Origin of the sequence: Streptomyces sparsogenes subsp. cuspidosporus, from assembly GCF_039532705.1 — a bacterium.
GTDB classification, from domain to species: domain Bacteria; phylum Actinomycetota; class Actinomycetes; order Streptomycetales; family Streptomycetaceae; genus Streptomyces; species Streptomyces sparsogenes.
In genome coordinates, this window is sequence record NZ_BAAASD010000035.1 from 1 (window position 1) to 55,919 (window position 55,919).

Below are 55,919 nucleotides of genomic sequence, written 5' to 3' on the forward strand. Positions count from 1 at the left end.
GTGCGCGCCCGCCCGGGGCCGCACCCGCACCCGCTCGGGGCCGCCCCCGCGCCCGCCGGGGCCGTGCCCGCACCCGCTCGGGGCCGCCCCCGCGCCCGCCGGGGCCGTGCCCGCACCCGCTCGGGGCCGTGTCGGGGGCGGTTGCCGCCGCGCCGGTGAAATATCGCTCCGGCGGTGTGAAGGGCGATTATCGGTAAGGAATGTGTGGACGTCCGAGAATTGATCAACACTGTTGATCCACTCTCGATCCACCCTTGATCCACTCTGGCGTGATCAATTCGGGAAACGTGATGCGATCAGTCGCTCCGAGCCCGAACGGAGTAGCGGAAGTCCTTCGACTGGACTCCGGCAAATCGGGACATAGGGTCACTCGTGAGGGGTCGTCGAAGGGTGTAACGTACGGGTTTCGCTGTGCCCGCGCAGCCGCTCCCACCTGCGAATACCCGCTTCCGCAGACCTCTCCCAGCACGTTCCGCCCGCTGTTGTCAAGCCCCGAGATATGCCCTGACCTGCGAAAACGCCATTCAGAACAAGGCGTTCCCGTGTTACCCTGGATAGCCACGGAAGGGGTACCTGTCACATGACGTTCAAGGTTGGCGACACCGTGGTCTATCCCCATCACGGGGCCGCGCTGATCGAGGCCATCGAAACTCGCCAGATCAAAGGCGTGGACAAGACCTACTTGGTGCTGAAGGTCGCTCAGGGTGACCTGACGGTTCGTGTGCCGGCGGACAATGCGGAGTTCGTCGGTGTGCGTGATGTGGTTGGCCAGGACGGGCTGGACCGGGTCTTCGAGGTGCTGCGGGCGCCGTACGCCGAAGAACCGACGAACTGGTCCCGTCGCTACAAGGCAAATCTCGAGAAGCTCGCCTCCGGCGACGTTATCAAGGTCGCCGAAGTGGTGCGCGACCTGTGGCGCCGAGAGCGGGAGCGCGGACTCTCCGCCGGTGAGAAGCGCATGCTTGCGAAGGCACGCCAGATCCTGGTGAGTGAGCTCGCTCTCGCGGAGAGCACCAACGAAGACAAGGCCGAGGCTCTGCTCGACGAGGTCCTCGCGTCCTGACCCATAGATGCCGCGGTGCCCGAGTGACTCAGATCCAGCATCTGTCGCCGGGCGCTGCGGCATGTGCGCATGCCGGTGTCGCCCTCAGGCCCACGCCGAACGCTGTCTGGAACGCCGTCCGGCCCGGTACATGGCGTGCCGGGCCCGGGCAGCTGGCTCGACCAGTCGTCACGGAAGGGGCTGGTCGGCGCATCGCGCCCGGCACGCTGTGGCCATACCCATCTCGGTCGAGGAAGCAAACCTGAACGCCAACTCAATGTCCGCATCAGGGCAGTCCGCGAGTCCCGGGGGCGCCGAGGGCCCCGTCCGCCCCGCCCGTACCGCCGCCGTCATCCCGGCGGCGGGCCGCGGGGTGCGCCTGGGGCCCGGCGCGCCGAAGGCGCTGCGTCCGCTGAGCGGCACGCCCATGCTGGTCCACGCCGTACGCGCCATGGCCAGATCCCGTTCGGTCGTGCTCGTCGTCGTGGTCGCCCCGCCGGACGGGGCCGACGAGGTCCGCCGGCTGCTCGACGCGTATCCGCTGACCGGCACCACCGAGGTCGTGGTGGTCCCCGGCGGCGAGACCCGCCAGGAGTCGGTCCGGCGCGGTCTGGCCGCCGTGCCCGAGGACATCACCACCGTCCTGGTCCACGACGCGGCGCGTCCGCTGGTCCCCGTCGACACCGTGGACGCGGTCGTCACCGCCGTACGGGAGGGGGCGCCCGCCGTCGTCCCGGCGCTGCCGCTCGCCGACACCGTCAAGCAGGTCGAGCCGCGCACCGGCGAGCGGGCCGGCGAGCCCGAACCGGTCGTCGGCACCCCGGAGCGCGCGCTGCTGCGCGCCGTCCAGACCCCGCAGGGCTTCGACCGGGCCACGCTGGTCGCCGCGCACGAGAAGATCGCCCTGGAGGGCGAGGGGGCGACGGACGACGCCGGGATGGTGGAGCGGCTCGGGGTCGAGGTCGTGGTCGTGCCCGGCCACGAGGAGGCGTTCAAGGTGACCCGGCCCCTCGACCTGGTGCTGGCCGAGGCCGTACTCGCCCGGAGGAGGGCCACCGATGGCTTCTGAGGTCCCCGACACGCCGGTTCCCGACACGCCGGTTCCCGACACGCCCGCTTCTGGGGCGCCGGTGGCCGAAACGTCCGTCGCCGACACGTCCGCCCCGGGGGCGCCGGTGGCCGGGATGCCCGCCCCGGGGGCGCCGGTGGCCGGGGTGCCCGCGGCCGCGATGCCGCTCGTGGGCATCGGCACCGATGTGCACGCCTTCGAGAAGGGCCGCGAGCTGTGGTGCGCGGGGCTGCTGTGGGAGGGCGCGGAGTACGGCCTGGCCGGGCACTCCGACGGCGACGTCGCCGCCCACGCCGCCTGTGACGCGCTGTTCTCCGCCGCCGGCCTCGGTGACCTGGGGGCCCACTTCGGCACCGACCGCCCCGAGTGGGCCGGGGCCTCGGGGGTCACGCTGCTGACCGAGGCCGCCCGGATCGTCCGGAGCGCGGGCTTCGAGATCGGGAATGTGGCGATCCAGGTGATCGGCGTACGCCCGAAGATCGGCAAGCGGCGGGACGAGGCGACGAAGGCGCTCTCGGCGGCGGTCGGGGCGCCCGTGGCGATCTCGGGCACCACGACCGACGGCCTGGGTCTCACCGGCCGGGCGGAGGGCCTCGCGGCGATCGCCACGGCCCTGGTGGTGCGGGTGCGCCAGGCGGCCTGACCAGGGCGACGGGCGGGCGGGGGAAGGCGCTGCGCCGAACGGCCCTGCTCGCGGAGGTTTGACGGTGTGTCGGGCGCTCACCGGGTACCCAACACACCGTACGTATCTCGCGAGGGAAGGAACCGCCGTGCCAGCCGCACTCTCCGACGAGCTCAAGCGCATCCTCGACACCCCGGTCTTCGTGACCGTCGGCACCATCCAGGCCGACGGCAGCCCGCAGCTGTCCCCGGTATGGGTGAAGCGCGACGGCGACGAGCTGCTGATCTCCACCACCATGGGGCGGCAGAAGCAGAAGAACCTCGACCGGGACCCGCGGGTGTCGGTCGTGGTGCAGCCCGCCGACGCCCCGTACACGTACGCGGAGATCCGCGGCACCGCGACCTACACCACCGAGGGCGCGAACGAACTGATCGACGAGCTGTCGCTCAAGTACACGGGCAAGAAGTACGCCGAGTTCAACCCGGCCTCGGCGGAGGACGCCCAGCGCATCGCCGTACGGATCACCCCGCGCAAGGTGGTCGGCAGGGTCTGAGCAGTGAGGGAACGGCGGTCGGGCCGGCGGTCGGAGCGGCGGTCGGGTCGTGGTCGGGCCGGCGGTCGGAGCGGCGGTCGGGTCGTGGTCGGGCCGGCGGTCGGAGCGGCGGTCGGGTCGTGGTCGGGCCGGCGGTCGGAGCGGCAGCCGGGCCACGGGCGGGTCAGCAGTCGGAGCGGCAGCCTGGCCGGCGGTCGGGCCGGCGGCCGCGGCGCCGGTCGGGGCACCGGTCGGGGCGTCCGAAGGGTCACGCTTCTGTGTCCCTGCGGCCATAAGGTCGCGGGGCACTACCGCCTTCCGTCTACCCTTGATGCGTGACTATTCGCCTGTACGACACCAGCGCCCGGCAGATCCGTGACTTCAACCCGCTCACGCCGGGCTGCGTCTCGATCTACCTGTGTGGCGCGACCGTGCAGGCCGCCCCGCACATCGGGCACATCAGGTCGGGGCTCAACTTCGACATCATGCGCCGCTGGTTCGCCTACCGCGGCTACGACGTGACGTTCGTCCGGAACGTCACCGACATCGACGACAAGATCATCGCCAAGTCGGCCGAGCAGAACCGCCCGTGGTGGGCGATCGGCTACGAGAACGAGCGCGCCTTCAACTCGGCGTACGACGTCCTCGGCTGCCTGCCCCCCACCTACGAGCCCCGGGCCACCGGCCATGTGCCGGAGATGATCGAGATGATGCGGGGCCTGATCGAGCGGGGCCACGCCTACGCCGCCGAGGGCAACGTCTACTTCGACGTGCGCTCGTACCCCGGCTATCTCCAGCTCTCCAACCAGGACCTGGACGGGCTGCGCCAGCCCTCCGGCGAGGGTGAGGGCGGCAAGCGCGACCCGCGCGACTTCGCCATGTGGAAGGCGGCCAAGCCCGGCGAGCCGAGCTGGGAGACGCCGTGGGGGCGCGGCCGGCCCGGCTGGCACCTGGAGTGCTCGGCGATGGCCCACAAGTACCTGGGCTCGGCCTTCGACATCCACGGCGGTGGCGTCGACCTGATCTTCCCGCACCACGAGAACGAGATCGCGCAGGCCAAGGCGTTCGGAGACGACTTCGCGACGTACTGGACGCACAACGCCTGGGTGACCATGAGCGGCGAGAAGATGAGCAAGTCGCTCGGCAATTCGGTGCTGGTCTCCGAGATGGTCAAGCACTGGCGCCCCATCGTGCTGCGCTACTACCTCGGCACCCCGCACTACCGCTCCATGATCGAGTACAGCGAGGAGTCGCTGCGCGAGGCCGAGTCCGCGTTCGCGCGTATCGAGGGCTTTGTGCAGCGGGTCACCGAGAAGGCGGGGAAGGTCGTCCCGCCCGCGCCCGAGGTGCCGCCCGCGTTCGCCGAGGCGATGGACGACGACTTCGGCGTCCCGCAGGCGCTCGCGGTCGTCCACACCACCGTCCGCCAGGGGAATTCCGCCCTGACCGCCGACGACAAGGAGTCGGCGGTCGCGCGGCTGGCCGAGGTGCGCGCCATGCTGGGCGTGCTGGGCCTCGACCCGCTCGACGAGCACTGGGCGGGCGGCCCGGACCGGGGCGAGGACCTGCACGGAGTGGTCGACTCGCTCGTACGGCTGGTCCTGGAGCAGCGGCAGGCCGCGCGGGCCCGCAAGGACTACGCGACGGCGGACGCGATCCGCGACCAGCTGCAGCAGTCGGGGCTGGTCATCGAGGACACCCCGAGCGGGCCGCGCTGGGAGCTCGGCTCGCGCTGACCCCGGTGGCCCCGGCGCCCATGCCCCGCGCGGGGCGCCGGGACCACCGCCACCGCGCAGACGACCCCGGGGCCCCGCCCCGGCCGACCCGAGGGGCCTCGCCCCGACCGACCCCCGGGGCCTCACCCCGGCCGACCCCCCCCGGGGCCTCGCCCCGACCGACACGCGGTGTGCCGCCCGGCGCACCCACCACGACATGACCCAAGCAGGCAGCCGCCGGACCAGGCCCGGCGGCGCAGCCGCGCGAAGCCGTGAGGCCCGCCAGGGCCGGGCGGCCGGCGGGCGGCCACGGACGAGAAACAGGTGAACCCCATGGCCGGCAACAGCCAGCGCAGGAACCGTCGCACCGCCAACAAGAAGGGCGCGACGGTCGGCAGCGGCGGCAAGCGGCGCCGGGCGCTGGAGGGCAAGGGTCCCACCCCGCCCGCCGAGATGCGCAAGGGCCACGTCAAGCAGCGCGTCGCCCAGGCGCGCGCCAAGCAGGCGGCCCGCCGCCCGGCCCCGCGCCGGGGTGGCGGCAAGGGCACGAACGAGCTGGTGGTGGGCCGTAACCCGGTCGTCGAGGCGCTGCGCGAGGGCGTCCCGGCCAGCATGCTCTACGTCCAGCAGTTCATCGACAGCGACGACCGGGTGCGCGAGGCGCTGAAGCTCGCGGCCGACCGCGGCGGCATCCACCTCATGGAGGCCCCGCGCCCGGAGCTGGACCGGATGACCAACGGCCTCAACCACCAGGGGCTGGTCCTCCAGGTGCCGCCGTACGAGTACGCGCACCCCGAGGACCTGGTCGCGGCGGCGGCCGACGCGGACGAGGACCCGCTGATCGTCGCGCTCGACGGGGTGACCGACCCGCGCAACCTGGGCGCGGTGGTGCGGTCGGTGTCGGCGTTCGGCGGCCATGGTGTGGTGGTGCCGGAGCGGCGCGCGGCCGGGATGACGGCGGGGGCGTGGAAGACCTCGGCGGGCACCGCGGCGCGTACGCCGGTGGCGCGGGCGACCAACCTCACGCGGGCGCTGGAGGCCTACAAGAAGGCGGGCCTGATGGTGGTCGGGCTGGCCGCCGACGGCGAGACCGAGGTGCAGGACGCCGAGGTGCTGCAGGGCCCCGTGGTGATCGTGGCCGGCAGTGAGGGCAAGGGGCTGTCCCGGCTGGTCGCCGAGACCTGCGATGTGCTGGTGCGCATCCCGATGCCGGGCGGCGCCGAGTCGCTCAACGCCGGTGTGGCGACGGGTGTCGTGCTGTACGAGGCGGTCCGGCACCGGCGCTGAGCTGATCATGGTTTGACGGGTCTCGGACACCCGGCAGGGGTCAAGGCAGTGTCCTAACCGCGCGTCACTCGGTTAGATGAGCGTGGAGACCAGAACACCCCGCACGCCCTTGGGGGGACGCGCACCGGGTTTTGACGACGAGCCACAGCTGGCCATGGTCAAGGTGCCGAGCGATCCGGCGCAGGTCATCGTCAATCCCGTGAGCTTCCGGGTGCAGCTCGCCGCCCCGGTGGTGAGCAGCGCGCTGGCGGGCACGACGCGGCTCGCCCGCGTCCCGGCCGCCGCCGCCCGGCGCCGCCCGCCCGTGGTGTGGAGCGGCCGCACCCGGCCCGGTGGCGACGCGGCGGCCACCCGGCTGCTGCAGGCCGTGCGGTACGCGGGGGTGGGGCTCGCGGACTCCGGCGCGCCCGGCACCGGAGACGGCACCGCCCGGCCCGGTGGCGACGACGCGGCGGCCACCCAGGTGCTGCCCCGGCTCAGGTTCGACGACGGCCCGCCCACGGTCGTCGGCCCGCGCCGCAGCCCCCACACCGAGTCCATGCCGCCGGCGGACGGGCCCGGCGGGCCGCGGCACGGGACGCCGCGGGAAGCCCGCGCCTCGCAGGGCCGGGCCTCCCAGGGCCGGGCGGCCGGGGGCAGGGCGGCCCGGGCCGCCGAGGTGCCGCGCCAGCGTCGCCACTCCGACTCCGTACGGCACGCCTACTACCCGGGCCGCCGGATGAACCTGGGCGTCGTCCTGCTCCCGCTGCGCGTCTTCCTCGGCCTCATCTCCGTCTACGCGGGCATGGGCAAGCTCTCCGACCCGGTCTACTTCGACGGCGGCGAGCGCGGCTCCATGGTCACCTGGCTGCGGTCGCTGCACCCCTGGCCCATCGCGGAGCCGCTGCGTGACCTGGCGCTCGGCCACCCCGTGGGCGCCGGCCTGACCGTCGCCTTCCTGCAGATCGTGGTCGGGGTGCTCACCGTGCTGGGGCTGTGGCAGCGCCTGGCGGCCTTCTTCGGCGCGTCGCTGTCGGCCGCGCTGATCCTGACCGTGAGCTGGCGGACCGTACCGGCGTACGACGCGCCGGACATCATCTACCTCGCCGCCTGGAGCCCCCTGATCATCGCGGGCGCCCCGGTCTACTCGACGGACGCCCGGCTCGCGGGCGAGGCGTGGCGGCGGCTCGGGCCCCGGGTGGGGCTGTGGGAACTGCGGCGGCGGGTGCTGCGCCGGGGCGGGCTCATGGCGCTGGTGGTGGCCGGGATGACGCTGCTGGTCGGCTCGATGCTCGGCGGCGCCGTACGGGCCTCCGAGACGGTGCGTTCCCCCGAGCCGAGCGACGTCCCGACGAACAACCTGCCCGGTTCTCCGCTGCCGCGGCGGGCCGACCAGAGCCCCACGGGCGCCACTCGCGGCCCGCTCGGCGCGGGCGGAGCCCCGTCCCCGCGCGCCCCGGCGGCCGGCTCGACCGCCCCGTCGGCGTCCTCCTCGGCCGGCTCGCCCAGTGCCTCGGCCACGACCGGCGGCACCGCCCGCCCCACCCGGCCGCAGAACGGCGCCCGGACCGCCCCCTTGCAGCCCCGGCGTCCCGCCGCCCCGGCGACCCCGGACGGGCAGTCGTCCGTGGGCGGCCGGGCCGGCCTCGGGACCGGCGCGGGCGAGTCCCTGCCCGAGTCCGTCGTGGGCAACGGCGGCACGTCCGGCGACGCCTACGGCTACAGCGAGAGCGCCCCCGAGGGCACCGGCGCCCTCGGGGGCCTCCTGGGCTGACGGCACCCGCCTGAACTGACGGCATCTGCCCGAACTGACGGCATCTGCCTGAACCGACGGCATCCGCCTGAACTGACGGCATCTGCCCGAACTGACGGCATCCGCCTGAACTTGACGGCATCCGCACCGGCCTGCGAACCCTCTGCGGTCTGCACACCCTCTGCGGCCTGCGAACCCTCTGCGGGCAGCAAACCCCTGCGGGCTGCGAACCCTCTGCGGCCTGCACACCTCCTGCCCGGGCGGCGATCCGGCGCCCGGGCGTCACCGCCTCTCCTGGCGGGTTGCTGCCGAGTCACCTGGGGAGACGAGTCCTGTCTCGTAGGCGAGGACGACGGCCTGGGCTCGGTCGCGCAGGGCGAGTTTGGCGAAGATCCGGGCCACGTGGGTCTTCACCGTCGCCTCACTGAGCGTCAGCGTCCGCGCCAGTTCGCTGTTGGACAACCCCCGGCCGACGAGCGTCAGCACCTCGCGCTCCCGCTGCGTCAGGGCGGCCAGGTCGCGGTGGACGGCCGGGGTCCCGGGTTGTCGTTCGGCCCCGGCACTGTTTCGATGTTCGCCTCCGGCACTGTTTTGACGTTCGCCTCCGGCACTGTTTCGATGTTCGCCTCCGGCAAAACGCTCCACCAGGCGGCGGGTGATCGAGGGGGCGAGCAGGGCGTCGCCGGTCCTGACCAGGCGTACGGCGGAGGCGAGGCGCTCCGGAGTGACGTCCTTGAGGAGGAAGCCGCTGGCGCCGGCGGCGAGGGCGGCGTAGACGTAGCGGTCGAGGTCGAAGGTGGTCAGCATGATCACCCGGCAGTCCGGGGCCTGCGCGAGCACGCGGCGGGCGGCCTCCAGGCCGTCCATGACGGGCATCCGGATGTCCATCAGCACCACGTCGGGCCGCAGCCCGCGCACCGCTGCCACCGCCTCCGCCCCGTCGGCGGCCTCGCCCACCACGTCGATGCCGCGGGCGGTCAGGATCAGCCGGAAGCCGGTGCGGACGAGTTCCTGGTCGTCGGCGACGACGCGGGGGGCGGAGGGTTCGGCGGGCGTCATGGCCGGTCCAGGGGGATCCGGGCGCGGACGCGGTAGCCGCCGCCGAGGCGGCGGCGGGCGTCCAGGTCACCGCCGTAGACGGCGACCCGCTCCCGCAGCCCGAGCAACCCGCGCCCGGCTCCGTCCGCCCGACCGGCGGCAGGGCGGACGGGAGGCGCGGAGCCGTCGGCGGCGGTACTAGCAGCGGTACCCGGAGATACGGCGCCGCCGACCGGGCTGCCCGGAGACGCGGCGCCGCCGGCCGCGCTGTTCGGAGCTACGGCGCCGCCGGCCGTCAGGACGCTCGGACCGCTGTTCAGCACCTCGACCCGCAGGTAGTGGTCCGCGTACCGCACTGTCACCTCGGCCTTCGCTGAGGTTCCGTGTTTGAGGGCATTGGTCAGCGCCTCCTGGATGATCCGGTAGGCGGTGACATCGATTCCGCCCGGCAGCGGGCGCGGTTCCCCGGAGATTCGTACGTCCACGGGCAGGCCGGCGAAGGCGAACCGGTCGATCAGCGGGCTGAGCCTGCTCAGGCTCGGCTGGGGGGACAGATCCGCACCCGACAGGCCCGTGCCCGACAGGCCCGTGCCCGACAGGCCCGTGCCCGACAGGCCCGTGCCCGACAGGCCCGTGCCCGACAGGCCCGTGCCCGACAGGCCCGTGCCCGACAGGCCTGCACCCGACAGGCCCGTGCCCGACAGATCCGCAACCGACAGGCCCGTGCCCGACAGGCCCGCACTCGACAGATCCGTACCCGACAGAACCGTCCCGTAGGGCTCGTCGTCGCCGTTCTGCGCGGGGGCGAGCAGGCCGAGCAGGTGTCGCAGTTCGGTCATCGCGTTCCGGCCGGCGCTCTCGACCGCGCTCATCGCGGCCGCGGCCTCGTCCGGCATGGTGGCCAGCACCTCGCGGGCGGCACCGGCCTGGACGACCATGAGGCTCACGTTGTGGCTGACGATGTCGTGGAGGTCCGCCGCGATCCGGGCCCGCTCGGCGTCGACCGCGGTCCGGGCCGCGCTCTCCCGTTCCCGCTCCAGCAGCCAGCCGCGCTCCCCGATGGTTGACCGGTGGCGCCGCCGCACCCGGATGAGGGCCGCGCCCAGCCAGCCGGCGGCGGTGCACGCCGCCACCAGCGCGATGACCAGCCACCCCACGCCCGAACTCCACACTCCGCCAGCCTCGCAGCCCGTCCCGTGATCCGCGTCATTCCCAGGGTCCAGCTCCGTACATCCCCGGGATGACGGCTCCGTACGGTTACATCCGGGGAGGGACGCCGCCCCGTCCCGCCGATCCTAGGTTCGTGCCATGACTCAAGATCCCGGCAGCTCGCAGCAGGTCGTCGTGCGGCTGGACGGCGTACACAAGGAATACGGCGACGCCAAGGCCCTGGACGGCATGTCCCTGGAGCTCCGCGCGGGGGACGCGGTCGCCGTGATGGGGCCCTCCGGCTGCGGCAAGTCCACCCTGCTCAACATGGTCGCGGGCCTGGACCGGCCGACATCCGGAGCCGTCGAGGTCCACGGCCAGGACCTCGGCAAGCTGAACGAGACCGGGCTGGCCCTGTTCCGGCGGCGGCACATCGGCATGATCTTCCAGTTCTTCAACCTCATCGACGACCTCCCGGCGCTGGACAACGTGGCGCTGGCCGCTCAGCTGACCGGGACCTCGGCCCGGCAGTCGCGCCGCCGTGCGCTGGAACTCCTCGACGAACTCGGCATCGCCGACCGCAAGGACACCTATCCGGCCGCGCTGAGCGGGGGGGAGCGCCAGCGGGTCGCCGTGGCCAGGGCGCTGATGAACCGTCCGGCCCTGCTGCTGGCCGACGAGCCGACCGGTGCCCTGGACAGCCGCTCGGGCGAGCAGGTGATGGACCTGCTGATTGACCTCAACCAGATCGGCCAGACCCTCTTGATCGTCACCCATGACCCGCATCTGGCCACCCGCTGCGCCAGCCGGCTGATCGAGGTGGCCGACGGCCGGGTGGCCCGCGAGAGCGCGCTGGAGCCGAGCGCATGAGCGCCGTCTGGTCGGCCTCGCGCGTGGCCGTGAGGCGCCGCAAGGTCCAGACGGCCGTCATAGGACTCGTGGTGCTGTGCTCGACCACGACCGTCCTGCTCGCGCTGGCGCTGATGAGCGCCGCCTCGGCGCCTTTCGAGCGGGCCTTCGCCCAGCAGCACGGCGCCCATGTGGTGGCCACCTTCGACCGGACCAAGGTCTCGGACAAGGAACTGGCGCGCACCGCCGGGCGGCCGGGTGTCCAGGCCGTCGCGGGGCCGTATCTCCAGGCCACCGTCGACATGCCCGCACAGTGGATGTGGGTCCCGTCCGGCCCCCTGACGGTGGTGGGCCGGTCCGATCCGGCGGGCAGCGTGGACCGCGTCCGGCTCCTGGAGGGCCGCTGGGCCACCAAGCCCGGGGAGGTCGTCGTCAACTGGCCCGTCCAAGGCTCCCCCGGCCTGGAGAAGCTGGGTACGAAGCTCAGGGCGCGCGGTGCCCCGGCACTCACCGTCGTCGGCTTCGCCACCAGCATGAGCAAGTCCGCCGGCGCCTGGGTCGTACCCGAACAGATGGCCGCGCTGCACCCGGCCTCGGTCCAGATGCTCTACCGCTTCACCAAATCCTCCACCGACGGGCAGATCCGCGACGGTCTGTCGGAGGCCACCGCGGGGCTGCCCAGGGGCTCGCTGACCACCACGCAGTCGTACCTCACGCTCAAGCGGGCCTTCTCCGCGGTGGCCGATTCCTATCTTCCCTTCATGACGGTCTTCGGCGTCCTCGGCCTGCTGGTCTCCGCCCTGATCGTCGGGAACGTGGTCAGCGGGGCGGTCGTCTCCGGGAACCGGCACATCGGGGTGCTCAAGGCGCTGGGCTTCACGCCGAACCAGGTGGTCGCGGTCTACCTCACGATGGTTTCCGTACCCGCGGTCGTCGGCTGTGTCGCCGGCACCCTGATCGGCGACGCGCTGTCGCATCCCATCCTGCGGGACGCCTTCAGCGGAATCGAGACCGGCAGTGCCTCCATCGGCGTCGGCCCCTGGGTGTACGCCGTCTGTCTGCTGGGCATGCCCGCCGTCGTCGTCCTCGCCGCGCTGGTCCCCGCGCTCCGCGCGCACCGGCTCCCCGCGGCCCGGGCGATCAGCGCGGGCAACGCGCCGCGGACCGGGCGCGGGCTGCGCGTCCAGCGGGGGCTCAGCGGCACCCGGCTGCCGCGCGCCGTGAGCCTGGGCCTGGGTCAGCCCTTCGCCCGCCCGGGCCGCACCCTCATGACGATGGCGGCCATCGTGCTCGGCGTCACGACCGTGACGCTGACGACCGGGCTCACCAACACCATGGTCGCGTTCGGGAAACACGGCCAGAACAACGGCGCCGCGTGGGTGAACGTGGAGGCGGGCAGGCCCGGGCTCGACCAGAAGGCGCCGAAACTGAGCGACCGCCAGATCGAGACACGGCTGCGGTCCATTCCCGGGGCGGACCTGGTGACCGCCCGCGCCCTCACCACCGTGCGCCTGGCCGGGTACACACAGACCGTCTTCGCGAACTTCTACCGCGGGGACACCCGGATGTACGACTCCGAGATCGTCAAGGGGCACTGGCCGCACGGACCGGGCGAGGCGGCGGCCGCGCCGGCCTTCCTGAACCAGCACGGGCTCGCGGTCGGCGACCGGATCACCCTGTATCTGAACGGCAGACAGGCACGCGTCACCGTCGTCGGTGAACTCATCGAGGGCAACCCCCACGCCATGGAATCCACCTGGCAGACCCTGGCCGAGCTCGACCCGGACCTGCGGGCCATCGAGTACACGGTCGAACTCGCCGACGGCGCCGACGCCGAGGCGTACGCCAAGGCGGTCAAGGCGTCCGACCCGGGGCTGTATCTGCTGCCCGGCAGTTCGACGAACACCACGGCCGCGACCGTCGTCAGCTTCTCGGCGGTGTTCACCGTGCTGCTGACCGTCGTCGCGGCTCTGGGCGTCTTCAACACGGTCCTGCTCAACACCCGGGAACGCCGCCGAGACCTGGGCATGCTCAAGTCGATCGGCATGACGCCACGCCAGGTCACGGTGATGACCGTGACGTCCGTGGCGGGGGTGGGCGCGGTCGGCGGGGTGCTGGGGATACCCCTCGGGATCGCCGCGCACCGGCTGCTCGTGGACCACGTGGGAGTGGTCGCGTTCCCGGAGTCCATGAAGGACGTCTGGCCCGCGCCGCAGCTGGCCGTACTGGCCCTGGCGGGGGTCGCGATCGCCGTCCTCGGCGCGCTGGTCCCGGCCCGCTCGGCGGCGCGGCTGACGATCGCCAAGGTGCTGCACAACGAGTAGGCCGGCGGTGCCTCCCCCGGCGCCGGGCCCGGGCCCTCGGGCCCCGGCCCCGGCGCGGGGGAGACGGCGGGCGCGCCCGGTGTTCGTTCGGACGCGCCGGTTCAGACGCGCCGGGCGGCCGGGGGTCCGTTCAGACGGGGTCCGTTCAGACGCGCTGGGCGGCGGGGGCGTGGCCCAGGGGGCCGGGCGGGGGCGGGCCGGCGGAGAGTTCTTTGGCCGCTTCGGTGAGGTCCTTGGCCGTGTCGATGGCGCGCCAGTACGCGCCGTGGGGGAGGGGGAACCCGGCCAGGCGGCGCTCGCGGGCCAGGCGGGGGAAGGTGGTGCGCTCGTGGTCGCCGCGGTCGGGGAGGAGCGCGGTGAAGTCGGCGGAGAAGACGTAGACGCCGGCGTTGATGAGGTAGGGCGACGGCGGGGCCTCGATGAAGTCGAGGACGTGGCCGAACTCGTCGGTCTCCACCGCGCCCCAGGGGATGCGCGGGCGGGCCAGGGCGAGGGTGGCGACCGCGTCCCGCTCGCGGTGGAAGTCGGCCATGTCGCGGAGCGAGAAGCGGGTCCAGATGTCGCCGTTGGTCGCGTACCAGGAGCGGTCGGGGTGGGGGAGCTGCGCGGCGGCGAACTTGAGGCCGCCGCCGCGGCCGAGCGGCTCCTTCTCGACGACCGTGGTCACCCGCAGCGGGAGGTCCGCCGACTCCAGCCAGTCCTGGAGCACCGCCGCGAGGTGCCCGCAGGAGACGACGGCGTCGGTGACGCCCTCGGCGGCCAGCCAGGCCAGCTGGTGGCCGATGATCGGGGTGCCGGTGCCGGGGATCTCGACCATGGGCTTGGGGCGGTCGTCGGTGTACGGGCGCAGCCGCGAACCCTGGCCTCCGGCCAGGACGACGGCTTGGGTGGGGCGGGCGGGCAGCGGGTGCCGTGCCGCGGTGCGGGCGTCATCTGTCATGGGCCGCACGATATGCGGTGCCGTGGTGGGGGGCGCGAGCCGCGGTCAGCTGCGGCCCTGGGACACGCCGGTCGCGAAGGAGGTGTCGCAGACCGGGCGGGAGTAGGCCTGGGCACGGTCCGCCCCGCCGTACTTGGCGACCGCGGCGCGGCCTAGCGCGCGGGCGATGGAGGCGCAGTGCCTGGCCAGCGAGGGCCGCTCGGAGGTGGCGACCTGGAGGTGGGTGAGGGCCACACCCGGGTCCTTCTCCTGGAGTTCGGCGAGCAGCCGGTCGCGCAGGGCCTCGTGCGGGGCGCGGTGGGCGGCGCGGGTGGAGGCCTTGTCGGAGGAGGCGGTGAGGATCTGGGACTCGGACGTCGGGGAGGCCCACGGGACGCGGGTGACGGCGAGTGTTCCGGAGAGGACGAGGACGACGGGGAGGACGAGGGCGAGAGTTCTGCCGATGCGGCGTGCTGCGGTGTTCAAGGGACGTTCCTCGCGGTTCGTGGCCGTGCTCGACGGTCGGTAGGGGACTGCGGTACGCGGTGATCGTAGCGAGGAGCGATGATTTGGCGACATTTAGTCACCGTTTCGGGGGATCCGGAGCCCGAGGGGGCGGGGTGTGCATTGACGAGTTGGGTGAAATGTCTGTTTTTTATAGGGAATTTGTCTGCCGGGGTATTTGTCGACAGGACAACAGGGTGCGGGGCGCCAGGGGGGCGACAGGCGGGGGGTGGGCAACAGACGGCGCCGCCCCTCCGTCGGTGACGGAGGGGCGGCGCCGTAGGGGCGTCTCGGTCAGTCGCTCAGGCGCTCGCCGGAGGACGTCGAGAAGACGTGGGTCTCGCCCGGGCGCGGGACGACGTGGAGCGTGGCGCCCTTCTCCGGGACGGAGCGGCTGTTGACGCGGACCACGAGGTCCTTCGTCTCGCCGCCGACCTCGACGGTGCCGTAGACGTAGCCGTCGGCGCCGGTCTCCTCGACGACGTTCACGGAGACGGCGAGGCCGGCCGGGGCGTCCTTGCTCGCCTTGGCCAGGGTCTTGGCGGCGGCGCCGCCCTCCTCGACGACGTCGAAGTGCTCGGGGCGGACGCCGACGGTGACCGTGCGGTCGCCCCTGTCCGCCGCCGCGCTGAGCGCCTCGCGGCTGACCGGGACGACGCTGTTGCCGAACTTCACGCCGCCGTCGGTGATCGGCACCTCGATCAGGTTCATCGCCGGGGAGCCGATGAAGCCCGCGACGAAGAGGTTGGCCGGCTTGTCGTACATGTTGCGCGGCGAGTCGACCTGCTGGAGCAGCCCGTCCTTGAGCACGGCCACCCGGTCGCCCATGGTCATGGCCTCGACCTGGTCGTGGGTGACGTACACGGTGGTGATGCCCAGCCGGCGCTGGAGGCTGGCGATCTGGGTGCGGGTCTGCACACGGAGCTTGGCGTCCAGGTTGGACAGCGGCTCGTCCATGAGGAAGACCTGCGGCTCACGCACGATCGCGCGGCCCATCGCGACACGCTGCCGCTGACCACCGGAGAGCGCCTTGGGCTTGCGGTCCAGGTACTCGGTGAGGTCCAGGATCTTGGCGGCCTCTTCGACCTTCTGCCGGATCTCGGTCTTGTTGACACCGGCGATCTTCAGGGCGAAGCCCATGTTCTGCGCCACGGTCATGTGCGGGTACAGCGCGTAGTTCTGGAACACCATCGCGATGTCCCGGTCCTTGGGCGGGAGGTGGGTGACATCGCGGTCGCCGATGCGGATCGCGCCGCCGTTGACGTCCTCGAGGCCGGCGAGCATCCGCAGGGAGGTGGACTTGCCGCAGCCGGAGGGGCCGACGAGGACGAGGAACTCGCCGTCCTCGATGGCGATGTCGAGCTGGTCGACGGCGGGCTTTTCGGTGCCCGGGTAGATCCGGGTCGCCTTGTCGTACGTGACCGTGGCCATGCTGATCTGGTCCCTTCACCGGCAGGAACGTGCCGGACGATCCGAGTAAAAGGCAGGGGTCTAGTCCACTCTCGCGGACTGGCCGCGAACTTACCTGGGGGTGGGGCTCCCTGTCTCTACCTGAGCGGACCAAACTTTGGGCGAGCGGAGAATTTCGAACGGATCACCCCCGCGGCGTGGGTACACTGCTGGGGACGCGCCGACTTAGCTCAGCTGGTAGAGCACCGCTCTTGTAAAGCGAAGGTCGTCGGTTCGAGCCCGACAGTCGGCTCCGCGGCGCAGCGGCCCTTCGTGGCGAATCACGGAGGGCCGTTCGTCTCGCTTCGTACACGCCCCCGTACGCCCGGTGCCCGCCGCGGCTGTCAACAAATTGCCAGCGCCGCCTCCGGGCGATTGCCCACCGTTGCCTTCCGGGTGCGCTGCGCGTTCGAACCGGGCTCGCCGGGGGTGAGTTTCCGGGTGGGTGTGCAGCTTGTTGACAATCCCGCGGGTGTCGCGTGGTGGCGTTAAGCAGAAGCGGCCCAAGAGGGGTCCATTTTGCTTGATCTTTACCAACTGTAGTGCGTTGACTGGCTTGCTGAGGGCGAACTAACCTCGCGCCGCAGGGGCTTGTACGGCCTTTCCGAGCACAATCCACCCACTGGACGAGGGCTTCTTGGTGTGCGGAAGAAGTGGCTACTCGCGCGTCAGGAAACCGGTGGGTAACGGTGCGCGGAAGTTCGTGGTGCCGAAGTTCGTGATTCTGATCGGCGACCGTTTCATTGCGGGTTCAATTACGGGCGGCCGCCGACCGTCATCGCGGCCGTTCTCGGGGACCTGGGACGGTCGGCAGCAACCGACGGGTATGCGACGACGGGTCGCGTGCCGCATGGGGGAGTCATGGCTGAACTGTCCAGTACGAAGGAAGAGCCGGCGCCCGTACTCGGCGTCCCGGCGCAGTGCCCGCCGATGGTGCTGGCCACCGACGGCCCCGCGGTCAGACAGGCCATCGGGCAGCTCCTGACGCGCGCCCGGCACAGCGTCAGTCTGATCGTGCCCGGCACCTTCGAGCGGGCCAAACCGATCCTGCCGCTGATGGGCCGGTTCACCGCCGTCGCGGGCACCGGGGTCACCGTGCGCGTGCTCTGCGCCCCGCAGGTCCTGGCCCCGCTCGGCATCCTCGCCGCCGCGCGGCGCGGCCCGCTGGGCTACGAGGTGCGGGTCGCGGACGTCGATCTGCAGGGGACCGTGATCGCCGACGGCAGGGCCGCCTTCGGCCGGTCGGGCGGCGAGCGGGGCGGCCGTTACGCGACCTTCAACACCGACCCGGCCTCCGTCCGCGCGCTGGACCTGATGTTCGCCGGGGCCTGGGGCAGCGCGATGCCCCTGGAGGAACACCAGCGCCTGGCCGAGCGGCTGCGCTCGGAGTCCGTACGGATGATCCTGGAGCGGCTGCGCGAGGGTCACACGGACGACGTGGCGGCGCGCCAGATCAGGGTCTCGCTGCGCACGTACCGCCGCCATGTCGCGGCGATCATGCGTGACGTCGGGGCCCACTCCCGCTTCCAGGCCGGGGTGCGCGCCGTCGAACTGGGGCTGTTGTCGGACGTCGACTGACGTGACCGGGCACGAGGAGGGCGACGCCGAAAACGAGCGGGCCGACCAGGCCATCGCCCGGGAACTCCTGGCGGTCCGCGCGCTCATAGAATCCACGGCTGTTTCCGCGGCAGCCGAATCGACGGCCGCGGAATCGACGGCAGCTGAATCGACGGCCGCCGAATCCAGAGCCGGTGATTCCGCCTCCGCCGAATCCGCCGCCGGCCAGGAGCCGGGGCGACCACTGGGGAACTCCTGGGTCGCGGCGGTCGAAACGGACGAGGAAGAAATTCGAACAGCGGCCGAAGAGCTGATCCGGGAGGCCGAGGAGAATGTCGACGTGGTGCTCGCGGCGGAGGCAGCGCACGTCGTCGCCCTGCATTCCGTACTGAGCGAATGGCTCCGTTCCGGGGGCGAGGACGTGAGAACGCGTGTCCTGTGCGCGCAGAACACACTCGACTGGAATTTCGTGCGGCGGCACGCCCGGGACGGACGGCCGCTGGAGGTCCGGGTCGCCCGGATTCCGCTTCTCGCCGCGTTCATCGTGGACGGGCGCGCCGCGCTGGTGTGCGCCGACTCCGCGGTCGGCCGGCGGGCCTCCGCCATCCGCGACCCGGGGGTCATCGAGACCTTGCAGACCCTCTTCGACGGCATCTGGCGCAACGCGGTGGTGGTGAACGAGCGGGTCGACTTCGGGGACCACGCCCGGATGGAGATGGTGCGGCCGATCCTGGAATGGCTCAGGCTGGGCGTCACCGACGAGGTCGCGGCACGCGAGCTGTCGGTCTCGGTGCGCACCTACCGCCGCTATGTCGCCGAGATCATGGCCCTGCTGGGCGCGAGCTCCCGGTTCCAGGCCGGGGTACGCGCCGCTGAGCTGGGGCTACTGCCGGTCACACCGCCGGGCGACGCCCCCCGGGACCCGCCGCGGGACACCCCGCGCCACCGGCGCTGAGCCGGCGGCGGGGCGGGGGGTGGCCGTGGCCGGTTGAGGTGCTGGCAGCTTCCTGTAGCCGCATTGCGGGTGCTCCGGGCCGACGACTAGACATGATGAACTGACCTGACAAAAGCCCGTGGTTGCGGACGGTCCTGGCACATAGGAGTGACCGGCCCGACAAGGAGGCACTCTTATGACCATCTCAACTGCCGAAAAGGTGCTGACGAGTTACCGGAAGGCGACTCGCCGGAATGCGGCCCCGGAAAGGGCCTCGCAAGACCGGACTCCTCAAGGCCAGTCTCCCCAAGGCCGGACCTCTCACGACCGGGCCCCTCAAGACCAGTCTCCCCAAGGCCGGACCCCTCACGACCGGACCCCTCAAGGCCAGTCTCCCCAAGGCCAGTCTCCCCAAGGCCGGACCCCTCACGACCGGACCCCTCGCGACCGGTCCTCGGAGGGCCGCTCTCACCAGGGCCCGTCTCCTGAAGGCCGGACCTCCCCTGAGACGTTGCTGAGCGGGGTCGGGGTGCTCGACAAGGCCTCGCTCCTGCTCGGCGTCCTGGAGGCGGGCCCGGCGTCCCTGGCCAGGCTGGTCTCCGCGACCGGGCTGAAGCGCCCCACCGTGCACCGGCTGGTGCTCGCCCTGGAGCGGCTGCGGCTGCTCGCCCGGGATGCGCAGGGCCGGTTCATCCTGGGGCCGAGGCTCGGTCTGATGGCCATCGAGGCCTGCCGGGACCACCTGGCGACGGCGGCGGAGCCCGTGCTGAGCGAGCTGCGCGACCTGACCGGCGCCAGCGCCCGGCTCTACCGGCGCCGCGGCTACATGCGCATCTGCGTCGCCGAGTCCGCGGTGGCCGGCAACCCGGTCGCGCAGGACCGGGTGCCGGTCGGCGCCGCCCTGCCGATGAACGCGGGCCCCGTCTCCCAGGTGCTGCTGGCCTGGGAGCGGCCCGAGGAACTGTACGAGGGGCTGCGCGGCGCCCAGTTCACCGCCGCCACCCTCTCCGGCGTACGGCGCCAGGGCTGGGCGCAGAGCATCGGCGGGCGGGAGCACGGGATAGCCGCCGTGGCGGCCCCGGTGCGCGGCCCCGGCGGCCGGGTGGTGGCCGCGCTGTCGATCTCCGGGCCCGTGGGGCGGATGTCCAGCACCCCGGGCCGGGTCTACGGCAGCGCGGTGATCGACGCGGCGGTCCGGCTCGGCAGCGGGTTCCAGCGCTGACCGGGCTGACCGGGCTGACCGGGCTGACGGGGCTGACGGGGCCGACAGGCTGAGAGGGCTGTGGGCGGGTCGCCGCGTGGCCGCGGGCGGGGGCGGCCCAGGTGGTGGCGCAGTGGGCGGCACGGGTGGCGGTCGGCTCAGAGCCGACGCGGGGCGGTGTGGCGGTGATGGGCTCGGGCTGTCGCGGGGCGGTGTGGCGGTGGTGGGCTCGGGCTGTCGCGGGGCGGTGTGGCGGTGGTGGGCTCGGGCTGTCGCGGGGCGGTGTGGCGGTGGTGGGCTCGGGCTGTCGCGGGGCGGCCGCCGCTGCGGGATGCTGTGGGCATGTCGACCCCAGCCGAGCAGCAGCTTGCCCCCATGACCCTTGAGGACTACGCCGACCGGATGTCCCGGGCGGCCCGTACCGCCGCCGACGCCGGGCTGGCCGGGCTCGTGGTCACCCCCGGCCCGGACCTGGTCCACCTGTGCGGGTACCGGCCCCCGGCGGTGACCGAGCGCCTCACCGCGCTCCTGCTCGTCCCCGGGCGGACGCCCCGGCTCCTGGTGCCGCTGCTGGAGCGGCCGGACGCGCTGGCCGCGACCGGCGCCGGGGCGATCGAGGTGACCGGCTGGACCGACGGCGGCGACCCGTACCGGACGGCGGCGGAGACGCTGCCGCCGCGCGGCCGCTACGGCGTCTCCGACGAGACGTGGGCCGTCCACCTGCTCGGCCTCCAGCGCGCCCTGCCCGAGACCTCCTACTCCGCGATCGGCGAGGCGCTGCCCATGCTGCGCGCGGTCAAGGACACCCACGAGCTGCAACGGCTCGCGTCGGCGGGGGCGGCCGCCGACGCCACGTACGAGGAGATCGTGCGGGTCCGCTTCGCCGGGCGGCGGGAGCGCGACATCGCCGCCGACCTGAGCGAGCTGCTGCTGCGGCACGGGCACAGTCAGGTCGACTTCACGGTCGTCGGGTCGGGCCCGAACGGGGCCAACCCGCACCACGAGGCCGGGGAGCGGGTGATCGAGGAGGGCGACATGGTGGTCCTCGACTTCGGCGGCCTCAAGGACGGCTACGGCTCCGACACCACCCGTACGGTGCACGTCGGCGAGCCCACGAAGGAGGAGCGCGAGGTCCACGCGATCGTGCGCGAGGCGCAGCAGGCGGCGTTCGAGGCGGTCCGGCCGGGGGTGGCCTGCCAGGAGATCGACCGGGTGGCGCGCCGGGTGATCATCGACGCGGGCTACGGCGAGTACTTCATCCACCGCACCGGCCACGGCATCGGGGTCACGACGCACGAGCCGCCCTATATGGCGGAGGGCGAGGAGCTGCCGCTGGTGCCGGGGATGTGCTTCTCGATCGAGCCGGGGATCTATCTGCCGGGGCGGTTCGGGGTGCGCATCGAGGACATCGTGACCTGCACGGAGACGGGCGGGCGGCGGCTGAACAACACGGCGCGGGAGCTGCGGGTGGTGGCCTGAGGAACCCCGGCCCAGGCACCGGCCCCGGCACCGGCCCCGGTCTCAGCCCCGAACCCCGGCCCCGGCCCCGGCCCGGGCTCCGGCTCCGGCCCCGGCCCCGGCTCCGGCCCAGGCCCCGGCCCAGGCCCAGGCACCGGCACCGGCCTCGGCCCCGGCACCGGCCCAGGCCCCGGCACCGGCACCGGCCCAGGCCCCGGCACCGGCACCGGCCCAGGCCCAGGCCCCGGCCCGGCCCTGCCCGGGCCGGCCCCGCTCTCCCCTCGTGGAGCGGGACCGGCCCGGTGGTGGTGGTTGGTTTGGGACTTTGGGGCTTTGGGGCCGTATGGGCGGTTACGGCACCAGGACGACCTTGCCCATGGTGGCGCGCGTCTCCAGGGCCCGGTGGGCGGCCGCCGCCTCGGACAGCGGGAAGCGGTGCACCGCCGGGACCAGGCGGCCGGCCGCGGCCTCGGCCATCGAGCGCTCCTCCAGGGTGCGGATCGGGTCCGGCCCGCCGGCCTTCTCCAGCATCACCGGGCCGAGCACGGACCGGGATGTGATGCCGCGCGCCGTCAGCTCCTCCTCGCTGAACTCCAGCGGGCCACCGCCGCCGGCCAGCAGCCCGCCCGAGGACCAGCCGTAGACCAGGTGGCGGCCGCCGGGACCGAGCAGGTCCACGCCGGCCCGGCCGGGCTCGCCGCCGACCCCGTCGAACAGCACGGTCGCGGCCCGGCCGCCGAGGGCGGCGCGGACCTGGTCCGGCCAGGCCGGGTCGGTGTAGTCGACGGCGACGTCGGCCCCGAGATCCCGCACCCGCGCCACCTTCGCGGAGCCGCCCGCGAGGCCCACGACCGTGGCGCCGGCGTGCTTCGCGTACTGCACGAGGAGCTGGCCGATCCCGCCCGCCGCCGAGGTGACGACCGCGATGTCGTCGGCGGTCAGATCGGCGAACTGCAGGATCCCCATCGTGGTCCGGCCGGTGCCGATCATGGCGACGGCCTGGGCCTCGTCGAGGTTCGCGGGCACCTCGTGCAGCTTTCCGGCGGCGACCACGGCCAGTTCGGCGTAGCCGCCGGGGACCATGCCCAGATGCGCGACGACGCGCTTGCCCAGCCAGGCCGGGTCGGTGCCCTCGCCGAGCGCGTCCACCGTGCCCGCGACCTCGCGGCCGGGGATGGTCGGCAGCTCGGGCGCGGCGTGGACGGCGGTGGTCTGTCCCTGGCGCAGCGCGGTGTCGAGGAGGTGGACACCGGCCGCGGCGACGGCGATCCGAACCTCCCCGGGACCGGGCAGCGGATCGTCGGTCTTCTCCAGGACCAGGTTCTCGGCAGGGCCGAAGGCGTGCAGGCGTACGGCGTACATGGGGCTCCCCGGGCTTGTCGTCACTGTCTCGTGCCGCCACCCTCCAACTTCAACTTAACTTCAAGTCAAGCGGCTTCAAGTCAAGCGGCTTCACGTCACGCGGCTTCACGTCACGCGGCTTCACGTCACGCGGCTTCACGTCACGCGGCTTCGAGCGGCGTGGAGCGGTGGCGGCGCCCGCCGAAGGCGAGCGTGGCGGCGGTGAGCGCGCTGTTGAACGACACCTCGCAGAGCACCCCCGGCGCGGCGACCTGGTCGCCCGCCAGGTACACCCCGTCGCCCCGGTCGATCGCCGGCCGGTCCCGCCAGGTGGTGCCGGGCGCGTCCACCGCCCCCGTACGCCCGGTCGCCAGGGCCTCCCGCCGGAAGACCATGCGCTCCCGCCAGCCGGGGAAGCCCAGGTCCAGCAGGTGTTCGGCGCGGGCGATGCCGTCGGCCCTGGTCTCGCCCGGGGCGATGGGCACCTGGCCCTGGATCAGCTGCTCGCCGGGCGGGGCCAGCGAGGGGTCCTGGGCGGTGAAGCGTTCGACCCAGCCGGGGGAGTCGAGGTCGGAGACGGCGAACGCGTCGCCGCGCCGGGTGCGTACGGCCAGGTCGAGCAGCACCGTACGGCCGCTCGGCCAGGTGAGCGAGGCGTCGCCGAGGAGCGCGCGGGCGGCGGACAGCTGGGTCGCGACGATCACCGGGCCCCGGTCCGTGGGCAGCGCGTCCAGGCGGGAGCCGGTCTCGATCCGTACGCCGAGCTTCCAGGCGTGGTCGGCCATCCGGCCGATGACCTCGCCCCAGCCGCCGCGCGCGTAGTGGGCCTCCGGCGGCACCTTGGCGGCGCGCCGGAGGCGCTCCTGCACGAAGGCGGCGGACAGCTGCCCGGGGGCGTGGTGGAAGGTGGCGACGCCGACGTAGTTCGCGGCCGCGCGGGCCCCGGCCGCGCCGACGACGCCCGTCGCCCAGGTGGTGAAGTCGGCGTCGACTGGCGCGCTTTTGGCCAGCAGCAGCCTGAGCATGGCGGCCGGCGGCACGCGCCGCAGCCGCCCGTCGCGGTGGAAGCGCAGCCGGGCGGCTTCCAGCAGCGGGAGATCGGCGAGCGGGCCGAGCAGCCCCCGCTGCTTCAGCCACCCCCAGTGCGGACCGCCCGCGTAGAGGGCGTGCGGACCCTCGTTGGTGCGGTACGGGGCGGGGGCGGTGCGGGCGCGGCCGCCGAGCGTGTGATGGGACTCGTGCAGGATCACCTCGGCCCCGGCCTCGGCGGCGGCGATGGCCGCCGTGAGGCCTGCCAGGCCGCCGCCGATGACGGTGATACGACGCATGGGCAGCACTCCTTGCCGTGCGGCGACCCGGGTCGGATCGCGTTTCACGAGTACGACGAGGCGGCGGGCCGGGGTGTGACATCGGGGCGTTGTCAGTGACGTGGTTCACGATGGGGGTGGGGAGACGGGGAAACGGACGGGGCAGTGGGCACGGCGAGTGGACGGAGCGGTGATGGCGGGGCGCGGCGGCAAGCGGACAGGGACGACGGGGGCGACGGGGGCAGCGGGCGTGGCGGGCGCGGTGCGGGCGGCGCGGCGGCCGGAGGTGTCGCTGCCCGAGCTGCGGCCTTACGGGGACGGGGAGCTTGAGCCGGAGGGGGACTACGACGGGCTGGAGTTCGCCGACGCGGACTTCGCCGGGCAGCGGGCGGACGGCGCCCGCTTCCTGGACTGCGGGTTCGACCGCTGCGGGTTCGACGAGGCCGGGCTGTCCCGGGCCAGGTTCCTCGACTGTGTGCTGGAGGGCGTGCGGGGCGTGGGCACCGACGTGTCCGAGGCGCGGCTGAGGGACGTGGAGCTGGTGGACGCCCGGCTGGGCGGGGTCCAGCTGCACGGGGCGGTGCTGGAGCGGGTGGTGGTGCGGGGCGGGAAGATCGACTATCTGAATCTGCGCACGGCCCGGCTCACGGACGTCGTGTTCGAGGGGTGCGTGCTCGTCGAGCCGGACTTCGGCGGGGCGGTCCTGGAGCGGGTGGAGTTCGTGGACTGCGCGCTGCGCGGGGTGGACTTCACCCGGGCGCGGATGACGGACGTGGATCTGCGGGCGGTCGCGGAGCTGGACATCGCCCGGGGCGTCGAGGACCTGTCGGGCGCGGTGATCAGCCCCCCGCAGCTCCTCGACCTGGCCCCGGCGCTCGCGGCCCGGCTGGGCATACGGGTGGCGGAGGCGCGCGGGTTTTAGGGCGGCCGGGGGCCGGACGGGTGCGGCTCGGCGGGGCGGGCTCGGCGGGGTGGGGGCTCGGCGGGATGTGGGCCAGGGGGGTGGGGGCTCGGCGGGGTGGGGGCCGGCGGGGCGGAACTCAGCGGGATGGGAGCCAGCGGGATGGGAGCCAGCGGGATGGAGGCCGGCGGGGCTGGGGTCAGACGCGGGGGTAGCGGGCCTGGACCTCCCACACCGCCGGGTTGTCGGCCAGCCCCTCGTGCATATCGGTGAGGTCGGCGATCAGGTCGTGCAGGAAGTCGCGGGCCTCCCGGCGCAGCGCGGCGTGGTTGAAGGTGAGCGGCGCCTCCTCGGCCGGCACCCAGTCGGCCGTGATGTCCACCCAGCCGAAGCGCCGCTCGAAGAGCATCCGGTCCGTCGACTCGGTGAAGTCCAGCTCGGCGTGGACGGGACGCGCGGAGCGGCTGCCGCGCGGGTCGCGGTCCAGCCGCTCCACGATGTCGCACAGCGCCCAGGCGAAGTCGAGCACCGGCACCCATCCCCAGGCTGTGGACAGCTCCCGGTCCGCTTCCGTGTCGGCGAGGTACACGTCGCCGCAGAACAGGTCGTGACGCAGGGCGCGCACGTCCGCGGTGCGGTAATCCGTCTGCGGGGGGTCGGGGAAGCGGCGGGAGAGGGAGTAGCCGAGGTCGATCACACGGTCGATGGTGTCACGCCCCCGGCCCCCGGGAGGCCCCGGCCCGGGGCCCCCGGGGCCGGGCGGGGCCCCGGCCGCGAGGGGCGCCCGGGTCGCACGGCGGGTGCCCAGGTCGCGGCGGCGCTGCCCCGCAGCGACGGGGTCTGCCGGGCCGCGGCAGGTGCCCGGGCGGCGCGGCGGGTGGCCCGCCCGTCGGCGGCGGGGTCAGCCGGTGGCGGGCCCCAGGTTGCGGCGGGGCTCAGCCGGCGGCGGGGTCAGCCGGTGGCGGGGCCCAGGTTGCGGCGGGGCTCAGCCGGCGGCGGGGTCAGCCGGTGGCGGGGCCCAGGTTGCGGCGGGGCTCAGCCGGCGGCGGGGTCAGCCGGTGGCGGGGCCCAGGTTGCGGCGGGGCCCAAGCGGTGGCAGGGCCCAGGTTGCGGCGGGGCCCAGGTTGCGGCGGGGCTCAGCCGGTGGCGGAGCTCAGGCGGTGGCGGGGCCCAGGTTGCGGCGGGACTCAGCCGGTGGCGGGGCCCAAGCGGTGGCGGGGCCCAGGCGGCTGCGGGGCTCAGCCGGTGGCGGGGCTCAGCCGGTGGCGGGCGCGGCGGCGGGGGTCAGTGGCCGCGGGCGATCCATTCCTCCAGGTGGGGGGCCTCGTCGCCGATGGTGGTGGGGTCGCCGTGGCCCGTGCGTACGACGGTCTCCGGCGGCAGCGACAGCAGCCGTTCCCGGATGGACTCGATGATCGTCGGGAAGGACGAGTACGACCGGCCGGTCGCCCCCGGACCGCCGTTGAAGAGCGTGTCCCCGGAGAAGACCGTGGTCAGCGCGGGCGCGTGCAAGCAGACCGCGCCCGGGGAGTGGCCGGGGGTGTGCAGCACCCGCAGCTCGGTGCCGGCGACGGTGAGGACGTCGCCGTCGGCCAGCGCCCCGTCCGGCTTCCGGTCCGGGTGGCGCATCCGCCACAGCACCTCGTCGTCCGGGTGCAGCAGGATCGGCGCGCCCGTGCGGTCGGCGAGGTCCGGTGCGGCGTCGATGTGGTCGTCGTGGCCGTGGGTGCACAGGATGCCGAGCAGCCGCCGGTCCCCGACCGCCCGGGCGATCGCGTCCGCGTCATGGGCGGCGTCGATGACGTACACCTCGCTGTCGTCCCCGATCAGCCAGACGTTGTTGTCCACCTCCCAGGTGCCGCCGTCCAGGGAGAAGGTGCCGGAGGTGACCAGCCGGTCGACGCGTACGGGCGGGGGAGTCATCACAGCGTCACCACCGAGCGCAGCACCTCGCCGCGGTGCATCTTCGCGAACGCCTCCTCGATGTCGTCGAGGCCGATCGTCTCGCTGACGAACGCGTGCAGGTCGAGCCGCCCCTGGAGATACAGGTCGATGAGCATCGGGAAGTCGCGGGAGGGCAGGCAGTCCCCGTACCAGGAGGACTTGAGCGCGCCGCCGCGCCCGAAGACGTCAAGCAGCGGCAGCTCCAGCTTCATCTCCGGGGTGGGCACGCCGACCAGCACCACGGTGCCGGCCAGGTCGCGGGCGTAGAAGGCCTGCCGGTAGGTCTCGGGCCTGCCGACCGCATCGATCACGACGTCCGCGCCGTGGCCCCCGGTCAGCTCCCGGACGGCCTCGACGACATCGGCCGACTTGCCGTTGACCGTGTGGGTGGCGCCCAGCGTGCGCGCCGTCTCCAGCTTGCGGTCGTCCAGGTCCACCGCGATGATCCGCGCGGCTCCGGCCAGCCGGGCCCCGGCGATCGCCGCGCCGCCGACGCCGCCGCAGCCGATGACGGCGACCGAGTCGCCGCGCCCCACCGCGCCGGTGTTGATCGCCGCGCCGAGGCCGGCCATCACGCCGCAGCCCAGCAGGCCCGCCGCCGCGGGGGACGCGGCCGGGTCCACCTTGGTGCACTGCCCGGCCGCGACCAGGGTCTTCTCGGCGAACGCGCCGATGCCCAGGGCCGGGGACAGCGGGGTGCCGTCGGTGAGTGTCATGGGCTGGGCGGCGTTGTGGGTGTTGAAGCAGTACCAGGGGCGGCCGCGGCGACAGGCCCGGCACTGGCCGCACACGGCACGCCAGTTGAGGATCACGAAGTCGCCCGGGGCCACCTCCGTGACGCCCTCCCCGACGGACTCCACGACGCCCGCCGCCTCATGTCCGAGCAGGAACGGGAACTCGTCGGTGATGCCGCCCTCCCGGTAGTGGAGATCGGTGTGGCACACCCCGCAGGCCTGTACTCGCACCACCGCCTCGCCGGGTCCGGGGTCCGGCACCACGATCGTCTCGATCCTGACCTGCTCGCCTTTGCCCGGGGCGATGACACCGCGTACGTGTTGAGTCATGGCAGCAGCGTAAGTGCTGATCAGGGGCGGGGACAGGAAACGGGCCGCACCGGGTTGCGGTGCGGCCCGTCGCCGTGCCTGCGCTTTTGGCGCGCTTGCTTCCGCTCGCTCGCGCTTACTCGGTCACTTCACGTTGATCGCGGTCCAGGCGGCCGCGACGGCCTTGTACTCGGTGCTGTTCGCCCCGTACAGGTCGGTCGCCGCGTTGAGCGTGGCGGTGCGGGCCTGCGCGTACTTGGAGGTGGAGGTCAGGTACGTGGTCAGCGCCTTGTACCAGATCTTGATGGCCTTGTCCCGGCCGATGCCGGTGACCGTGGAGCCGTCGTACGTCGGGCTGTTGTAGCTCACGCCGTTGATGGTCTTCGCGCCGCTGCCCTCGGACAGCAGGTAGAAGAAGTGGTTGGCGGGCCCGGAGGAGTAGTGGACGTCGATGCTGCCGAGCGTCGAGGACCAGTAGTCCCGGGACGCCCCGTCCTTGCTGGGCTTGTCCTGGTAGCGCAGCGGGGTGCCGTCGCCGTTGATGTTGATCTTCTCGCCGATGAGGTAGTCACCGACGTCGGCGGAGTTGGCGGCGTAGAACTCCACGGCGGAGGCGAAGATGTCGGAGGTGGCCTCGTTGAGGCCGCCGGACTCGCCGCTGTAGTTGAGCTTGGCGGTGGCCGCGGTCAGACCGTGGCTCATCTCGTGGCCGGCCACGTCCACCGCGGTGAGCGGGTTGGCGTTGCCGGAGCCGTCGCCGTACGTCATGCAGAAGCAGGAGTCCTGCCAGAACGCGTTGACGTAGTTGTTGCCGTAGTGGACCCGGGAGTACGAGCCGACACCGTCGTTCCTGATGCCGTTACGACCCAGCACGTTCTTGTAGAAGTCCCAGGTCAGTGCGGCGCCGTAGTGGGCGTCGACGCCGGCGGTCTGGCGGCCGCCGCCCCACACGTCGTCGGCGTCGGTGAACAGGGTGCCGGTGCCCGAGCTGCCCTGGTTCAGGTCGTAGGTCTTGTGGTTGCCCCGCGTGCCGTCGGTGAGGCTGTAGGTGCTGCCGCTCTTGGTGGTGCCGAGGGTGACCGTGCCGCTGTACTTGCTGGTGCCGGTGCCGGTCTCGACGGCTTCCTCGGTGAAGAGCTTCTTGCCGGTGGCGGCGTCGGTGATGATGTGCAGCTCGCTCGGGGTGCCGTCCTTCTGCACGCCGGTGACCACGGTCTCCCAGGCCAGGACCGGCTTCCCGGAGGCCGCCCAGATGACCTTGCGCGGCGACTTGCCGGCCTTGTCCTCGGTGGTGGCCGCCTTGAGGGCGGCCGTCCTGGCGTCGGCGGAGGACACGTCGGCGGACGTGGTCGGCACGGATATCCGGGCCGAGGTCGCCTTGGTCACGCTGCGCGCGCCGTTCGCCTTCTCGTGGACGATCAGGTCGCCGCCGAGGACGGGCAGCCCGGCGTAGGTGCGCTCGTAGCGGGTGTGGACGGAGCCGTCCGCGTCCTTGATGACGTCCCGTACGATCAGCTTCTCCTGGGCCCCGAGCCCGAGGTGCTCGGCCTGGGCGGCGGCCTCGGACTGCGCGGCCTTGATCGCGGACGCGCGCTCGCCGGCGCTGAGCGGCAGCGCCGTCGCGCCGGCCTCACGGCCGCGCTCGGCCTGGGCGCTGGCCGGGCCGGACTGTACGCCGATGACGACCATCGCGGCGGAGGCGACGAGGGCCGCGGTGCGGATGGTCTTCTTGCGGGTGGCGGAAGCGATGGATCTCACTCGGTCTCCTTGCCTTGGGGCCGCTGGGTCGCGGCCCTGTGTAGGGGGTGCGGGCAGCCATGGGTGGGCCGCCCGGTGGTGCGAGGAGTGGTGCGAGAGTGGCGCCGTGCTTCGTTGGTGCGTGCTTCGGTGCTCGTGCTCCGGTGGTGCGTGCTCCGGTGCTCATGCTCCGGTGGTGCGTGCTCCGGTGCTCATGCTCCGGTGGTGCGTGCTCCGGTGGTGCGACACCTGGCGTGCGGCTACCCGACAGCTACCTGACGTGTATCTGACACGCACTGGTGACCGAGCAGAGATTGTCATCGAACGATCGGTCGGGACAGGCCTGAAACAAGAATTTGACTTTGCGTTATCTCTTCAGGCGGGGATCCGGTCAGATTTTCGCCACTCAGCCGCGCCCGGAAGATGACGGATTTTCGGCCTTTGCGGGGTCGCCCTCCGCCGCCGTACCGAGCCCGTCCTGGCTCGCCGCCCAGCTCGAAAGCACCGCCAGCTTCTCCGCGGCCGCCGTCCCGAGCGCGGCCGTGTAGGCGACCAAGAGCTGGTCGGGCGCGCCGGGCAGCGCGAGGGTCTCGTATCCCAGCTCCAGGTCGCCCACGACCGGGTGGCGCATGCGCTTGACCCCGTGTGTCTTCTCCTTCACCGGGTGGTCGGCCCAGAGCCGGCGGAATGTCTCGTTCTTCATCGCCAGCTCGCCGATCAACGACGCCATCAGAGGGTCGTCCGGGTGCCGGCCCGCGTCCAGCCGCAGATAGGCCACGGTCTCCGCGGCCACGGCGGGCCAGTCGGTGTAGAACTCCCGGGCCGCGGGGTCGAGGAAGGTGTGCCGGGCGGCGTTGCGCTCGCCCTCGGGCATCGCGGAGAAGCCCGACACCGCGTCCGCGAGGGCGTTCCACGCCAGGACGTCCATGCGCCGCCCGAGGACGAACGCGGGTGTGCCGGTCATGGTCTCCATCAGCGTGCGCACCCCGGCACGGACCGTCCGCCCGGTGCCCTCGCGCGCCCCCGCCCCGCGGCCCCGGCCCCGGTCCCGCTTCGGCCGGACCAGGTCCCTGAGGTGGGCCGCCTCCGTATCGGTCAGCCGCAGCACCCGAGCGACCGCGTCGAGCACCGCGTCGGACACGTTCGTCCCGCGCCCCTGCTCCAGCCGTACGTAGTAGTCCACGCTCACCCCGGCCAGCTGGGCCACCTCCTCCCGGCGCAGCCCCGGCACCCGGCGGCGCCCATGGGAGACCAGGCCCACCTGCTCGGGGCGTATGCGGGCGCGCCGTGAGCGCAGGAAGTCACCGAGGGCGTCGTCGTTCATGCCCCGAGGGTAGGGGAGCCGGCCGCCGCCAACCTGGTACTGGCAGACCCAGGAAAAGCGCCACCCTGGATACGGCGGCGCGGCGGCCGCAGCCTTGAGGACGTGACGGGGGGCTCCCGCACTACACACCGAGTCACCCCCACACGAGCCACCCCCCGCACCGGACGCACCACCCCGGACGCACCGCACCGGACGCACCACACCGGACGCACCACCCCGGACGCACCGCACCGGGCGCACCGCACCGGACGCACCACCCCGGGCGCACCACACGACCTCAGGAGCACACGAGATGAACCAGACCGACTTCGCCGGGCGCACCGCCGTCATCACCGGGGCCGCGAGCGGCATGGGCGCCGCGACCGCCCGCCTGCTCGCCGCGCGGGGCGCCCGGGTGGCGCTGTGGGCGCGCCGCGCCGACCGGCTGGAGGAGCTGGCCGGGAAGATCGCCGCCGAGGGCGGACAGGCCCTCGCGGTCCCGGTCGACGTGACCGACGAGGCCGCGGTCGCCGCCGGCGCCGCCCGGGTTCGCGACGCCTTCGGCCCGGTGGACCTGGTGGTCAACGCCGCCGGGGTGATGCTGCCGAACCCGGTCGAGGCGGGCCGGACCGACGAGTGGACCCGCATGGTCGACACCAACCTCACCGGAGCCCTGCGCGTCGTGGGCGCCTTCACCCCGGACCTCCTCGCCGCGGCGGCGGACGGGCGCCGCGCCGACCTCGTCAACATCTCCTCCATCGGCGCGCACCTGACGTTCCCCAACTACGCGGTGTACTCGGCGACGAAGGCGGCGCTCACCCATCTGTCGGCGTCCCTGCGCGCCGAACTCGGCCCGCGGGACGTGCGCGTCACCAACCTCGAACCCGGCCTGACCGAGAGCGAGCTGGCCGGGCACGTCGACAACGCGGAGGCGACCAGCCAGCTGGACGGCATGTTCGCCGCGCTCGGGGGGCTCTCCTCCGAGGACATCGCCGACCTGATCGCGTACATCACCAGCCGCCCCGCGCAGGTGAACCTGCGCCAGGTGGTCGTCCTCCCCACGCGCCAGGCGTGACCCGGCGGCGGACTCGAAGCCGACGCGCTGCTGGTTCATCCTCGACGAGGCGGTGCTGCGGCGCCGGGTCGGCGGGCCAGGAGTGATGCGCGATCAGATGGCGGCGCTGATCGAGCGCGCGGCCCAGCCGAACATCACCGTTCAGATCCTGCCCTTTGCGGCGGGCGAGCACCCGGACCTGGGTGGTTCATTGACTCTCTTCACGCTGCCCGACCAACCGCTGGTCGCTTATCTGGAGGGCAGTCGCTTCGGGTCGGTTGTCGAGGACAGGGAGGAGGTGATGAGGCGTCGTGAGTCCTACGATCTGTTCAGGGCGATGGCTCTCTCGCCTCGTGACTCCGAAGCGATGGTCCGAGCGGCAATGGAGGACTGGAAAGCAGGTCGACCACCCCGGACCTGACTACCACTGTCTGGCGCAAGAGCAGCTACTCGAACGCCGACCAGGGGACGTGCGTCGAGGTGGCCGACGGCCACCCCGGCATAGTGCCCATACGCGACTCCAAGCGCCCCCACGGCCCCGCCCTGGTCTTCCCCGCCCCCGCGTGGTCCGCCTTCGTGGCGGAGGTCAAGGGCGACGGCTTTCGTACGGGCTGACGCGGCGAGGGCCGCCCCGTGAGAACGGGGCGGCCCTCGGCGTCTTGCGTGCTACGTGCGTCAGACGTTGACGCCGAAGTCCCGGGCGATGCCCGTCAGGCCCGAGGCGTAGCCCTGGCCGACGGCGCGGAACTTCCACTCCGCGCCGTGGCGGTACAGCTCGCCGAAGACCATGGCGGTCTCGGTGGCCGCGTCCTCGCTCAGGTCGTAGCGGGCGATCTCGGCGCCGCCGGCCTGGTTGATGATGCGGATGAACGCGTTGCGCACCTGGCCGAAGTTCTGGCTGCGCGACTCGGCGTCGTAGATGGAGACCGGGAAGACGATCTTCTCGATGTCGGCGGGCAGGGCCGCCAGGTTGACGTTGATCTGCTCGTCGTCGCCCTCGCCCTGGCCGGTGAGGTTGTCGCCGGTGTGGACGATGGACTGGTCCGGGGTGGACTTGTTGTTGAAGAAGACGAAGTGCTGGTCCGAGTAGACCTTGCCGCTCGAGTTCACGGCGATGGCGCTCGCGTCCAGGTCGAAGTCGGTGCCGGTGGTGGTGCGGACGTCCCAGCCGAGGCCGACCGTGACGGCGGTCAGGCCCGGTGCCTCCTTGGTGAGCGAGACGTTGCCGCCCTTGGACAGGCTTACAGCCATGGGGGTCCCTTTCGTGGTCGAGTCCTCGGGGCTTCGTACTCCGGACGAAGCTACCGTCACCCTCCCTAACGCCATCAGCCGCCCACCGGTTCCAGGTCTCTTTACCTTCTTTGCCAAGCATCGGCGCCGAGCGGTTCGCCCTCGCCCCGGGCGCAAAAGCAGATGACGGAGTTCCGGCGGCGCGGGAACATGGGGGGTATGTCCGGGCCCTATGTCATCCGTGGCTCGGTCTCCCTGCCGGAGGCCGAGCTGATGTGGCGTTTCTCGCGGTCGTCCGGGCCGGGCGGGCAGCATGTCAACACCAGCGACAGCCAGGTCGAGTTGCGCTTCGACCTCGCCGCGACCGAGGCGCTTCCGCCGGTGTGGAAGCAGCGGGCGCTGGAGCGGCTGGCGGGGCGGCTCGTCGGCGGGGTGGTGACCGTACGGGCGTCGGAGCACCGCTCGCAGTGGCGGAACCGCGAGACGGCGGCGGTCCGGCTCGCGTCGCTGCTGGCCGAGGCGACCGCGCCTCCGCCCAAGCCGCGCCGTCCGACCCGTATTCCGCGCGGCATCAACGAGCGGCGGCTGCGGGAGAAGAAGCAGCGCGGCGAGACGAAGCGGGGGCGGTCCGGGCGCGACTGGGGTTAGCGGTCGTCGGCGCGGCGTTTGCGGTGAGTATGGGACAGCGACACGCCGACGTCATGGCGTGTCGCTGTCCCATATTCACCGCAAAGTCAGCGGGTGTGCCCCTGAGGCCCGGCGAGCGGTTCCTTAGGGGGATCGTGAGGGGGGCCCTCGGGTGATCACTGATGGCCGGGCACCGGGGACGCGACAGGGTGGCTCACAGTCCACCCTCCAGCTGTCCGGTCCACCTGTGGGGCCGTCATTCCCGGGAGGCGCTTGATGCGTCGTCGTCCCTCCGTCTTCAGCCGTTCGGCCGTGATCGGCGTGGCCCTGGCCGCGGTCACGGCGGGTATGGTCCTGCCCGTTTCGGCGGCCGCCGCGGCTTCTCCGCGGGCCTCGCGGGCCGCTGTCGCCGCCCGGCTCGCCCCGTTCGATCCCGCCCCGATGCGGGAGCTGCTGGCCGGCCTGCCCGACCCGGTGGTGTCCGGCGCGCTCGTCGAGGTGAGGCACGGCGGCTCCGGGCGGCCGTGGACCGGCTACGCGGGAGAGGTGCCGCGTGGTGCCCACTTCCGGATCGGCAGTGTCACCAAGGCCTTCACCAGCACGGTGGTGCTCCAGCTGGTCGCCGAGCGCCGGATCGCCCTCGACGCGCCCGTCCGGCGGTATCTGCCCGAGCTGATACCGGCCGCGTACGAAGAGGTCACCGTGCGACAGCTGATGGACCACACCAGCGGCCTGCCCGCCCCCGCGGGCATACCGGGGCCGGCTGACGGGCCCGGCTGGTGGCTGAAGCGCCTCTCGCCGGAGCAGGTGGTCCGCGCGGCCTTCGCGAAGGCCGGGGACGACTGGACGGCGCCGCGGCCCGGCGCCGTCCAGCAGTACAACGGCGTCAACACCTTTGTCGTGGGCCTGCTGGTGGAGAAGGTGACCGGGCACACCTTCACGGAGGAGCTCGACCGACGCCTCATCCGGCCCCTCGGGCTGCGGGACACCAGCCTTCCCACCGCCTCGGACACCACCATCGCCGCACCTCACGCCCGGCCGAGCCTCGGCGGGGACGAGGTGACCGAGCAGTCCCCATGGGCCTGGGCCGAAGGCGGAATGATCTCCACCGCCGCGGATCTGGACAGGTTTCTGACCGCCCTCTTCCGCGGCAGGCTGCTGCCCCCGGCCGAGCAGCGGCTGGTGTTCACCGTCCCCGACGCGTCCAACGGACCGGACAACAAGAACTGCGTCAACGGGACCGCCTGCTACAGCATCGGCGGGCTGATGCGGGTCACGCTCGACAACGGGGTGACCGTATGGGGCAAGACCGGGTCGCAGCCCGGCTGGACGACGGGCATGTTCGCCACCCGCGATCTGAAGCGCCGCGCCGTGTACTCGCTCAACCCCACGGGGACCGCCTCGGAACGCCCGTACGTCATGGCCGTTCTCAAGGCCGCCTTCGCGGACGGGAGCGCCGCCTGAGGTCCGGGCGGGAGCCCGACGGGCCGGCGGGAGCCTGACGGGCCGGGCGGGAGTCTGGCGGTCCCCACGTGAGTGCCTGACGGGCCGGGCGGGAGCCCGACGGGCCGGGCGGGGGTCTCTGGCGTTGCGGCCGGCGGCTACGGGAGGACCGAGCGGACCGCGTCCGGGGTGCGGCCCACGACCGCCGTGCCGTCGTCCGCCGTAATGATGGGCCGCTGGATCAGGATCGGGTGCGCGGCGAGCGCCTCGATCCACCGGGCGCGGGCCGACTCCTCGCGCGGCCAGTCCGCCAGGCCCAGGTCGGCCGCGGCGGACTCCCCGGTGCGGGTGATGTCCCAGGGCTCCAGGCCGAGGCGGTCCAGCACCTCCTCGATCTCCTGGGCGGTCGGCGGGGTGTCCAGGTAGCGGCGGACCGTGTACTGGGCGCCCTCGGCGTCCAGGAGGGTGAGCGCGGAGCGGCACTTGGAGCAGGCGGGGTTGATCCAGATTTCCATGGTGATTCGGGTCTCTCGGGTCTCTCGGTTCGCCGGGGGACGGACTGCGGAAGGGCGCGGGGGTGGTCGCGCGCAGGACGTTACCCCAGGGTGTGGTAGCGGCCCCGGAAGTACATCAGCGGGCCGCCGTCCGCGCTGGGGGTGCCCGCCCTGAGGACCCGGCCTACCACGAGGGTGTGGTCACCCGCCGTCACCCGCTGTTCGGTGCGGCACTCCACGATGGCCAGCGCCCCGCCGACGAGGGGCGCGCCCGTGGCCTCGCCGCGGGTGTAGGGGATGTCCTCGAACAGCAGCCGGTCGCTGATGCGCCCCTTCATGGCGAAGCGCCCCGCTATGTGGCGCTGGCTCTCCGACAGGACCGACACCGCCCAGAGCGGCTGTCGGGCCAGGAGGTCGTCCATCCGCGAGCCGTTGCGAACGCTCACCATGACGAGCGGCGGGTCGAGTGACACCGACATGAACGCCGTGGCCGTCATGCCGACGTCCTCACCGCGCGCCCCCTCCTCGGGGTCGTGGGCGGTCACCAGCACCACGCCCGCCGACAGGCGGGACAAGGCGGCGCGGAACTCGTCCTCACTCACCCCACCAGCATGGGGGATGGCGGGCTGCGCGGTGGTGGAAGGCGATGAGTGAGGCACGTACTGAACGCTAACCCGGACCCCCAGGGGCCCGCATCGGGCCCCGGGACCAGGACGGACCTAGGTCCCGGGCCGTAGCCGGCGTACGCCCGGGGCGGCAGGGGTGGCCTTCGGATGGATGGTCGAACACTGTCCGCCGATTTGCATTCACAAAATCAAGGAGCGCTCCCATGTTTGTCTCCAAGGCTTGAACACTGTCTGTGAAGTGAGTCACAGCAGGCAGTAATTGTTGACCCTGTGTACCGAGTGGGCAGCTCGCTGTGATTCAGTGGCCGTGGCAATCGGACGACAAGAAGCCAGGAGTTGCTGTCGAGGTCTCGGGGGAGTAGCGAGCGATGGAGACCGAGTCGGAGCCCTACATCCGCCTTGCGACCCTGCGGCTGTTGCACGAGGTGGTCGCCGATCTGAACACCGCCCGCAGCCTCGCCGACACCGTGCAGACCGTCGCCGACGGGGTGATCGCCGGGCTGGGCTACGAGCTGTCGGCCGTCAACCTGGTCCGCCCGGACGGCGACCTGATCGTCGCGGCCGTCGGCGGCAGCGCCGGGGCCGAGGCCCTGATGGCCGGGCGGGTCGGCTCCCGCGCCTCGTGGGAGCGCCGGCTGTCCATGGGCGACCGCTGGGGCGATCTGCGCTTCATCCCGTACACCGAGGGCTGGGTGCTCGACGAGGACGACGTCCCGGAGTGGCACACCCCCGGGCCCGCGCCCCGCTTCCCCGACGAGTGGCACCCCATGGACCGCCTGCTCGCCCCGATGTACACGGCGGGCGGCGCGGGCGGGGAGCTGATCGGCGTCATATCCGTCGACCGGCCGCGCAACGGGCGCCGCCCCGGGGCGTGGGGGCGCGAGGCGCTCCAGATGTACGCCTTCCACGCCGCCACCGCGATCGGCAACGCCCGGCTGCGCGCCAACATGCAGCGCGCGCTGCTGCGCCTGGAGCGCGAGCAGCAGGCCCTGCGCGCCAGCGAGGAGAGCTTCCGGCAGGCCTTCGAGTACGCGCCGAGCGGCATGGCCATCGCCGAGATGGGCGGCGACCATCACGGCCGGCTGCTGCGCGCCAACGACGCGCTGTGCCGGCTGCTGGGCCGCACCGCCTCCGCCCTGCGCCGCTGCTCCTTCTCCGACCTCGTCCACCCCAAGGACATGGGCACCCTGATGCGCACCTCCGCCGAGGGCGGCCGCGCCGAGCTGCGGCTGGAACGCCGGGACGGCAGCTATGTGTGGGTGAGCCTGCGCAACTCCGTGGTCGCCGACGCGGCCGACGGCCCGCGCTTCCAGCTCACCCACGTCGAGGACATCGAGGAGCGCAAGCGCCACGAGCTGCAGCTCGCCCACCGCGCCAGCCACGACTCGCTGACCGGCCTGCCCAACAGCGCCGAGCTGCGCGCCCGCCTCGGCAGCAGGCTGTGCGCCCACCCGCCGCGACCGGGGGAGTCCGGGGCCGGTGACGCCGAGGCGGGAGGTCTGTCGCGCGGCTACGACGCGTTCGACGGGCCGGGTGCGGCGGGGGTGTTCGACGGGCCGGGCGGGGCGGGGGTGTTCGACCGGCCGGGTGCGGCGGGGGTGTTCGAGCGGCCAGGCGGGTCAGGGGTGTTCGATGGGCCGGGCGGGTCGGGCGGGCCGGGGGTGTTCGATGGGCCGGGCGGGTCGGGCGGGCCGGGGGTGTTCGACGGGCCGGGCGGGTCGGCCGTCGGCGGCATCCCGTACGAGCCCCATGTGCACGCCATCGCGCCACGGGAGGACGACGACGTCGACGACGGCCACAAGGGGCTGGCCGTCCTCTTCTGCGACCTGGACGGCTTCAAGTCGATCAACGACCGGTTCGGCCACCACGCGGGCGACGCCGTCCTCATCGAGGTCGCCCGCCGGCTGGCCGGCGGGGTGCGGGAGGGTGACACCGTGGCCCGCCTCGGCGGGGACGAGTTCGTGGTCCTCGCGGACGGTCTCGGCCGGGCCGACGCCCAGGACCTGGCCGTCCGGCTGCGCAACGCGATCATCCCGCCGATCCGGGTCGACGGCCGGGCCGTCCGGGTCGGGGCCAGTTTCGGCATCGGCTGGGCCAGTTGCGGGATGACGGCCGAGGAAGTGCTGCACTCGGCCGACCAGCGGATGTACGTCGAGAAGCGGTCCCGCGCGAAGGAGCGCCGCCGCGCCGGATGAGTGCGGTCGACCCGGCCCGCCCCCGTCGCGGTAGGCTGCCCCGATGCGGCATCGCCGCCGACAGTGAATCGATCATGAATATTGGCCATCCGGACAGTGCATGCCCTGTTGCGGCCTCCCCGGCCCTGATATGAGCTGTCGTGGCGCGTAAGTACCTGAGCGCCGTTGGCCATATGTACAGGGGAGTGACGAGAGGGATGACGGCCGGCAACAACGGCTCGGACACGCCGGAGAACGACGACCCGTTCGCCTATCTGTACCGCTCGGAGGGCGGACAGGGCGGCCAGTCGGGCCAGTCGGGCTCCGCCCCCCGGACCGGCGGCTACGGCTACCCGGGCCCGCACCAGCCAGGGGTTCCCCGCACCTCGTACAACCACGTCCGCGCGGTCGGCGAGCGTACCTACGGGCAGCAGAACCAGCAGTACCAGCAGGGTCAGCAGCAGTACCAGCAGGGTCAGCAGATCCCGAATCAGCCGGCGTACGGCGGCCAGGGGCAGCAGAACCCCCACTACGCCGCCCCCGAGACCCTCCCCGGCGGCGCCCCGCGCCGGGCCGCGCCCTCGCGCGGCACGGGCGGCCGCGGCCCCAACAGCAAGGGGCTGCTCATCGGCGCGCTCGCCGTCGTCGCCGTGGTCGTGGTCGGCATCGGCGTGGCGATGATCACCAACAACGACGACGACAAGAAGGACGACAAGGCCCAGCCGACGGCCTCGTCCACCGCCGCCGCGAGCGTCGAGCCCAGCAAGACCCCCGAGCCGTCCAAGAAGCCCACCCCGCTGCCCACCGAGGACGCGTCGGGCATGCGCCTGGAGGGCGGCGCGACCCCCGCGTCGGACATCCCCGGCGCCAAGGCCGAGGGCGGTAAGTACGTCGCGGGCCTCAACGCCCCCGGCGCCTCCGCGACCTGGAGCGTGGACGTCGACAAGGGCGGCTCGTACAAGCTGTACGTGCAGTACGGCGTGCCCGGCGAGGACCAGGGCCTCTCCCTCAACGTGAACGGCAAGCCGGCCAACGAGCCGCTGCGCATGAAGAACTACGCGAACGCGAAGAAGGGCGACTGGGAGCACGGCTGGACGTACACCTGGACCCTCGTCAACCTCAACCCGGGCACCAACACGGTCAAGGTGTCCTGCGAGGCGGGCAACAAGTGTGACGTCAACCTCGACCAGATGTGGCTCAAGAACGGCTGACTGAGCGGCAGGGCGGGCTGAGGCAGGGCTGTCAGGGCTGTTGAGGGCGGGGCGGCCTCAGGCCGCCGGGTCCTCGGTGATCTCGATCCGCCCCCGCAGCTCGTCATACGTGCCGCGGTCGAACTCGCCCGCCACCGGCGCCCGTACGGCCGCCGCCGACAGCGCCACCGCGCGCGCCAGCCGGTCCGGCCACGGAACCCCCTCCACCAGCCCGGACAGCAGCCCGGCCACCGCGGCGTCCCCCGCCCCTGTCGGATTGCCCGCCAGGCGGCGCGGCGGGGCGGCCCGCCAGGTGCCCTCGGCGGTGACCGCGAGCATGCCCTCCGCGCCGAGCGAGGCGGCGACCGCCCGCGCCCCGCGCCGCCTGGCGTCCCGCGCGGCGCGCAGCGGCTCGGTGGAGCCGGTCAGCCCGGCCAGCTCGTCGGCGTTCGGCTTGACGATGTCGGGGCGGGCGGCGATGCCGCGGCGCAGCGGTTCGCCGCTGGTGTCCAGCAGCGTGGGCACGCCCGCCGCGTGCGCCTCCCGGATGAGCTGCGCGTACGTCCCCACGGGCACGCCGGGCGGCAGGCTGCCGCACAGCGCGACCGCCGACGCCTCGCGCAGCAGCTCGGCGTAGGCGCCCAGGAAGGCGGACCACTCGGGTGTGGTGACGAGCGGGCCGGGCTCGTTGAGCTGGGTGGTGTCGCCGGAGGTGGAGTCGACGACGCCGACGGTGCGCCGCGTGGCCCCGGCGATCGGCACCAGGGCGTCCGTCACCCCGCCGCCGAGCTCGGCGAGCCGCTCCCGCAGGACCGCCCCGGTCACGCCGCCGGCGAAGCCGGTGACGACCGTGGGGTGGCCGAGGGCGGCCAGCACCCGGGCGACGTTCAGGCCCTTGCCGCCGGGCCGTTCGGTGACCTCGGTGACGCGGTGGGAGGTGTGGGCGCGCAGGCGCGGCACCTGATAGGTGATGTCCAGAGCGGTGTTGAGCGTGACCGTCAGGATCACCCCGGCGTCCCCTTCTTTCCGTCCCCAGGCCCCAGCAACCCAGCCCCCAGCAACCCAGCCCCCAGCAACCCAGGCCTCAACAACCCAGGCCCAGTACCCGGGACGAGTCCTGCGTGTGTCCTGCGTGTGCACGGCTGTGAAGGATCATGCCAAAACGGCGGCGGCGGGCCCAGTCCCCCACCGAGGCCGGCCCGCCGCAGCGCGGTGTCGAATCAGCCCACTTCGGGATCGATCACCCAGGCGCCCCGGCGCATCACGCCCACCACGCCGAAGTCCTCCCCGAGCACGACGAGGTCGGCGTCCTTGCCCGCCTCCAGCGAGCCCACCCGGTCGTCCAGGCCGAGAACCCTCGCGGGGGTGGCGGACAGCGCCCGTACGGCCTCGGGGACGCTCAGTCCGTCCACGGTCACGGCCCGGGCGAAGGCGCGGTCGAGGGTCAGCGTGGAGCCTGCGATCGAACCGGCCGTCGGGCCGGTGCTGATCCGCGCGACCCCGTCGGTGACCTCGACCTCCATCGGGCCCAGCGGGTAGGTGCCGTCGCTCATGCCGGCCGCGCCCATCGCGTCCGTGATGAAGGCGACCCGGTCGGCGCCCGCGCGGCGGAAGGCCAGCCCCAGCGCGGCGGGGTGCAGATGCGTGCCGTCGTTGATCAGTTCAATGGTGACCCGCTCGTCCTCCAGCAGGGCGGCGACCGGCCCCGGCTCGCGGTGCAGCAGCGGCGGCATCGCGTTGAACAGGTGAGTCGCCACGGTCGCGCCCGCCTCCACGGCCTCCAGCGCGGCCTCGTACGCGGCGTCGGTGTGGCCGACCGCCGCGATGACGCCGCTGTCGGCGAGCAGCCGTACGGAGTCCAGGCCGCCCGGCAGTTCGGGCGCCAGCGTCAGCATCTTCGCGGCGCCGCGCGCGGCGTCGATGAGCTTGCGCACGTCCGCGGGGTCCGGGTGGCGCAGCAGCGACGGCTGGTGGGCGCCGCAGCGGTGGGGGGAGATGAAGGGGCCTTCGAAGTGGACACCGGCCAGCTCGCCCTGCTCGACCAGCTCGGCGAGGGCGGCGGCCTGCCGCGCGAGGTTGTCGAGGTCGCCGGTGACGGTGGAGGCGAGCATGGTGGTGGTGCCGTGGCGGAGGTGCGTACGGACCACGGTGAGGGCTTCCTCGTGGGTGCCGGCGGAGAAGGAGGCGCCGCCACCGCCGTGGACGTGCATGTCGACGAAGCCGGGGACGATCCAGTGGCCGGTCAGGTCGAGCACGGTGGCGCGGCCGGCCGCGCTGCCGTCTGCCGATGTGCCGCCGTCTGCCGCCGCGCCGCCGTTCGCCGATGTGCCCCCCGCCGACGTGCCGCCCGCCGATCTGCCGCCGTCTGCCGCGCCCCGCGTCGCCGCGCCGCCCTCTGCCGCCGCGCCGCCCTCTGCCGATGGCGCGCCGTTCGTCCCCGCCCCGCCGTTTGCCCCCGCCGCGCCGCCGACCGCCTCGACGATGTGCCGTCCCTCGACGGTCACCCGCCCGTTCTCGACCACGCCGGTCGGCAGCACCACCCGGGCGCCCGTGAGAACCGTTCGAGCCGCTGGAGCCGCAGGACCCGTTCGAGTCGTTCGTCCGACCATCAGGCGCTTACCTCCGTGGAGAGAAGATCCCAGGCGAGCAGGCCCGCGCCCAGGCATCCGGCGGTGTCCCCGAGGGCCGCCGGGACGATAGAGGGCAGTCGCTGGAACGTGATCCGCTCCTGGACCGCCGTGCGCAGCGGCGTGAACAGCGTCTCGCCGGCCTCCGCCAGCCCGCCGCCGATGATCATGACCCCGGGGTCCAGCAGGGTGAGCCCGGTGACCAGGCCGTCGGCGAGGGCGCTCACGGCCTCCTGCCAGACCGCCGCGGCCCGCGGGTCCCCGGACTCGACGGCCTTGGCGCAGTCAGCGGCGTCCGCCTCGGGGTTGCCGCCGGCCAGGGCCCAGGCGCGGCCCACCGCGGAGGCGGAGGCGACGGTCTCCAGACAGCCGTACTGGCCGCATCCGCACGCCGGGCCGCCCGGCCGTACGACGATATGGCCGATCTCGCCGGAGGAGCCGTGGGCCCCGGGGTCGACCCGGCCGTCGATGCCGATGGCCCCCGCGATGCCGGTGCCCAATGACACGAACAGAAAGCGCCGCGCCCCCTCGCCCGCTCCTATCCGGCCCTCGGCCAGCCCGCCCATGCGTACGTCATGGGCCAGCGCGACCGGTGTCCCGGCGAGCCGTTCGGCGAGCAGGGCGCGCAGCGGCACATCGCGCCAGCCGAGGTTGGCGGCGAAGACGGCGATGCCGCGCTCCTCGTCGAGGACGCCGGGCACGCCGACCCCGGCCGCGGCGGCCGGCTGTCCGTAGCGCTGTTCGCCGATGGCGCGCAGTTCGGCGGCGAAGTCGAGGATCGTGGCGACAACGGCCTCCGGCCCGCGCTCCCGGCCCGTGGGCCGTCTCTCCTCATGGAGGAGTGCGCCGTCCGCCCCCACGAGGGCGGCCTTCATGCCGGTGCCGCCCACATCGAGGGCGATGACGTGTTTCACGCGACCAGTCTGGCGCGATCCACCGCGAGAGGTCTAGTCCACTCGCCGTTCGGGCGGTGGACTACGCTCCGGGTGTCCGCGAAAAGGTGAAAGTCGATACCGAAGCGATATCCGTATGGTGTAGACCCTGTGGAGGTATCCGGGGCAGACTCGCTCGACCTCCCGCGGACGGGCCAGGAGGTCGAGTCAAGCCACGAGGGTGGGGAAGTGCAGTGCAGCGTCGGCGGTTCTTGGGTCTGACGGCGGCGGGCGCCGCGACGGCGGCGATATCCCCCGCGCTGACGGCATGCGGAAGCGAAGGCCCGGGCTCCGGGGACGTCACGTTGAAGGTGGTGGCGGCCGACTACGGCGACAGCTCCGCCAACAGCTCCCAGAAGTACTGGGACAGGCTGGCCCGGGCGTTCGAGGCCAAGCACGAGAACATCAAGGTCGATGTCGCGGTCCTGAGCTGGACCGAGATCGACAAGAAGCTCGCCGACATGGTCAAGCGGGGCCAGGCCCCGGACATCGCGCAGATCGGCGCGTACGCCGACTACGCCGCCGCGGGCAAGCTCTACCGCGCCGACCAGATGCTCTCCATCCCCATCCAGGCCGGATTCATCGACTCCATCGCCGGCGCGGGCGAGGTCAGCCGGGTGCAGTACGGGCTGCCCTTCGTCTCCAGCGCCCGGCTGTTCTTCTACAACAAGAAGCTCTTCGACGAGGCCGGCGTCCTCTCCGTCCCGGAGACCTGGGCCGAGCTGAAAGACGCCGCGGTCAAGCTCAAGGCGATCGGCGTGAAGATCCCCTACGGGCTGCCGCTGGGCCCCGAGGAGTCCCAGGGCGAGACCCTGATGTGGCTGCTCGGTGGCGGTGGCGGTTACACCGACAGCAACGGCAGCTACACCATCGACTCCACGCAGAACATCCAGACCATGGAGTGGCTGCGCGACGAACTCGTCGGCGAGGGCCTCACCGGCCCCGACGCCCCCGCCCGCACCAACCGCCAGGACATCTTCGACGCCTTCACGCGCGGCGAGGTCGGCATGCTCAACGGCCACCCCACCCTGATGCAGCAGGCGGACGGCCACGGCATCGAGTACGGCACCGCGCCGCTGCCCGGGCGCCACGGGAAGTCCAAGGCCACCATGGGCGTCGCCGACTGGGTCATGGCCTTCAAGCAGAACGGCAACCGCCGGCAGGCCGGGCTCTTCCTGGACTTCCTCTACGAGGAGCAGAACGTCCTCGACTTCGCCACCCAGTACGACCTGCTGCCGGTGACCACCAAGGCCTCCAGGACGATGCGCGGGGACCGCAAGTACAAGCGGCTGTGGAAGTTCCTCGACGAGTTGGGGACCGCCGAGTTCTACCCGGTGGACAAGACGTCCTGGGCGACGGTCCAGTCCAGCCTGAAGAAGAAGATCGGCTCGGTCGTCACCAAGGGCGGCGACCCCGCGGGCGTGCTCAGCGAGGTCCAGCGCCAGGCCGACGCGATGGAGACCGCGGCGGGTTAGTGGTGTCCGGCGAGCGGGGCGAGCGCGACGAGCGCGCGGACGAGAGGGGCGGCGCACCCAGCGGCGGGGCCGGGGAGCCCGCCGGGGGCGGCCTGTCCGAGCGGGACCGGGACGTGCTCGCCGTGGAGCGGCGCGGCTGGCCGGGGCCCGGCGCGAAGGAGCGCGCGATAAGGGAGCGGCTCGGCATCTCGCCGACCCGCTACTACCAGCTCCTGAACGCCCTCCTGGACGATCCCCGGGCCCTGGCCCACGACCCTGTGACCGTCAACCGCCTCCGCCGCCTGCGCGAAGCACGCCGCGGACGCCGCTGACGCGGGCGCCGTGGCGCCACGAAGGCGGACGCGGGCGCCGTGGCGCCACGAAGGCGGACGCGGGCGCCGCTGAGGCGGGAGCCGTAGCGCCGCGGACGCCGACGCTGCTGACGCGGCCGCCGTGGGGCTGCTGAGGCGGGAGCCGTACAGCCACGAAGGCGAACGCCGACGCTGCTGACGCGGGAGCCGTAGCGCCGCCGCCAACGCGGCCGCCGTGGCGCCGCGACGGTGCCCGTTGCCCGCGGTTCACCCCACGGCGATAGGGTCGGCCGCATGGGCAGCCACCCTCTTCCCGTACCCACGACAGCAGCCGGCCGTGAGGGCCTGGCGGCGATCCTCCAGCGGCCCGGGGAGGCCGTCTTCGCCTTCGACTTCGACGGGACCCTGGCCGACATCGTCCCCGACCCCGACCAGGCGCGCGCCCACCCCGGGGCCGTGCCCGCGCTTTCCCGCCTCGCCCCACGGCTGTGCTCCGTCGCGGTGATCACCGGCCGGCCGGCCGCCCTCGCCGTGGAGTACGGCGGCTTCGCCGAGGCGGCGGGCCTCGACCGCCTCCTGGTCCTCGGCCACTACGGCGCGGAGCGCTGGGACGCCGCCGACGGCGAGGTCGCCACCCCGCCCCCGCACCCGGGCGTCGCGGCGGTCCGGGCCGAACTGCCGGACGTGCTCGCGGCGGTCGGCGACGTGCAGGGCGCCACCGTGGAGGAGAAGGGGCGCGCCGTCGCCGTCCACACCCGCCGCGCCGCCGACCCGCAGGGCGCCTTCGAGGCGCTGAGCGGGCCGCTTCGCCTCCTCGCCGAGCGGCACGGGCTGATCGTCGAGCCCGGCCGCCTCGTGCTCGAGCTGCGGCCGCCGGGCATGGACAAGGGCGTCGCGCTCACCGACTACGTCCGGCGGACCGGGGCCGGAGCGGTGCTGTACGCGGGCGACGACCTGGGGGATCTGGCCGCGTTCGGCGCGGTGGAGCAGCTCAGGTCGCGGGGCGTGCCCGGGGTCCTGGTGTGCAGCGGCAGCAGCGAGGTCACCGAACTGGCCGAACGAGCCGACCTGGTGGTCGCTGGCCCCACGGGCGTGGTCGACCTCCTGACCGCCTTGGCCGAGGCCCTCAAGGACTGACGGCGGGCCCGTCGGCCCCCATGCGAGGCCGTTTTGCCCCGACCCCGCGGGCGACGCGCCGGGCGGGAGCTGGGCGCGGCCCCGCCGGGGCGGAGCGCGGCCTCATCTACGCCGGGCGGAGTCGGACGTGGGCCCTGCCCATGCGGGGTGCTGCCCCGCCCATGCCGGGCGTGGGCCCTGCCCATGCCGGGCGCGGCGCGTCCGACCCGTGCCCGGGGGCCACGTCGTCGTCAGTTCGCGCAGCTGCGCCAGGAACCATTGCGCGGGCGGCAGCGCGGTCGCGGTAGTCCGTGTGCGTGGGGAGCCGGGCCGGGCCCGGCGCGCCGCCTGCGGGGCCGGGCCAACACGCACCCGCCCCGGGCGGGGGCGGGCGCCCCGCGCCCGGGGGGCTACGTCGCCGTCGTCAGTTCGCGCAGCTGCGCGAGGAACCACTGCGCGGGCGGCAGCGCGGTCGCGGCGGCCGCGAGGCGTTTGGTGCGCTCGGCCCGTTCGCCGTCGGGCATGGAGAGGGCCTCGTGGAGGGCCCGGGCCGTCGCTTCGATGTCGTACGGGTTGACCACGAGCGCGTCGGCGCCCAGTTCCGCGTACGCGCCCGCTTCGCGGGAGAGCACCAGCGCGCAGCCGCGCTCGGAGACCACCGGGACCTCCTTGGCGACGAGGTTCATGCCGTCCCGGATGGGGTTGACGAGGGCCACGTCGGCGAGGCGGTAGGCCGCGAGCGACCGGGCGAAGTCGTCTTTGACGTGGAGGGCGACCGGCTGCCAGCCGTCCGTGCCGTACTCGGCGTTGATCTCGCCGGCGACCCGCCGCACCTGCTCCGTGTAGTCGCGGTAGACGGCCAGGTCCTGGCGGGAGGGGTAGGCGAAGGCGACGTGGACCACGCGCTCGCGCCACTCGGGGTGGGTTTCCAGGAGCCGTCGGTAGGCCAGCAGCCCGCGGACGATGTTCTTGGAGAGCTCGGTGCGGTCCACCCGGACGATGGACTTGCGGCCGGGGCCGATCTGCGCGCGCAGGGCGGTGAGCCGCTCGTCGACGTCCGCCGCGCGCGACCGCTGCCGCAGGAAGTCCGCGTCCGCGCCGAGGCCGTGGACGCCCAGCCGGGTCTCGCGCCCTTCGAAGCGCACGGACAGCCGGGCGCCGTCCCGCACCACCTCCGCGCCGAGCACGGCCGCGGCGCAGTCGGCGAAGGCGAGGGCCCAGCGCTCGGTGAGGAACGCGGCGCGGTCGCCGCCCAGGATGCCGCGCAGCACGCTCGCCGCCACGTCGTCCGGCAGCAGCCGGTAGTAGTCCGGCGGCGCCCAGGGGGTGTGGGAGAAGTGGCCGATCCGCAGGTCGGGGCGGCGCTCGCGGAGCATGGCGGGCACCAGCGCCAGGTGGTAGTCCTGGACCAGCACGGCGGCGCCCTCGGCGGCCTCCTGCGCGAGCGCGTCGGCGAAGGCCGCGTTGTACGCCTGGTAGGCGCCCCACTGGTCGCGGAACTCCGCGCCGAACGCCGGCTCCAGCGGGGTCTGGTAGAGCAGGTGGTGGACGAACCACAGCACCGAGTTCGCGATGCCGTTGTACGCGGCGTCGAAGACCTCGGGCGCGATGTCGAGCATCCGCACCCGCTGCCCGCCGGTGTCCCCGGGGTCCAGGTGCCCGGGCCCGGCCCGCCGGGCGGCCTCGCGGTCGCCGTCGCCCAGCGCCGCGCAGACCCATACCGCGTCGGTGTCCGGGCCTATGGCGCTGAGGCCGGAGACCAGCCCGCCGCCGCCGCGCTTGGCGTCGAGCGAACCGCCCTCCCGCAGGGTGTACGAGACCGGGCCGCGGTTGGACGCGACGAGGACCTGTGCACTGTGCTCGGAGGCCATGTCGCGAGCCTAGCCACCCGGCGCCGTGCGCAAACGTGCGTGCGGTTTCTTGCCCCCGTCGGCGGTCGGCCGACGGGCCGGGTGGGAGAGGGGCAGGGGGCCGCGCGCCCCGGCAGCAGGCGGTCGGCGCGCCACGTAGTAGGCGACAGGGCCGGGCGCGCCAGGCCTCAGGTGACGGGGCCCGCGCGCGTCAGGCCGCTCGTCGCTCCACGTACTCCGGGATCTCGATCATCGGCGGCCGCTCCTCCGTGTCCACCGCGCTCGTCCGGGCCACGAAACCGCTCTCCCCCCGGTCGAACTGGGTCAGCCGCGGCCGCACCAGGTGGCCGCGGGCCAGCCGCAGCTGGGCCGTACGGTAGATCGTGGCCGCCATGCGGCCGAGCGCCTGCGCGTCCTGGTGCCGGTGCTTGCGCACGCCGATGTCGACCTGGGCGAGCGCGTCGAGCCCGACCGTGTGCAGCGAGTCGATGAGCAGGGCGAGCTCCACCCCGTACCCGACCGGGAAGGGCAGCCGCTCCAGCAGGGAGCGGCGCGCCGCGTACTCGCCGCCGAGCGGCTGTACGAATCCGGCCAGCTGGGGCCAGTGCAGATTGAGCAGCGGCCGGGCGACGAGTTCGGTCACCCGGCCGCCCTGGGCCGCGGCCGCGCCGTGGGCGAGCGGGTCCTGTCCGCCGCCGAGCGGCCGGTCGTACATGCCCTTGACGAGGTGCACGTCCGACTCGGTCAGCAGCGGGCCGACGATCCCGGAGACGAAGCGCGCGTCGAACTCCCGCAGGTCGGCGTCGATGAAGCAGATGATGTCCCCGCTGGTGGCCAGGAGCGAGCGCCACAGCACCTCGCCCTTCCCCGGCAGCGCCGGCAGCTCGGGCAGCAGCGAGTCGCGGTGGACGACCCGCGCGCCGGCGGCCGCGGCGACCTCGGCGGTGTGGTCCGTGGATCCGGAGTCCAGCACCACCAGCTCGTCGACCAGGGGCGCGGCCTCGCTCATCAGTTCGCGGCGGATGGTGGCGGCGATCTCGCCGACGGTCGCCTCCTCGTCGAGGGCGGGCAGGACGACGCTCACGGTCCTGCCCGTGGCGCGCTTCGCGGCCAGCAGGAGGTCGAGCGGACGGTCGTCGGCCGACCAGGACCGCTCCTTCAGCCAGCGCTCCACCTCTTCCAGCACGTCCATGCCTCCCTGTTGTGCTCCTGCTGTGCCCGCGAGCACGGCGGACTGTGATCCATCTCGCGCTTCGGACGACTATCTCAACCATCCACGCCTTCGGTTACAGTCTTGAACAACGCACGTGACCGCCATATGTCGGGGGTCGAGTGCGACAAACGCGCCGGGCCAGGTCCGGCGCCATACCGCTCATCCAGAGGGGCAGAGGGAACGGCCCGTTGAAGCCCCGGCAACCCTCCAGCCGGTCCTGATTCTCATCGAAGCGGGGCCCCGGCTAGGGAAGGTGCCAATTCCGGCTCGCGACGAGATGCGTCGCGAGGAAGATGAGGAGAAAGGGCCTCGCCATCCATGGCTGTGCAAGCTGTCGAAAGCTCAACCACTTCTTCCGGTCCCGCCGACTCCGCCGCTGCCGCCGGATCCTCCGTCTCGCTGGGCCCCGCCGTCGCGCTGTCCTGTCGTGAGTGCGGGGAACGCTTCCCCCTCGGTCCCATTTTCGCCTGCGCGGAGTGTTTCGGACCGCTCGAAGTCGCGTATGACCTGCCGACCGGCGACCCGGAGGGGCTGCGCCGGCGGATCGAGGCCGGCCCGAACAACATCTGGCGCTACGCCCCGCTGCTGCCCGTCCCGGCGGACGTGGCCGACAAGCCCAATCTGAACCCCGGCTTCACCAAGCTGGTCAAGGCCGACAACCTCGCCCGAGAGCTGGGCGTGACCGGCGAGCTGCACATCAAGGACGACTCCGGGAACCCGACGCACTCCTTCAAGGACCGCGTCGTCGCCCAGGCCGTCGAGGCCGCCCGCGCCTTCGGCTTCACCACCCTCTCCTGCTCCTCCACCGGCAATCTCGCGGGCGCGGTCGGCGCCGCGGCCGCCCGCGCCGGGCTGCGCTCGTGCACCTTCATCCCGCACGACCTGGAGCAGGGCAAGGTCGTCATGGCCGCGGTCTACGGCGGCGACCTGGTCGCCATCGAGGGCACGTACGACGACGTCAACCGCTTCTGCAGCGAGCTGATCGGCGACCCGGCGGGCGAGGGCTGGGGCTTCGTCAACGTCAACCTGCGCCCGTACTACGCGGAGGGGTCCAAGACCCTCGCGTACGAGATCTGCGAACAGCTCGGCTGGCGGCTGCCGGACCAGCTCGTCATCCCGATCGCGTCCGGCTCGCAGCTCACGAAGATCGACAAGGGGCTGAAGGAGCTCATCGAGCTGGGCCTGGTCGAGGACAAGCCGTACAAGATCTTCGGTGCCCAGGCCGAGGGCTGCTCCCCGGTCTCCACCGCCTTCAAGGCCGGCCACGACGTGGTGCGCCCGCAGAAGCCGAACACCATCGCCAAGTCGCTGGCCATCGGCAACCCGGCGGACGGGCCGTATGTGCTGGACATCGCGCGCCGCACGGGCGGAGCGGTGGAGGACGTGAACGACGAGCAGGTCGTCGACGCGATCAAGCTGCTGGCCCGTACGGAGGGGATCTTCGCGGAGACCGCGGGCGGGGTGACCCTGGGCGTGACGAGGAAGCTGCTCGAGAACGGGGTGCTGGACCCCACCCTCACCACCGTCGTGCTCAACACGGGCGACGGCCTCAAGACGCTCGACGCGGTCGCCCCGACGAGCGGGCCCACGGCGGTGATCCGACCCAGCCTCGACGCGTTCCGCGACGCCGGTCTGGCTTGATTTCGTCCCTCGCTTCCCGCCGCACTTCCCACGAGAAGGTGAAACCCTCATGAGCGTCAATGTCCGGATCCCGACCATCCTCCGCACCTACACCGGCGGTCAGGCGGAGGTCAGCGCCGAGGGGGCGACCCTCGCCGAGGTCCTCTCCGACCTGGACCGCAACCACCAGGGCATCGCGGCCCGGGTGCTGGACGACACCGGCAAGCTGCGCCGCTTCGTGAACGTCTACGTCAACGACGATGACGTGCGCTTCGCCGACGGCCTGGAGACCGCGACGCCGGACGGCGCCGGGATCTCGATCATCCCGGCGGTCGCGGGCGGCTGCTGATCCGGTCGTACGCCGCGTCCCACCCGGGAACCCCACCCCCGGCATAAACGGAATCGCCTCGTCCTGATAGAAACGGACGAGGCGATTCCGCGTGTTGAATCGCGATACAGTTGAAGCGATCCCCATCTGCTTCGGTCGGCTTCGGCGCCGACCGCATATGAGAACTCGTCAACTTGTGCGCTGAGTGCGCGTACGAATTGTCGGGTTGATCCCCTATGTCCGGCCCGGGTTGCCCCGAATTCACGGGAATTCGCCACTTATTACCGATCGACCCTCGCCAGAATTCTCGTCCGATTGACCTGTTGCAGAGGGCAGTGGGACAGATACATTCAGCGGCGGTCGACGCGTTCCGGCGCACACCCCCCTCGACTCGGGGGGTGAGGTCTGACCCGGGTCCGCGGAGTGCGGTCCTGCGCAAGGGCCAGCAATAGGGGAGTTAGGAATGGCTCAGGGCACCGTCAAGTGGTTCAACGCGGAGAAGGGGTACGGCTTCATCGCGGTCGACGGTGGTGCGGACGTGTTCGTCCACTACAGCGCGATCCAGATGGACGGGTACCGCACCCTCGAGGAAGGCCAGCGGGTCGAGTTCGAGATCTCGCAGGGCCAGAAGGGGCCGCAGGCGGACATGGTCCGCGTGGCTGTTGGCTGAAGCGCCGACGCGAGGCAGCTGACTGGACCGTTCAAAGGGCCCGTACCCTCCCGGGGGCACGGGCCCTTTGGCATGCGTCCGGATGATCACTTGAGGTCACCTTGCCCCAACCTGTCACCCACCCCCACGCTTGCACTCTCGGGGGTCGAGTGCTAATCATTGGCGTTAGCACTCTGAGAGTGAGAGTGACAGAAGGATCGGGTCGGTGAGGTCCGTCGGGCCGTGCGGGGCAAGGAACCGCGGGGCAGGCAGACCGTCCGTCGCGGGCGCCAGGCGCGGTCCGGAGCAATCCACCCCGTCTTGGGAGGACCACTTCACATGGCCAAGATCATCGCGTTCGACGAGGAGGCGCGGCGCGGCCTCGAGCGCGGGATGAACCAGCTCGCCGACGCCGTCAAGGTCACCCTCGGCCCCAAGGGTCGCAACGTCGTCCTCGAGAAGAAGTGGGGCGCCCCCACGATCACCAACGATGGTGTGTCCATCGCCAAGGAGATCGAGCTCGAGGACGCGTACGAGAAGATCGGCGCCGAGCTGGTCAAGGAGGTCGCGAAGAAGACGGACGACGTCGCCGGTGACGGCACGACGACCGCGACCGTCCTCGCCCAGGCGCTGGTCCGCGAGGGCCTGCGCAACGTCGCCGCCGGCGCCAACCCGATGGCCCTGAAGCGCGGCATCGAGAAGGCCGTCGAGGCCGTCTCCGCCCAGCTGCTCGAGCAGGCCAAGGACGTGGAGACCAAGGAGCAGATCGCCTCCACCGCCTCCATCTCCGCCGCCGACACCCAGATCGGCGAGCTCATCGCCGAGGCGATGGACAAGGTCGGCAAGGAAGGTGTCATCACCGTCGAGGAGTCGCAGACCTTCGGGCTCGAGCTCGAGCTCACCGAGGGCATGCGCTTCGACAAGGGCTACATCTCCCCGTACTTCGCCACCGACATGGAGCGTATGGAGGCGTCGCTCGACGACCCGTACATCCTGATCGTCAACTCGAAGATCAGCAGCGTGAAGGACCTCCTGCCGCTGCTGGAGAAGGTCATGCAGTCGGGCAAGCCGCTGCTGATCATCGCCGAGGACATCGAGGGCGAGGCCCTGGCGACCCTGGTCGTCAACAAGATCCGCGGCACCTTCAAGTCCGTCGCCGTCAAGGCCCCGGGCTTCGGTGACCGCCGCAAGGCCATGCTCGGCGACATCGCCATCCTCACCGGTGGCACCGTCATCTCCGAGGAGGTCGGCCTCAAGCTGGAGAACGCCGGCATCGACCTGCTCGGCCGCGCCCGCAAGGTCACCGTCACCAAGGACGAGACCACCATCGTGGACGGCGCCGGCGACACCGACCAGGTGCAGGGCCGCGTCAACCAGATCCGCGCCGAGATCGAGTCCTCGGACTCGGACTACGACCGCGAGAAGCTCCAGGAGCGCCTGGCCAAGCTGGCCGGCGGCGTGGCCGTCATCAAGGCCGGTGCCGCCACCGAGGTCGAGCTGAAGGAGCGCAAGCACCGCATCGAGGACGCGGTGCGCAACGCCAAGGCCGCCGTGGAGGAGGGCATCGTCGCCGGTGGTGGCGTGGCCCTGCTGCAGACCGTCTCGGTCTTCGAGAAGCTGGAGCTGGACGGCGACGAGGCCACCGGCGCCCAGGCCGTGCGCCTGGCGCTCGAGGCCCCGCTGAAGCAGATCGCGGTCAACGCCGGCCTCGAGGGCGGCGTCGTGGTGGAGAAGGTGCGCAACCTGACCCCGGGCCACGGCCTGAACGCCGCGACCGGCGAGTACGTCGACCTGATCGCCGAGGGCATCATCGACCCGGCCAAGGTCACGCGCTCCGCGCTGCAGAACGCCGCGTCGATCGCCGCGCTGTTCCTGACCACCGAGGCCGTCATCGCCGACAAGCCGGAGAAGGCCGCCGCGGCGGGCGCTCCGGGCGGCATGCCGGGCGGTGACATGGACTTCTGATCGACTGCTCGAGTCGATCGGCTGTTCCGCCCGATACATCGGGTACGTCGGGGCGGCACCCTCTCCCAGGGTGCCGCCCCGACGGCGTTTCAGCGCCCGATGGGCTACCCCTGCGCGGCCTCCAGGGCGGCCCGCAGATGGCCGTCCGACTCGCTCAGCAGCCGGGCTGCGGTGGCGGCGTCCACCTGGCCGAGGATGGCCAGGATGGCGTGCTTCGCCTCGCCGTCGCTGGCCGCCAGCGCGGCCTCGATCTGCGGGTCGGGGGCGCCGGTGGCCAGGGAGACGATGCGGCGCGAGCGGGCGCGCAGCTTCTCGTTCGAGGCGCGCACGTCGACCATCAGATTCCCGTAGGTCTTGCCCAGCTTGATCATGGTGATGGTCGAGATCATGTTGAGCACGAGCTTCTGGGCCGTGCCCGCCTTGAGCCGGGTGGAGCCGGTGAGCAGCTCGGGCCCGACCACCACCTCGATTCCGTGCTCGGCGGCCGCCGCGAGCGCGGAGCCCGCGTTGCAGGACAGCCCGACGGTGAGCGCGCCGAGTCGGCGGGCGTGCTCGACGGCGCCGACCGCGTACGGGGTGCGGCCGGAGGCGGAGATGCCGACGACGGAGTCGTCCGGGCCGACGCCGAGCGCGTCGAGGTCGGCGGCGGCCAGTTCCTTGCTGTCCTCGGCGCCCTCGGCGGAGGTCACCATGGCGGCGGGCCCGCCCGCGATCAGGCCGACGACCTGGCCGGGGGCGGTGTTGAAGGTGGGCGGGCACTCGCTGGCGTCGAGCACACCGAGCCGCCCGGCGGTGCCCGCGCCCGCGTAGACGAGCCGGCCGCCGCGGGCCATGCGCTCGGCGATGCCGTCGATCGCGGCGGCGATCCGGGGGAGCTGGGTGGCGACGGCCGCGGGCACGGCCGCGTCCTCGCCGTTCATGACGCGGGCGATCTCGAGGGTCGCCAGCCGGTCGATCTCGGCGAGCTCGGGGCGGAACGCCTCGGTGGTGAGCGTGTCCAGCTGGGCGCGCAGCTGTTCCTGGTCAGCGGCGGAAGTCATGGCGAAGCGGCTCTTTCCGGTACGGGGTTCAACGGGGGTGTGTCCCGACTCGGTCGGCGCTCGGTCAGCGGGGTCCGGGCCGGGGGTCATGCCGGTGGGCGAGAGCTTCGTACGAGGCGGCCAGCGCGGGCGCCGCCGCCTCGTACGTACGCTGCGCCACACCTATGAAGAGGCAATCCACGACGAGAAGTTGACTCGTGCGGCTGGACATCGCCGCCGGGCGCAGCTCGCTCTCCCGGGCGGTGGAGGTGGTGAGCACCAGATCCGCGTACTGCGCGACCTCGCCGTCGGGGCGGCCGGTGATCGCGACGGTGGTGGCGCCGTGTTCGAAGGCCACGCGCAAGGGCTCGATGACGTCGGTGGTGCGGCCCGAGTGGGTGATCGCGAGGGCGACGTCCCCGGAGTGCAGCTGCACGGCGTTGGTGACGGCGAGGTGCGGATCGGCGTGCGCGTGGGCTATCAGCCCGATACGCAGCAGCTTCTGGACCAGGTCCTGGCCGACCAGGCTGGAGGCGCCGACGCCGTAGACGTCGATCCGGCGGGCGGCGGCGAGCGCGGCGACGGCGGCTTCGAGCTGGGCGGTGTCCAACCCGGCGGCGGTGTCGGCCAGGCACTGCTGCTCTTCCTGGGCGAGCTTGGTGACGACGTCGGCGATGGGGTCGTCGACCGCGATGTCGGCGGTGACCGCCGGGGCGCGGCCGGCCGCCTGCTGGGCGGCGAGCGCGGCGAGCGCGAGGCGCAGATCGCGGTAGCCGGGGTAGCCGAGCAGCCGAGAGGTGCGGACCACGGTGGCCTCGCTGGTGCCGGTGCGCTCGGCGAGCCCGGTGACGGTGAGCGCGGCACAGCCGGCCGGATCCCCCGCCACGGCCTCGGCGACGCGCTGCATGGAGCGGGTCATCGAGGGCGCGAGGGTACGGACCTTGGCCGCGAGGGCGGCGGGGGCGGGCGGAGTGGCTTCGGGCGTATTGAAAGTTTCCTTCAGCTTGCTACTCACTACTGAAAGGTATTTTCGGCGCCAG

50 protein-coding genes, 1 tRNA gene and 1 riboswitch are annotated in these 55,919 nt (G+C 72.9%); of the genes, 29 read left to right on the plus strand and 22 right to left on the minus strand.

Annotated features, from left to right (window positions below):
* Positions 1 to 580: 580 nt before the first annotated feature.
* The 7 genes from ABFY07_RS30985 (at position 581) to ABFY07_RS31015 (ending at position 8,020) form a co-directional block, all read left to right on the plus strand.
* A complete protein-coding gene (locus tag ABFY07_RS30985) occupies positions 581 to 1,063 on the plus strand; it encodes a CarD family transcriptional regulator (RefSeq protein WP_009716930.1) in 483 nt (160 codons plus the stop codon).
* A gap of 256 nt (positions 1,064 to 1,319) precedes the next feature.
* On the plus strand, positions 1,320 to 2,111 hold the full coding sequence (gene ispD / locus ABFY07_RS30990) for a 2-C-methyl-D-erythritol 4-phosphate cytidylyltransferase (RefSeq protein WP_065961088.1): 792 nt from the start codon (positions 1,320 to 1,322) through the stop codon (positions 2,109 to 2,111).
* Between the two features lie 115 nt (positions 2,112 to 2,226).
* Complete coding sequence (gene ispF / locus ABFY07_RS30995; protein ID WP_346177738.1) at positions 2,227 to 2,754, plus strand: 2-C-methyl-D-erythritol 2,4-cyclodiphosphate synthase; 528 nt, start codon at positions 2,227 to 2,229, stop codon at positions 2,752 to 2,754.
* A 127-nt stretch (positions 2,755 to 2,881) separates the two neighbouring features.
* Positions 2,882 to 3,286, plus strand: coding sequence for a PPOX class F420-dependent oxidoreductase (locus ABFY07_RS31000; protein ID WP_346177672.1), 405 nt, complete (start codon positions 2,882 to 2,884; stop codon positions 3,284 to 3,286).
* A gap of 314 nt (positions 3,287 to 3,600) precedes the next feature.
* A complete protein-coding gene (cysS, locus tag ABFY07_RS31005) occupies positions 3,601 to 5,001 on the plus strand; it encodes a cysteine--tRNA ligase (protein ID WP_346177673.1) in 1,401 nt (466 codons plus the stop codon).
* A 312-nt stretch (positions 5,002 to 5,313) separates the two neighbouring features.
* Positions 5,314 to 6,267, plus strand: coding sequence for a 23S rRNA (guanosine(2251)-2'-O)-methyltransferase RlmB (rlmB, locus tag ABFY07_RS31010; protein ID WP_346177674.1), 954 nt, complete (start codon positions 5,314 to 5,316; stop codon positions 6,265 to 6,267).
* A gap of 76 nt (positions 6,268 to 6,343) precedes the next feature.
* Positions 6,344 to 8,020: a DoxX family protein gene (locus ABFY07_RS31015; protein WP_346177675.1), complete on the plus strand. Its 1,677-nt coding sequence runs from the start codon at positions 6,344 to 6,346 to the stop codon at positions 8,018 to 8,020.
* Between the two features lie 261 nt (positions 8,021 to 8,281).
* On the opposite strand, the gene ABFY07_RS31020 is transcribed toward ABFY07_RS31015, so the two are convergent.
* Together ABFY07_RS31020 and ABFY07_RS31025 are read right to left on the minus strand one after the other, a co-directional pair.
* Positions 8,282 to 9,058 (minus strand): response regulator, encoded by a 777-nt coding sequence (locus tag ABFY07_RS31020; protein ID WP_346177676.1) that lies wholly within the window; start codon positions 9,056 to 9,058, stop codon positions 8,282 to 8,284.
* Positions 9,055 to 10,194 carry a histidine kinase gene (locus tag ABFY07_RS31025; protein WP_346177677.1) on the minus strand — a complete coding sequence of 380 codons (1,140 nt, stop codon included), beginning with the start codon at positions 10,192 to 10,194 and terminating at the stop codon, positions 9,055 to 9,057. The genes ABFY07_RS31020 and ABFY07_RS31025 overlap by 4 nt, the downstream gene beginning before the upstream one ends.
* Before the next feature lie 151 nt (positions 10,195 to 10,345).
* Between ABFY07_RS31025 and ABFY07_RS31030 the strand changes: the two genes are divergently transcribed.
* Positions 10,346 to 11,056, plus strand: a complete 711-nt coding sequence (locus ABFY07_RS31030) for an ABC transporter ATP-binding protein (RefSeq protein WP_346177678.1) — start codon at positions 10,346 to 10,348, stop codon at positions 11,054 to 11,056.
* Complete coding sequence (locus ABFY07_RS31035) at positions 11,053 to 13,359, plus strand: ABC transporter permease (protein WP_346177679.1); 2,307 nt, start codon at positions 11,053 to 11,055, stop codon at positions 13,357 to 13,359. The genes ABFY07_RS31030 and ABFY07_RS31035 overlap by 4 nt, the downstream gene beginning before the upstream one ends.
* A gap of 145 nt (positions 13,360 to 13,504) precedes the next feature.
* On the opposite strand, the gene ABFY07_RS31040 is transcribed toward ABFY07_RS31035, so the two are convergent.
* The 3 genes from ABFY07_RS31040 to ABFY07_RS31050 all read right to left on the minus strand — a co-directional run bounded on the left by ABFY07_RS31040 (position 13,505) and on the right by ABFY07_RS31050 (position 16,213).
* Positions 13,505 to 14,299, minus strand: coding sequence for a nucleotidyltransferase family protein (locus ABFY07_RS31040; protein ID WP_065961073.1), 795 nt, complete (start codon positions 14,297 to 14,299; stop codon positions 13,505 to 13,507).
* Positions 14,300 to 14,344: 45 nt separating this feature from the next.
* On the minus strand, positions 14,345 to 14,764 hold the full coding sequence (locus ABFY07_RS31045) for a hypothetical protein (protein WP_346177680.1): 420 nt from the start codon (positions 14,762 to 14,764) through the stop codon (positions 14,345 to 14,347).
* Between the two features lie 312 nt (positions 14,765 to 15,076).
* The gene (locus ABFY07_RS31050; protein ID WP_346177681.1) at positions 15,077 to 16,213 is read right to left on the minus strand and encodes an ABC transporter ATP-binding protein; all 1,137 of its coding nucleotides are present in this window, start codon (positions 16,211 to 16,213) and stop codon (positions 15,077 to 15,079) included.
* A 198-nt stretch (positions 16,214 to 16,411) separates the two neighbouring features.
* On the opposite strand from ABFY07_RS31050, the gene ABFY07_RS31055 reads away from it, so the two are divergent.
* From ABFY07_RS31055 to ABFY07_RS31075, 5 genes are all read left to right on the plus strand, one after another.
* Positions 16,412 to 16,484 (plus strand) — tRNA-Thr (locus tag ABFY07_RS31055).
* Between the two features lie 608 nt (positions 16,485 to 17,092).
* On the plus strand, positions 17,093 to 17,809 hold the full coding sequence (locus ABFY07_RS31060; protein ID WP_065961067.1) for a helix-turn-helix domain-containing protein: 717 nt from the start codon (positions 17,093 to 17,095) through the stop codon (positions 17,807 to 17,809).
* Between the two features lies 1 nt (position 17,810).
* Positions 17,811 to 18,743 (plus strand): LuxR family transcriptional regulator, encoded by a 933-nt coding sequence (locus ABFY07_RS31065; protein WP_346177682.1) that lies wholly within the window; start codon positions 17,811 to 17,813, stop codon positions 18,741 to 18,743.
* Between the two features lie 490 nt (positions 18,744 to 19,233).
* Positions 19,234 to 19,944 (plus strand): IclR family transcriptional regulator, encoded by a 711-nt coding sequence (locus ABFY07_RS31070; RefSeq protein WP_065961064.1) that lies wholly within the window; start codon positions 19,234 to 19,236, stop codon positions 19,942 to 19,944.
* 354 nt (positions 19,945 to 20,298) lie between these two features.
* Positions 20,299 to 21,402 (plus strand): aminopeptidase P family protein, encoded by a 1,104-nt coding sequence (locus ABFY07_RS31075; protein ID WP_346177739.1) that lies wholly within the window; start codon positions 20,299 to 20,301, stop codon positions 21,400 to 21,402.
* Positions 21,403 to 21,732: 330 nt separating this feature from the next.
* On the opposite strand, the gene ABFY07_RS31080 is transcribed toward ABFY07_RS31075, so the two are convergent.
* Both ABFY07_RS31080 and ABFY07_RS31085 read right to left on the minus strand, forming a co-directional pair.
* Entirely contained in the window at positions 21,733 to 22,743 is a 1,011-nt protein-coding gene (locus ABFY07_RS31080) for a zinc-binding dehydrogenase (RefSeq protein WP_346177683.1), read from the minus strand.
* 140 nt (positions 22,744 to 22,883) lie between these two features.
* On the minus strand, positions 22,884 to 24,050 hold the full coding sequence (locus ABFY07_RS31085) for an NAD(P)-binding protein (protein WP_346177684.1): 1,167 nt from the start codon (positions 24,048 to 24,050) through the stop codon (positions 22,884 to 22,886).
* Between the two features lie 172 nt (positions 24,051 to 24,222).
* Between ABFY07_RS31085 and ABFY07_RS31090 the strand changes: the two genes are divergently transcribed.
* Positions 24,223 to 24,951: a pentapeptide repeat-containing protein gene (locus tag ABFY07_RS31090; RefSeq protein WP_346177685.1), complete on the plus strand. Its 729-nt coding sequence runs from the start codon at positions 24,223 to 24,225 to the stop codon at positions 24,949 to 24,951.
* A gap of 178 nt (positions 24,952 to 25,129) precedes the next feature.
* Here ABFY07_RS31090 and ABFY07_RS31095 read toward each other — a convergent pair whose 3' ends face one another.
* From ABFY07_RS31095 to ABFY07_RS31115, 5 genes are all read right to left on the minus strand, one after another.
* The gene (locus ABFY07_RS31095; RefSeq protein WP_346177686.1) at positions 25,130 to 25,627 is read right to left on the minus strand and encodes a hypothetical protein; all 498 of its coding nucleotides are present in this window, start codon (positions 25,625 to 25,627) and stop codon (positions 25,130 to 25,132) included.
* 587 nt (positions 25,628 to 26,214) lie between these two features.
* On the minus strand, positions 26,215 to 26,853 hold the full coding sequence (locus ABFY07_RS31100) for an MBL fold metallo-hydrolase (protein ID WP_065961048.1): 639 nt from the start codon (positions 26,851 to 26,853) through the stop codon (positions 26,215 to 26,217).
* Positions 26,853 to 27,938 (minus strand): S-(hydroxymethyl)mycothiol dehydrogenase, encoded by a 1,086-nt coding sequence (locus ABFY07_RS31105; protein ID WP_346177687.1) that lies wholly within the window; start codon positions 27,936 to 27,938, stop codon positions 26,853 to 26,855. The genes ABFY07_RS31100 and ABFY07_RS31105 overlap by 1 nt, the downstream gene beginning before the upstream one ends.
* Before the next feature lie 123 nt (positions 27,939 to 28,061).
* A complete protein-coding gene (locus ABFY07_RS31110) occupies positions 28,062 to 29,675 on the minus strand; it encodes a M4 family metallopeptidase (protein WP_346177688.1) in 1,614 nt (537 codons plus the stop codon).
* 385 nt (positions 29,676 to 30,060) lie between these two features.
* A complete protein-coding gene (locus tag ABFY07_RS31115; protein ID WP_346177689.1) occupies positions 30,061 to 30,978 on the minus strand; it encodes a helix-turn-helix transcriptional regulator in 918 nt (305 codons plus the stop codon).
* A 292-nt stretch (positions 30,979 to 31,270) separates the two neighbouring features.
* Here ABFY07_RS31115 and ABFY07_RS31120 point away from each other — a divergent pair, with 292 nt between their 5' ends.
* The 3 genes from ABFY07_RS31120 to ABFY07_RS31130 are packed head-to-tail and all read left to right on the plus strand — an operon-like array spanning position 31,271 to position 32,626.
* Positions 31,271 to 32,032, plus strand: a complete 762-nt coding sequence (locus tag ABFY07_RS31120) for an SDR family oxidoreductase (protein WP_346177690.1) — start codon at positions 31,271 to 31,273, stop codon at positions 32,030 to 32,032.
* A 37-nt stretch (positions 32,033 to 32,069) separates the two neighbouring features.
* Positions 32,070 to 32,432, plus strand: coding sequence for a DUF5753 domain-containing protein (locus tag ABFY07_RS31125; protein ID WP_346177740.1), 363 nt, complete (start codon positions 32,070 to 32,072; stop codon positions 32,430 to 32,432).
* On the plus strand, positions 32,402 to 32,626 hold the full coding sequence (locus ABFY07_RS31130; RefSeq protein WP_346177741.1) for a DUF397 domain-containing protein: 225 nt from the start codon (positions 32,402 to 32,404) through the stop codon (positions 32,624 to 32,626). Before ABFY07_RS31125 ends, ABFY07_RS31130 begins: the two co-directional genes overlap by 31 nt.
* A 60-nt stretch (positions 32,627 to 32,686) precedes the next feature.
* On the opposite strand, the gene ABFY07_RS31135 is transcribed toward ABFY07_RS31130, so the two are convergent.
* A complete protein-coding gene (locus ABFY07_RS31135; protein ID WP_346177691.1) occupies positions 32,687 to 33,262 on the minus strand; it encodes a TerD family protein in 576 nt (191 codons plus the stop codon).
* A gap of 189 nt (positions 33,263 to 33,451) precedes the next feature.
* On the opposite strand from ABFY07_RS31135, the gene arfB reads away from it, so the two are divergent.
* Positions 33,452 to 33,889 (plus strand): alternative ribosome rescue aminoacyl-tRNA hydrolase ArfB, encoded by a 438-nt coding sequence (gene arfB / locus ABFY07_RS31140; protein ID WP_346177692.1) that lies wholly within the window; start codon positions 33,452 to 33,454, stop codon positions 33,887 to 33,889.
* 255 nt (positions 33,890 to 34,144) lie between these two features.
* Entirely contained in the window at positions 34,145 to 35,332 is a 1,188-nt protein-coding gene (locus tag ABFY07_RS31145) for a serine hydrolase domain-containing protein (protein WP_346177693.1), read from the plus strand.
* Between the two features lie 137 nt (positions 35,333 to 35,469).
* Here ABFY07_RS31145 and ABFY07_RS31150 read toward each other — a convergent pair whose 3' ends face one another.
* Entirely contained in the window at positions 35,470 to 35,826 is a 357-nt protein-coding gene (locus tag ABFY07_RS31150; RefSeq protein ID WP_346177694.1) for an arsenate reductase family protein, read from the minus strand.
* A gap of 80 nt (positions 35,827 to 35,906) precedes the next feature.
* On the minus strand, positions 35,907 to 36,407 hold the full coding sequence (locus ABFY07_RS31155) for a flavin reductase family protein (protein ID WP_065961031.1): 501 nt from the start codon (positions 36,405 to 36,407) through the stop codon (positions 35,907 to 35,909).
* Positions 36,408 to 36,799: 392 nt separating this feature from the next.
* On the opposite strand from ABFY07_RS31155, the gene cdgB reads away from it, so the two are divergent.
* Positions 36,800 to 38,626 (plus strand): diguanylate cyclase CdgB, encoded by a 1,827-nt coding sequence (cdgB, locus tag ABFY07_RS31160; RefSeq protein WP_346177695.1) that lies wholly within the window; start codon positions 36,800 to 36,802, stop codon positions 38,624 to 38,626.
* Between the two features lie 197 nt (positions 38,627 to 38,823).
* Entirely contained in the window at positions 38,824 to 39,816 is a 993-nt protein-coding gene (locus tag ABFY07_RS31165) for a carbohydrate-binding protein (RefSeq protein WP_346177696.1), read from the plus strand.
* Between the two features lie 57 nt (positions 39,817 to 39,873).
* Here ABFY07_RS31165 and ABFY07_RS31170 read toward each other — a convergent pair whose 3' ends face one another.
* The 3 genes from ABFY07_RS31170 to ABFY07_RS31180 all read right to left on the minus strand — a co-directional run bounded on the left by ABFY07_RS31170 (position 39,874) and on the right by ABFY07_RS31180 (position 43,336).
* Positions 39,874 to 40,803, minus strand: a complete 930-nt coding sequence (locus ABFY07_RS31170) for a 1-phosphofructokinase family hexose kinase (protein ID WP_346177697.1) — start codon at positions 40,801 to 40,803, stop codon at positions 39,874 to 39,876.
* Positions 40,804 to 41,015: 212 nt separating this feature from the next.
* On the minus strand, positions 41,016 to 42,404 hold the full coding sequence (gene nagA / locus ABFY07_RS31175; RefSeq protein WP_428837039.1) for an N-acetylglucosamine-6-phosphate deacetylase: 1,389 nt from the start codon (positions 42,402 to 42,404) through the stop codon (positions 41,016 to 41,018).
* Complete coding sequence (locus ABFY07_RS31180; RefSeq protein ID WP_346177699.1) at positions 42,404 to 43,336, minus strand: ROK family protein; 933 nt, start codon at positions 43,334 to 43,336, stop codon at positions 42,404 to 42,406. Before ABFY07_RS31180 ends, nagA begins: the two co-directional genes overlap by 1 nt.
* Before the next feature lie 212 nt (positions 43,337 to 43,548).
* Between ABFY07_RS31180 and ABFY07_RS31185 the strand changes: the two genes are divergently transcribed.
* From ABFY07_RS31185 to otsB, 3 genes are all read left to right on the plus strand, one after another.
* Complete coding sequence (locus tag ABFY07_RS31185; protein WP_346177700.1) at positions 43,549 to 44,829, plus strand: ABC transporter substrate-binding protein; 1,281 nt, start codon at positions 43,549 to 43,551, stop codon at positions 44,827 to 44,829.
* Between the two features lie 2 nt (positions 44,830 to 44,831).
* On the plus strand, positions 44,832 to 45,140 hold the full coding sequence (locus ABFY07_RS31190; RefSeq protein WP_428837043.1) for a DUF3263 domain-containing protein: 309 nt from the start codon (positions 44,832 to 44,834) through the stop codon (positions 45,138 to 45,140).
* A gap of 273 nt (positions 45,141 to 45,413) precedes the next feature.
* On the plus strand, positions 45,414 to 46,256 hold the full coding sequence (gene otsB / locus ABFY07_RS31195) for a trehalose-phosphatase (protein ID WP_346177701.1): 843 nt from the start codon (positions 45,414 to 45,416) through the stop codon (positions 46,254 to 46,256).
* Between the two features lie 389 nt (positions 46,257 to 46,645).
* On the opposite strand, the gene ABFY07_RS31200 is transcribed toward otsB, so the two are convergent.
* A complete protein-coding gene (locus ABFY07_RS31200) occupies positions 46,646 to 48,106 on the minus strand; it encodes an alpha,alpha-trehalose-phosphate synthase (UDP-forming) (RefSeq protein ID WP_346177702.1) in 1,461 nt (486 codons plus the stop codon).
* 190 nt (positions 48,107 to 48,296) lie between these two features.
* Entirely contained in the window at positions 48,297 to 49,271 is a 975-nt protein-coding gene (locus ABFY07_RS31205) for a glucosyl-3-phosphoglycerate synthase (RefSeq protein ID WP_346177743.1), read from the minus strand.
* Positions 49,272 to 49,454: 183 nt separating this feature from the next.
* A riboswitch (SAM riboswitch) is annotated at positions 49,455 to 49,598 on the plus strand.
* Between the two features lie 18 nt (positions 49,599 to 49,616).
* Between ABFY07_RS31205 and thrC the strand changes: the two genes are divergently transcribed.
* The 4 genes from thrC to groL all read left to right on the plus strand — a co-directional run bounded on the left by thrC (position 49,617) and on the right by groL (position 53,860).
* A complete protein-coding gene (thrC, locus tag ABFY07_RS31210; protein ID WP_065961015.1) occupies positions 49,617 to 50,939 on the plus strand; it encodes a threonine synthase in 1,323 nt (440 codons plus the stop codon).
* A gap of 49 nt (positions 50,940 to 50,988) precedes the next feature.
* On the plus strand, positions 50,989 to 51,267 hold the full coding sequence (locus ABFY07_RS31215; RefSeq protein WP_065961012.1) for a MoaD/ThiS family protein: 279 nt from the start codon (positions 50,989 to 50,991) through the stop codon (positions 51,265 to 51,267).
* Positions 51,268 to 51,709: 442 nt separating this feature from the next.
* Positions 51,710 to 51,916, plus strand: coding sequence for a cold-shock protein (locus ABFY07_RS31220; RefSeq protein ID WP_009716982.1), 207 nt, complete (start codon positions 51,710 to 51,712; stop codon positions 51,914 to 51,916).
* A gap of 318 nt (positions 51,917 to 52,234) precedes the next feature.
* Positions 52,235 to 53,860, plus strand: a complete 1,626-nt coding sequence (gene groL, locus ABFY07_RS31225; protein ID WP_065961011.1) for a chaperonin GroEL — start codon at positions 52,235 to 52,237, stop codon at positions 53,858 to 53,860.
* Between the two features lie 104 nt (positions 53,861 to 53,964).
* Here the strand turns inward: groL and murQ are convergent, their stop codons facing one another.
* Together murQ and ABFY07_RS31235 are read right to left on the minus strand one after the other, a co-directional pair.
* Complete coding sequence (murQ, locus tag ABFY07_RS31230) at positions 53,965 to 54,900, minus strand: N-acetylmuramic acid 6-phosphate etherase (RefSeq protein WP_346177703.1); 936 nt, start codon at positions 54,898 to 54,900, stop codon at positions 53,965 to 53,967.
* 64 nt (positions 54,901 to 54,964) lie between these two features.
* Positions 54,965 to 55,894, minus strand: a complete 930-nt coding sequence (locus tag ABFY07_RS31235; protein WP_065961008.1) for a MurR/RpiR family transcriptional regulator — start codon at positions 55,892 to 55,894, stop codon at positions 54,965 to 54,967.
* Between the last annotated feature and the right edge of the window lie 25 nt (positions 55,895 to 55,919).

Excerpts from the sequence above, each read along its gene's own strand:
- nagA (WP_428837039.1), bottom strand. The coding sequence starts at position 42,404 with ATGGTCGGACGAACGACTCGAACGGGTCCTGCGGCTCCAGCGGCTCGA.
- ABFY07_RS31085 (WP_346177684.1), bottom strand. The coding sequence starts at position 24,050 with ATGCGTCGTATCACCGTCATCGGCGGCGGCCTGGCAGGCCTCACGGCG.
- ABFY07_RS31100 (WP_065961048.1), bottom strand. The coding sequence starts at position 26,853 with ATGACTCCCCCGCCCGTACGCGTCGACCGGCTGGTCACCTCCGGCACC.
- ABFY07_RS31020 (WP_346177676.1), bottom strand. The coding sequence starts at position 9,058 with ATGACGCCCGCCGAACCCTCCGCCCCCCGCGTCGTCGCCGACGACCAG.
- ABFY07_RS31040 (WP_065961073.1), bottom strand. The coding sequence starts at position 14,299 with ATGACAGATGACGCCCGCACCGCGGCACGGCACCCGCTGCCCGCCCGC.
- ABFY07_RS31135 (WP_346177691.1), bottom strand. The coding sequence starts at position 33,262 with ATGGCTGTAAGCCTGTCCAAGGGCGGCAACGTCTCGCTCACCAAGGAG.
- ABFY07_RS31215 (WP_065961012.1), top strand. The coding sequence starts at position 50,989 with ATGAGCGTCAATGTCCGGATCCCGACCATCCTCCGCACCTACACCGGC.
- cdgB (WP_346177695.1), top strand. The coding sequence starts at position 36,800 with ATGGAGACCGAGTCGGAGCCCTACATCCGCCTTGCGACCCTGCGGCTG.
- ABFY07_RS31030 (WP_346177678.1), top strand. The coding sequence starts at position 10,346 with ATGACTCAAGATCCCGGCAGCTCGCAGCAGGTCGTCGTGCGGCTGGAC.
- ABFY07_RS31060 (WP_065961067.1), top strand. The coding sequence starts at position 17,093 with ATGGCTGAACTGTCCAGTACGAAGGAAGAGCCGGCGCCCGTACTCGGC.
- ABFY07_RS31115 (WP_346177689.1), bottom strand. The coding sequence starts at position 30,978 with ATGAACGACGACGCCCTCGGTGACTTCCTGCGCTCACGGCGCGCCCGC.
- thrC (WP_065961015.1), top strand. The coding sequence starts at position 49,617 with ATGGCTGTGCAAGCTGTCGAAAGCTCAACCACTTCTTCCGGTCCCGCC.
- ABFY07_RS31015 (WP_346177675.1), top strand. The coding sequence starts at position 6,344 with ATGAGCGTGGAGACCAGAACACCCCGCACGCCCTTGGGGGGACGCGCA.
- rlmB (WP_346177674.1), top strand. The coding sequence starts at position 5,314 with ATGGCCGGCAACAGCCAGCGCAGGAACCGTCGCACCGCCAACAAGAAG.
- ABFY07_RS31090 (WP_346177685.1), top strand. The coding sequence starts at position 24,223 with ATGGCGGGGCGCGGCGGCAAGCGGACAGGGACGACGGGGGCGACGGGG.
- ABFY07_RS31105 (WP_346177687.1), bottom strand. The coding sequence starts at position 27,938 with ATGACTCAACACGTACGCGGTGTCATCGCCCCGGGCAAAGGCGAGCAG.
- ABFY07_RS30985 (WP_009716930.1), top strand. The coding sequence starts at position 581 with ATGACGTTCAAGGTTGGCGACACCGTGGTCTATCCCCATCACGGGGCC.
- ABFY07_RS31200 (WP_346177702.1), bottom strand. The coding sequence starts at position 48,106 with ATGGCCTCCGAGCACAGTGCACAGGTCCTCGTCGCGTCCAACCGCGGC.
- ABFY07_RS31050 (WP_346177681.1), bottom strand. The coding sequence starts at position 16,213 with ATGGCCACGGTCACGTACGACAAGGCGACCCGGATCTACCCGGGCACC.
- otsB (WP_346177701.1), top strand. The coding sequence starts at position 45,414 with ATGGGCAGCCACCCTCTTCCCGTACCCACGACAGCAGCCGGCCGTGAG.
- ispD (WP_065961088.1), top strand. The coding sequence starts at position 1,320 with ATGTCCGCATCAGGGCAGTCCGCGAGTCCCGGGGGCGCCGAGGGCCCC.
- ABFY07_RS31080 (WP_346177683.1), bottom strand. The coding sequence starts at position 22,743 with ATGTACGCCGTACGCCTGCACGCCTTCGGCCCTGCCGAGAACCTGGTC.
- groL (WP_065961011.1), top strand. The coding sequence starts at position 52,235 with ATGGCCAAGATCATCGCGTTCGACGAGGAGGCGCGGCGCGGCCTCGAG.
- arfB (WP_346177692.1), top strand. The coding sequence starts at position 33,452 with ATGGGGGGTATGTCCGGGCCCTATGTCATCCGTGGCTCGGTCTCCCTG.
- ABFY07_RS31145 (WP_346177693.1), top strand. The coding sequence starts at position 34,145 with ATGCGTCGTCGTCCCTCCGTCTTCAGCCGTTCGGCCGTGATCGGCGTG.
- ABFY07_RS31120 (WP_346177690.1), top strand. The coding sequence starts at position 31,271 with ATGAACCAGACCGACTTCGCCGGGCGCACCGCCGTCATCACCGGGGCC.
- ABFY07_RS31165 (WP_346177696.1), top strand. The coding sequence starts at position 38,824 with ATGACGGCCGGCAACAACGGCTCGGACACGCCGGAGAACGACGACCCG.
- ABFY07_RS31150 (WP_346177694.1), bottom strand. The coding sequence starts at position 35,826 with ATGGAAATCTGGATCAACCCCGCCTGCTCCAAGTGCCGCTCCGCGCTC.
- ABFY07_RS31075 (WP_346177739.1), top strand. The coding sequence starts at position 20,299 with ATGACCCTTGAGGACTACGCCGACCGGATGTCCCGGGCGGCCCGTACC.
- ispF (WP_346177738.1), top strand. The coding sequence starts at position 2,227 with ATGCCCGCCCCGGGGGCGCCGGTGGCCGGGGTGCCCGCGGCCGCGATG.
- ABFY07_RS31220 (WP_009716982.1), top strand. The coding sequence starts at position 51,710 with ATGGCTCAGGGCACCGTCAAGTGGTTCAACGCGGAGAAGGGGTACGGC.
- murQ (WP_346177703.1), bottom strand. The coding sequence starts at position 54,900 with ATGACTTCCGCCGCTGACCAGGAACAGCTGCGCGCCCAGCTGGACACG.
- ABFY07_RS31035 (WP_346177679.1), top strand. The coding sequence starts at position 11,053 with ATGAGCGCCGTCTGGTCGGCCTCGCGCGTGGCCGTGAGGCGCCGCAAG.